This window comes from Janthinobacterium sp. GW823-FHT03B06, assembly GCF_058796955.1.
Genome location: NZ_JBXAJE010000002.1, coordinates 491,915 through 549,585 on the forward strand (window position 1 = coordinate 491,915; position 57,671 = coordinate 549,585).

The following is a 57,671-nucleotide window of genomic DNA, read 5'->3' on the forward strand; positions in this document are numbered from 1 at the left end:
GACTGTCCGGAGAAGCGGTGTGCATCGTCATCGTGCTCGACGCCTGCAGCGACCAGTCGCAACGCATCGTGCTGACGCACGCCATGCAGACGGACCTGCGCTGGCGCCTCGACTGTATCGCCGTCAATGTGCGTAACGTGGGCAGCGCGCGCGCCGCAGGCGCGCAGGAGCTGCTGCAACGCGGTGCCCGCTGGCTGGCCTTCACGGATGCGGATACGCGCGTCTCGCCATCGTGGCTGAGTACACAGCTGGGCCTGAATGCCGATGCCGTCTGCGGCACGGTGGCCGTGGACGACTGGTCGCCGCACGGCGACAACGCCGGGGCGCTGCTTGCCCACTTCAGCCGCACCTATACCGATGCCGACGGCCACCGCCACATCCATGGCGCCAACTTCGGCGTGTGCGCCAGCGCCTACCTGCGCGCCGGCGGCTTCGCGCCACTGGCTTGCAGCGAAGACGTGGCCATGGTGGCCGCGCTGCAAGCGTGCGGCGCGCACATCGCCTGGAGCGCCGCGCCGCGCGTCACCACCAGCGCCCGCCGCCATGCCAGGGCACGGGGCGGCTTTGGCGATACCTTGCAGCAGGTGGTGGCGGAGATGGAAGCGTCACCACACCTGACGCTGACTTAGAACCTGTCCCAGCGGATGCATACATCCCCTGGGACAGGCTCTTAGCGCATCGCCTCCAGCAAGCCCGGCGCAAACTCCGCGCCATACTTGACCTGCGCGGTGGATGCCTTCAGGGTGGCGCCGATCGGCTCGGCGCGGCCCGCCAGGCATTGCCCCAGGAAGTTTTCCGTCACGGCATTGAAGGCGATGTTGTTGACGGGCCGGGCAAAGCCATGGCCCTCATCGGGGAACAGCACATAGGTGACGGGAATATTCTTCGCCGCCATGGCCGCCACGATCTGGTCCGATTCAGCCACGTTGACTCTCGGGTCGTTCGCTCCCTGGCCGATCAGCAGCGGGCGCTGGATGTTCTGCGCAAAGTTCAGCGGCGAGCGTTCCTTGAGCAGCGCCTTGCCCTCTTCCGTGGTCGGGTCGCCCATGCGTTTGTAGAACTGCTGCTTGCCCGCTTCCCAGTACGGCGGGATGGTTTGCAGCAAGGTAAACAGGTTCGACGGGCCGACGATGTCGACGCCGCAGGCAAACGTCGTCGGCGTGAACGCCATGCCGGCCAGGGTGGCGTAGCCGCCGTAGGAGCCGCCCATGATGGCGACCTTGTCGGCGCTCGTCACGCCGCTTTTCACCGCCCATTGCACCGCGTCGAGCAAATCGTCATGCATCTTGCGGCCCCACTGCAGGTCGCCGGCCGAGATGAATTGCTTGCCGAAGCCCGTCGACCCGCGGAAGTTCACCGACAGCACGGCATAGCCGCGGTTGGCCAGCCACTGATGGTAACCGTTATAGCCATAGGTGTCGCGCGCCCACGGGCCGCCGTGCACCAGCAGCACCATCGGCACCGCCTGCATGGCCTTGCCGCCGGCGCCCGCCTTCGACGCCTGCGGCAGGGTCAGGTAAGACACGAGGTTCAGGCCGTCGCGCGCCTTGATTTGCTGCGGATACATGGGCACCAGCGGCGCGCCTTCCAGTTCCGGACGCGTCACGTACAGCCGCGTGAGCTTTTTGGTCTTGCGCTCGTATAGCCAGCTCGATGGGGGCGCCGTGACGGCATCGACATTCACCAGCCATTTATCGTCGGCATCCGTGCGCGAGGTCACCGTGAACTGGCCCTGGGTATTTTTCTTCAGGAAGTCCAGGTCGGCTTTCAGGTCGTCCGCCAACGGCAGATATTCCTGCTGCAGATAATTGACCGTATAGGCCTGCACCCGGCCCGTGCGCGTGTCGTACAGCGCATCGGCGATGTCGGCGCGCGGGTCTTGCGCCATGACCGTGGTCTTGCCGCTGGCCACGTCCTGCGCCAGCAGCGCCGAGGTATTGCGGCCGCGCGAATCGGTCCAGTACAAGGTCTTGCCGTCGACCGTAAACGCCAGCGGCGCCGTCGTCTGCGAGTCTTCCAGGCCCACTTCGGTCAGCGGCGTGCTCTCGACCTTGCCGTCCGTCAGGCGAAAATACTGCATGCCGCCATCGGCGCGCGCCTTGCTGGCGATACGCAGATTGAGCAATTCATCGGCCAGGTAGCCGCCATAGCCATCGTTCTGCTGCACCAGGGTCAGCTTGCCGCTGGCCAGGTCCAGGCTGTACACGTCGTGCCAGCGCGCATCGCGGTTATTGATGCCGACGAGAATCCGGTCCTTGACCTTGCTGCTGATCTGGACGATGCGCACGCGCGTCTTCTCGAACGGCGTGTAATTGACCTGCTTGCCGGTCGCCACGTTCACGCCGTACAGCAGGAAATTCTCGTCGCCGCCCTTGTCCTGGATGAACAGCAGGGTTGTCGAATCGGGCGACCAGAAGCTGCCGCGGATGGGACGCACCTTTTCTTCCGTCAGCGGCCGCGCCTGCGCCAGGTCGCCGGCCGGCGCCACCCACACATTGAGCACGCCATCGCGCGGCGCGATCCACGACAGCCAACGTCCATCGGGGCTGAGCTTGCCGCCGGACTTGCTGGGATTGCCGAACAGCTTGGTGCGCTCGATCAGCGGCGTTTCCTTGACAGGGGCTTGGGCATGCGCCGGCAGGGCGCTGGCGAACAACAGGGCAGGCAGGACATAGCGAATCATGGACACCTCATGGTTGTGGGATGAAGGAAAACATAATAATGGTGCATGTGCCAGCAAATCATAGGTCAAAGCCGTGCTGCCAGGTTGATGACAGCGACAGGGAACGAAAATCGGGGCACAGGATGGTGGAAAGGAGGGATGAACTGCATAGCAGATGATGCATGCCCGCATGGCGACGGCGGACCGAAAAGAAATAGGCCAATCCGGTGGCGCAATCGGTGCGGATCTACAACCAGGAACGACCGCATACGGCCCTGAAGTGCAAAACGCCCGATACAGGGCATCGGGCGTTTCGAGTAATAAATACTGTCAATCTATTTTAGGACTGGACATTTTCATCATACCAAACATACCGAAGTGACGATTAATGGGAAAATTTTCGGCTGACGTAAGCCCAATATGGAAAATTCGGATGTGGCTTGCGTTCAACCGTGCAGCACCGGGGCAGCGGTCGCACCGTGCTGCGGCAGCTCCACGCGAACTCTTAAAGCAATAACGAGAGCGGCGAACAGCATCACAACGCCAGCAATCATGAAAACGCCTGTCACGCCACCAAAGCCGAACATAATGCCACCCAATGCAGCGCCGGCAGCTATTGACGATTGCACCGCAGCGACGACCATGCCGCCTGCTGTCTCCGCTTGATCCGGGACAGCACGGGCTACCCAGTTGGACCAGGCGACAGGTACGCCGCCGAACGCCAGGCCCCACAGAGCGACCAAAAACATCAGGCCTGTTCCTTGGACTGGCAGCAGGATCATGCCGAATGCCGCCAAGCCCACCAGTGCAGGCATGAGCACTAAAGTGGCACGCAGGCTACGCTCCATTAGCCAGCCGGCCAGCAGCGTGCCAACGAAGTTGGCGACACCAAAACCCAGGAGCATCAGAGACAAACCATTTACATCTATATGGACAACGCTTTCAAGAGCGGGGCGAATATAGGTGAACAATGCATATTGCCCGGTATGGGCCAGTACGCAGCCCAACATCCCGATCCCAATCCCCGGGCGACGGAGCAATCGCAGCACCGATGTGGTACGCGTCATCGTGCGCGGCGCCATACGGGGCAGCGTGAACAATTGAAACAAAAGTGTCAGCCCTCCGACAGCCGCGGCTGCTATAAATGCACTGCGCCAGCCATATATCCCCCCTAAGTAACTGCCCAGCGGTACGGAAACGACCGTCCCGACGGCGATGCCACTGAATATGATGGATAGCGCTCGCGGCACCAGCATTGCCGGCACCAGTCGCATGGCCACGGCTGCCGCCATGCTCCAGAAGCCTCCTAACGCGACGCCCAGAAGAATGCGCATCACCAATAATACTGTCAAGCTTGAGGACAACGCCACCAGCAAGTTGGAGGCGATCATCAGCACCGTGAAAGCCAACAAGACGACACGCCGGTCAAAATTACGCGTTAGAACTGGCACCGACAGCCCGGCGAACATGGCCACTACGGCCGTCACCGTCACTGCCTGACCAGCTAGTGCCTCCGATACGCCAAGATCGAAGGCCATCGGGGTCAGTAGACTGGCCGGCAGGTACTCCGCCGTCAGTAAACCGAAAACCCCCATGGCCAGGGAAAACACTGCCATCCATGCCGCTCTCGCTGGCTCTAGAACAGACACATCGTTCGCGTTGGGCGTTTGCTCGGTAGCAAAAACATCGTTGTTCATCTCTAAAATCCCTAAAACAATCGGAGTCGAAAGTCTAGAGGTAAAATGCAGGATGATCTATGATGGCAAGTCCGGATGTTTTGATCGAAACACCTAAAATGAGCAAGCAAAATCAAATTTTTCCATTATCTAATCTCGTCAATGAACTATTGACAGGCATGCGCCTGCGTGGAGTCCAGTACCGGCGTATTCAGACCGGTCCAGCTTTCGGCATAGGCTTTGAAGACAAGCCAGGCCACGCCTACTTCCACTTCCTCGCTGTTGGCACTGCCTTCCTGTGTACCGATGATGGTGAGTTGCATAAGCTGTCCGCCGGTAGCGCGGTGTTCATGCCTCACGGCAGGAGACATCAGCTTCTATCGGATGCGGGTATTGCATTTCAGGACATCGAAAAGTTCGATGTCGCGCCCCTGGGTGAATCCGTTAGCGGAGTAGACACATGTCCCAGTACGCACCCCGTGCCCAGTGCCGTTATTTTTTACGGCTGCATGGAATTCGATCTCGGCGGGATGCAAGGGATCGGCAAGCTGATGCCAATTGTCATGGTGGCTGACACGCAAGCGCAAGGCTATCCCGGGTTGCTGCCTGTTCTTGATTCAATGAAGCGTGAAATCTGTGCCGGCCGTATTGGCTTTGCAGGCATTCTGGCTCGCCTGGCGGAGGTCGCGGCAGCAATGATCGTGCGCGGCTGGATTGAATGCGGTTGTGAAAACGCTTCCGGTCTCCTCGCCGCCTTGCGTGATCCGCGCCTTGCTCGCGCCATATTGGCGCTGCACCGCCAGCCTGGTCGTGAATGGACAGTTGCGCAGTTGGCTGCGGAGTGCCATATCTCCCGCTCTGTTTTCGCCCAACGCTTTGAAACCACCATCGGAGTGCCGCCCTTGCGCTATGCCACGGAATTGAGAATGCGCCTTGCCAGACAATTGCTCACCCACGAAAGAATATCCATCGACGTCGTCGCCCGACGCCTTGGCTATACATCGCAAGCCGCGTTCAGTCGTGCTTTTAAGCGCGTCATCGGCACGCCGCCGGGTGCCTGTCGGCAAATGCTTTGAGGAGAATAGCGGAGGGAAGCGCTGATCAATCCATTTTTCAGCGACATAACCGCACGGTGCGTTACGACTGGTTGGCCCATTATTTGTTTGAAACGCTCGAGGATATCGAGGATTTGGCAACCCGCTGGCTGTGGACTGGCAATCACGACCGGCCGAACACGGCACTTGGCGCCATCACGCCAAAACAGAAGCTTGCCATGGCGGCTCAAGCTCTACTTTTAACGCGCTCTAAGAGGGATTGCCATCCATGCCTGCGAAGGGAAATGGCCGAATAGACGGCACACCTCTTCGGGAATGAGGTCGTCGCCAAATAATCGTAGCGACGCTTCACATCTGTTGATGAAGCCCATCTGTCTCCCTGTTCACGACTGACCGCTTGTGGCCGGAGGCTGCTTAAAAGGCATCACCTAAGCATAGCGGACGCGCAGCGTCTCACTTTACAAGCGCTCGTCGTTAGAACCATGGATCGAAGTACTCGGGAGCAGAAGCCTTGCCTCCCTCATTGGCGCACCAAACCGTAACACGGCGCCTGACGTTGACAGCACCAACACCAAGCCGCCCTTGATTGTTATTTGATCAAATGGATTGGATTGATCCGAAACAAACGTCCAAACAGGTTCATGATTTTGCAGCGATTCAAAAACGACTACGCCGATCGAGCCGTGTTCCGCAGCCTCTCCGCACTTAACCATGTACCGTCCACCATACAACTCTTCTTGCGCCAGAATCGCGACATTGAGCCAACCGCCAAGTTCCCGTTTTTCACGTACCCTGGCCATTCTGGTTGCGTGCACGTCGTAGAGATCACCATTGCTGCACAGAAGGCCATTGCAGCTTCGCACCTCCTGGTTCTTCCACTTTGTTGCCATCACTGTCATTGATTCCATACTTAGAAATGGACGACTGCATGCCCTGAATTAAACAAGCTCTATTCTATCGGGCGGCTGCTCTTGCAGTCGTTAGCGTCGCTGAAAGTAGCCCGGGGAAATTCGACGCAGAATCGACTTGCGTTCAGAATCGTTGAAGACGATTGTGTTCTTGCCCGTAAAGGCAGGCAAGCAGCAGCGCATGCCTGTTCAACGTCCGCTCCCGGCCCAACAGCAGCTTTCCAATATCTTTTTCTGCGCACTTAATCAATGCCCATTTCATCCAGCCAAGATTCAAGTCCGAGCTCTTTTGCGGTTTGGATAAGGCATTTCTTTTCCTCGACGGAAGTTTTTTTCAACTCCGCTGAAATCTCTTCGAGTACCGCGACATCGTCGTCCAAGGCGTCGCCGGCTCGACTATTTATATATTGTGTGGCGAAAATTATGGCGCGTGCAAGTGTTTTGATATGACTCTCCGTGAATCGAAAAATATGCTCATCGGCGTCCGTCTTTGGCCGCTAGCGGCCCATGAGCATAACGACTTAGCAAGCGAGAAAGGTCACGTATTGTCACGTCAACGCGAATGACTGTTCCTGGCCGATGTCAGCCCTACGGCGTACGGCAACTGTCGCCCCAGAGCAGAGGCAGAGCGCCACATGTTTAATCGTGCAAAACAATCTGAACTTCGATGCTTCGCGTTGTCGCAAGCGCGCGGAGAAAGGTGCGGAGCATTCGAATCTCATCGCCAATCGCGCCGCTAGCACTTGGCAGGCCACAGACTAACACCCGCGCAGGTAATGCACACTCGCTGGCATTACAGAGCATATCTCGAAGAAAGACCCAAGTTATTTCCGTATCGATTGGCACGCCAAAAGCGACCGCAACGGATTGACGAACGAACAAAGCATTCTTGGCGTAGGTAAGATCTATCGTTACTTGCTTGCTGCACATATCTGTCGAGTCAATCATGGCCTGGCGCAGCTCTAACGCAGCGTCCGCTTCTGTAAACGGAAAAACCCAGCACCGATATTATACAAACGTATAATAAACAGTACTGGGTTTCTATACAGCTTGCGCTGTAACTCCTTGAATCTAATGGTCGGGGCGAGAAGATTCGAACTTCCGACCCCATGCACCCCATATACTTATATGTTGATTTCAACACACTTCAGCCGGTTTCAAATATGAAAAATACACCTTAAAAATCAATATGTTACGAATTAGTTTGTTTCAACAGACTTCAAGATATATCATAAGAGCCTAAGGATATGTAGGGGTAAATATAGGGGTAAATTTTGACTACCCCTACCCCGATGCAAAGCAATGGCAAAACTCACCCATAAAGCACTTGAAGCAATTCGTTCCGAACAGACCGGAACCGTCGTTCGCGAGGAAGGTAACCTGTTCGGTCGGGTGCGTACAAAGGGGGAGAATAACGTAGTGATATCGTTTTACTATCGCTTCCGTCTGCAAAACAAGCTTAAGGATTTTTCTTGCGGCACCTGGCCGACAGACAGTTTAAGCACGATCAGAAGCAACCGCGACGTGGCCCGAGCGCAAGTAGCCAATGGAATCGATCCGGGGATGGAGAAGAAAGTGGCTCGACATGCACGGCAAGAGGTAATTGCCGAAAAAATAGCATTGATTGAGCTACAGCGGACCGAGAACCTAACTTTGAAAAATTTGTTCGACTCATGGCTCGCCGACGGTGTGCGTCGGAAAGATGGCAACGCAATGATAAAGCGAATGTTTGAGGCAGACGTGCTGCCTGCCATTGGTAGCATTGAGCTCAAGAAGCTGACCGAGCACCACCTACGCACGGTGCTACGCAATATGGTTGACCGCGGTGTGAACCGGTCGGCCGTCATGATGCGCAACAACCTTACACAAATGTTCGCCTGGGGCCGCAAGCGACAGCCGTGGCGCAAACTCATGGTGGACGGTGACCCGATGGAATTAATTGAAATCGAGAAGATCGTGGCGTCGGACTACAACATGGATAACGCCCGTAGTCGAATCCTAACACTGGAAGAGATTCGAGAACTTCACCGGACACTGTACAGACTGCAGTCTGAGTATGAGAAAGCGCCGAACAAGCGCATCGTGCCACAACCGCTCGAACTGACCACGCAGCGCGCAATCTGGATTATGCTTTCGACCATGTGCCGTGTGGGCGAGATGTCGAAAGCTCGCTGGGAGAATATTGACTTCAATGCGGCAATCTGGCTTATCCCTAAGAAAGATGTCAAAGACAACGTGGCCGACCTGACAGTACATATGTCAGATTTCACGCTAAGACAATTCCGCCAATTACACCAAGTTACAGGCAACACCGCTTTCTGCTTCCCCAGTCGCAACGGTGACACACACATCGACCTTCGAGCGATCAGCAAGCAGGTTGGCGACCGCCAATCTCAGTTCAAAAAAGGTAGGGATGGTGGCCCAGCCAAGCCTCTGGCGAATCGGCGCACTGATAATACGCTCGTTCTTGCCGGAGGTGCAAATGGTGCTTGGACACCGCACGACCTGCGCCGCACTGGTGCCACCATGATGCAGGGGTTGGGCATACCACTAGACATCATCGACCGTTGCCAAAACCACGTGCTGGAAGGGAGCAAGGTACGAAGACACTACCTACACCACGACTATGCAAAAGAGAAGCACGCGGCCTGGGCAGGACTTGGAGATCAATTAGACGCAACGTTAGGCTCGACAGTGAGCAGTGCGGGCGAGGCTTAGAGCCCCTAACAAACCTCTCGGTATACCGCCAACAGATGAGTGAACAAGCGAACAAAAGAATGGCTTGGTGAAATTCTGCCGGTTGTTCGTGACGGATACACAATATACGAAAGCGTTGAAGCCAACCAGCGATGCGCCCAAAACCCAACGCCAAAATGGACAGTCCCTCTTCAAAGCGTATAGATACCTATTCACCAGCGCCGACAGCTACGGCGAGCACGCCGCCGCGGTCTACTCGTTGATCGGGCCGCCAAGCTCAATAACGTCGTCCCCGGAGCCTGGCTACGCCATGTGGTTAGCTGGGGCAATAACATCCTACTCCGGACCGACACCGCGGAGATTCCAGCAACCTGAAACGTGCCGCGTCTCAGCGATGTGATGCCACCATCCAGCATATGTCGCCGAGCAGACGTTTACCTTTCACGTAGAGATGCATTGGGGTGCTTGAGCGAAAGGAAGGAGCCGCTTTATGCTCAAAAAATCAGGCCTTGATCCGTTTCTGTTTTGTAGCTATTGCTGCTGGCCATTCCCCATGCGCGCGCAACAATCTTGCCGTCGCAAAGCCGTCTATGAATACAAAGCGACAAGGTGCAACGAATGCGCGTGAAAGCGCATAGGCCTCGGCTTGCTTACGAACCGCCGCGCCGATGAAGTGGCAGTGTTGAACAACGTACACTTGCGCTGGAATGTTGAAGAGCCGATATAGCTGGTCGCCGTTTTTCCCCAAATCTGTCGGCCGCATTGAGTGAAAGCATGCAGGGCCCTTGAGTAGAAATGCACCTGTTTGCCGTTGCCCCTCGATCGAAAGATTAGCGGAAAGAACGTCGCATTCCTCTCCGCCCCAGTCCTTAGGCACGTCGTGCTCCCCAAGAAGCCGACAAATCAACTCCTTGACCTTACGTTCGGGTACCTGACGCATTCGCTCAAACTCTGCCTTTGACGGCGTCCACTCTGAGTCAATACCTTTGAACTGAGCTATCTGTTCCGGCCTAATCTCTAATGATTGAAGAAAGGGAAGTGGGAGCCTGCGGACGTCGTCGACCAAGTCCCCAATAATATAGGGTACGGCCCGAATCGACTCTGGCTCGACTTCTGTTACGTACCCATATATAAAGATGTTGCCCACGGAGCCGGAAAGCCGCGTACTAGCTGTATCGTTGAGTAATCCGTTCTTTGAAAATTCAACGACCAATTTTTGGCCGGCAAGCGGTGGATCAAGCTTTTCAGTAAGTGAGCGCTGCGGGGACTTATTGGCATATGCGAATCCTTTACCATATGCATGCCCTTCGTAGATAAACTGCACCCCAGCTTTTATTTTTCCATCAAATGCAAGTTGTGTAAGCGTCTGAATCCGCCCAATTCGGATAGTATCGATCACGTGCGCGCCAACTAAATTGGAGAGAATTCCCGAAGACATTGCAACATCTCGCCCCTGTAATGCCGCAAGTAGATGTGCAGGCAGTCGTTCAACATCCAACATGCCAAGAACTCTATCGCGACTTAAATAATAAGCAGTTAATCGGGGCTGCGCGCACTCTCCAAAAGACTGATCATCATCTTGAGAGTGTAGTGGAAGGTAGTCATCTTCGTTGGGCTCGAACGTAGGCACGAATTCTGTGGTTTTCATAAATCAGTGGCTTAAAGATTGCGCTCTCGATAAGTTAATATATGCACATCGACACGAAGCTCTGGCGCCGGAATACTGTGCCGCTATTTTGATCACTTCAGGATAACATCACAACAACCAGGTATTGTTAAAAAATATGTCCCCTGTTAAGCACAATGGCTTGCCTGAGTTTGAGGTATTGCGATTTTTCCTAGTAAATTACGTCTTCGAATCAACAACCAGACAGAACCAACCGATGTAAGATGAATGCGCTCTGGCCAAGTAACCCAGTGTGAAGTATGCAAGTAGACGGAGATGATCTGAACCAGAATACTGTTGGATGCTAATAAGGAAATCGAGGAAATAAGATGACGTTTGATGAAGTTTTCCGCCAACTGCATACAGCGCAGCAGCCTGTTGCCACTGTAGTGGCGCTTAAGGCAACACTATCATCTAAGTCCGCGGTTGATAAACAAGCTGCAGTCGACGCTTTGAAGGCCGCCATTTTACGCAACCGAACCGGCCGTGCTCTCACGGCCTCTAGAACATTACTAGTATTGCTGGGTCCCGAGAAGGCCCTAGCATGCTTGAAGCGCGAGCGCATATTGCGCGCCTCCACTTTTGACTTCGATTCGCGCGCCATAGGGAGCGTTGTTGCCGATTGGATTAAGAACGCTACTGCGTATGGCATAGACGCGGCTGGTGTCATCTACTTGATGTCGATGGCCGCACTGTACACACTTGCACCATCGCTGCGCACGCTGTTCCACAAACTTGTGGTGCGACTGGAAGCTGGTGGCGAGCTTATGATTAATAATTTGTTGGCCGAGGTCGACGCCGCAATTTGTTTTCCGGATCGGGTCACGCTTGGCGAAAAAGGCGCCCCAGATGTCACCCATGAGGAACTCGCTGAGGCATTTTCATACCTATTGGGCGTGTTTCATCTCCGCAAGCTAGGCGGCATGCATGTGCTGGGCTTAACATCCCCAAATGCTGGGTACAACATGAGCTTTCGGGAGCTACTGGATGACTCCCTCAAAATCTGTCGTTATAGAGAAGTGGAGGTGGAACTCGCAGGGCTCCCGTACTATGCTGAATGCGTTGGTAACCAGGTTTATGTGAAATCTATCGATCCCACCCTGGAGCACTCGGTCAGAATTGGGTACGTCCAAAAAGAGATGCGACAGCACGTAGATCGCCATCGCCTGGAGCGCGCGCGGGCTGAGAACAAGATCATGTCGATGTCGACATTCGCGGACCGGTACTTTGCGACGTACGGAAATCAGGTAGTGCAGCTACAGCAGTTTCCAATACCTAGATTTAGGTTGGAGCTGCCGATGTCGCCCAAATTAGCGCAGTTATTTAGCGACGGCAAATACTTTCTGGAAGACTTGTCGATGTTCGAGTCCCTTGGATGGGAGGAATATATCGAACCGATAGAGGTTCCCGATGCCATTGTTGATGGCAGCATTACGGTACATGACCTGATTAAGGTTCAGCGCCTATTCAAATTTATGCATCAGGGCTTGCTTCATGCAGTTGAGCGCCATGTTCCCTACAATGAGCAGGCGGGCCTTTATATGAAGTCTTGTCTGCCCACGTTCTCGCACGACAAGCTGATCAGCATACTGGCCTTTGCGGTTGGCGATGCCAAAGCAAGTGCGATACTCCCGCTGTTGACCGCCGATCTGGCTGCATCTGATCTCGACATTTATTACACGCCCCTTATCCAAGCACGCGGCTGGTACATGCTTCCAATGGCGATCATTTCGAACGTCAATCTTACACGTAATTTGCTTTGTAAGTTGCGTAACCGCATGGTGCCAGTGGGGCCGAATAGAATTGATCGTATGCAGTCAGAGCTTGCCCTAGCACTTCGGAAAGCAGGATTCCGGGTGGCTGAGGAGATCAATTTGACTGTCGGCAAGAACAAGCTGGAGGTCGATCTGTTGGCTTGGAAGGATGAGCATGTGTTCATTTTCGAGTGCAAAAACACTTATCATCCTTGCAATATCTACGAACTGCGCAACACATATGACGCGATGGCCGGGGCTTCGGCCCAACTGACATTGCGCCAAAATTGGCTGGAGGACGCTGTCAACCGGCGAGGCCTGTTTGGTCGGATCGGATGGAACACGCCTGATTCAATGACGGTGTACACCTGTATTGCACTGGGTAATCGCGTGTTTAATGGTTACAAATTCGATGAACGACATCCGGTCAGACAAGTGCACGAATTGTGTGGCCTGCTAAACTTCGGCTATGTGGAAATGCAAGATGGGCTGCGGCTCCGATTATGGGAGTATGAAGTGTTTACCGTTGGTGATCTCATTGCCCATCTTAAGGGAAGTACCATGCTCGCCGAAATGCATAATGCGCTACAAACGTTAAAGTTGGTGACACCAATCGGTGACATGCGCTTGATCCGATCTACCTGTGGACTCAACCTCAACGAACTCAAGGTTGCAATATTGGGGCGCTTTCCCGCAATGCCTGCTGTTTAAAGGTGACGAACGTGTTTTCCTTGGCTACACGGTGTCGGAATTACGCTCACTGCGTTCGCGTTTGAATAGCTTCGAAGCATAGCGTGGGCTAATACCAGCCATGTGTGCCAACCCATGGATTGTCCGGTTTGCCAATTTCTCCTGCAATTTCCGTAGTACTGCTGCGAGTAGCGATGCGTCTGCAGCACGCACTTAGCACAAAGGAAAAATCCCGATGAAACTATTTATCCGTACGCTTAGTGTGATCATGGCGGCACCTCTTCTCACGTACGCCGCCGACCTGGCAAGTGCACCGCATCTATGCGTGATCGCCCCTACTGAAGACTTTACCAAGGCAACAATATCTCAGCTGACTGGAAAACTCTGCGGCTCTCTGCTAATGGCGAAAATAGCAAGTGAAGAAGCTACCTTGATTGACAAACGGCTTAGTTCGAGAAAATGGGACGCAACAAACAAAAAAGAGTGGGCCGACATTATGGCAAGAGGTATATTTGTCCTTGCTGAGCGTGATCTGTGCATTAACACAGCAGTTAAGGTGAGAGATGTGTTTCTACGCCGGTTTGAACATGAGCCGCAATGCAGTGCGGTGAATAAGAAGTGATCGATAGTAGCCCCAAAGTACACAAACCATCATCTGGGCGGCATCCAAGACAAGGAATAATCTATGTCTGAGCAATTTAAATTTAGCGTGGTCAGCTACAAAGCCGTTCGCAGCCGGGAGATCGGGAGTAGTGCTCCACCACAACGACTCGGATTGAGCAGCGCTCTTGTCGATTGTCCCTGCGACCATTCCTGGATCGCAATGCCAAACGTGGTCTCGACGGCGTTTTGGGAGACATTCTGGTTACTTGCCCTACCTGCCATCTATCCGAAAGCTTACCTGAAGGCTTCCAGGCGGACTGGTAAGGATTCATGAGATGGCTGCGACACGACAGTCGCGGACGCTGAGGGTTGCCATCTTGGCGTCAGCGCCTTGCGAGGCGTTTGCAAGAGGAGGAGGAGCCAACGTGAGCGAATTAAAGCTCATCGCGGGCGTGGGCGTGATCGTCTTTATGTTTTGGCTATTCTCTCAAGTGAAAGTAGATACACGAGCCATGCTCGGTGGCATGCTGCTACTCATAGCTTTATACTCGGTGGCCCAGTTGATCCAATGGCTGTTTCACCTGTGACGAGGCTGACATTGGCAACGTGGCTAAGCGACTGTAGTGCGCCATCAAGGAACTTGAACAGCATCTTGGCGTGCAATTTGCTAAAGGACACCGGCAGTGTCTAATCGTGGCGCGCCATCTTACTGACAACGCTACGCGATCAGGGGCCTGCAACTGCGGGCCACAGCGTCGCTTTCTGTACACCGATTGGCTTTGCTTTCAGACTCTCACCAACCTCCAGAGGCCCAATGCAGTACATCAGATCAATGCCGTCTTCGACTAGATTTGGTCAATCCTGCCAACAAGCGAGCACATAAAGTAATTTATTACCTTAAACGCGACTTTTTAGGCAATAGTTCCGGCTTGGAATTACTACTCCGGCGTTGTATACCATCCGATGGCAAGGATACTTTCGCAGACTCGAATAGCTCAGAGCGCGTGATATCTAATGCGCAACATAAATTTGCAAGCGTCAATACTAAAGAATTAGCTACGCCGCGCTCAATCTGCGAAATGTAGCTTCTGTCCACTTCAGCATCAAATCCAAGTATTTCCTGCGATTTATCAGCTGTAATCCTCTTCGCCTTCACGCTCTTCCCTATCGCCGTGCAAATTGGATTACGTTTATCCAAGGGCTTCGATGCATTCTGAGCAGTCATAGATTAACGCTCAAATCGCCGTAGCGCCTTTTGTAGCTTCCAGTAAAACCAACATCTAGCAATGTGAAAGGTTTGCCACGGCCGCAATATCAATCGCTGACCAAAGCTGAAAAAGACATTTGCAAGAGGTGGATCAAACAATACTCGTTTCGCTAGACCGAGCTCTAACAAAGTACGCCCCCTCGGCATTGGGTCCTCTGGAATTAGAGAAATGTCACGCATCCAAAGGTCCAGCACGCCTTTTATCGGAATCTGAAAGGAGATGTCGGTCCCTTCGTAACTACTACAGTTGACCCCGCATATACGTCCCTTGCCATCGAAGACAGGGCCTCCGCTATTAGCGCCATATATGGGCATGTCTGACTGGAAGCATGGAAATGGCAACATGCTCGTATCCCGAGCCTTCTCGAAAATCGTTCCCACATGTCCGAACTCTTGACGTGTCATGAAGCAGATGTCAAATTCAATTCCATAATCTGGAATTCCAATGGTTGCATTGAACTTCGACGTGGTCTTGCCCTCGTAGGTTCCATCAAAAAAAACCTGTTCTTGCGAAACGAAGGCATGCGTGGACACGGCATCACCAATCCGACGCTCATCTAAAGTCATTTGCAACGGCCATGTCAACCTGCCTTCTGCGTCGTCGGAACCTTCAGTTTCACAGAGCGCAAGGTCAAAGGTCTTATCCTTATAGCTCTTTCGGAGGACTCTCGGGGTATGTGTGCGGTCCGGTGACATGCACATGGCATAAATGGGACCAGTGTCAACACCATCTATCCCTATGTTGTCATTGATTACATGCCATGCTGTGATTAGATGCCCTCGTTCAGTCACCCAAAAACCAGTACCGATTAGCGTAGCTTCACCCGTCAGGCTGACTTTGTAAATAGGCGCGATCCCTATCAATTCATCCCCAGAATGTGGGTTTGGGCGGAGCTTATTCAGTATCATACGCCTGCGTTGCTATGTCCTTGCGACGTACGCCTGACTTCCCGCCATTCACAGAACCAATGAGGTAATTCAACCCTGGTGTTGGATGCCAGATAAGGCTTCCGATTCCACGGAAATTTGCAATTTCCAGTTTTCTTATTTTCGCCACTGATCTTCCCATTAGTTGGTCATGACATGGAGGTTAAAGCAGTCAAAGACTGCCTCTATACACATGATCGATGCGCCCGCACATTTTTCTAGTGCCTAAGCATCTGGCCAGTTTTCCGGTACCAAAGCGGGCGGCTTAGTCCACGGCTGCTCAACCAAAGAATTTTGAAACCACTGATCTCGAAGATTGGCATGTTCGGTCACGATGAGTTGGAAACCTGGGACATCCTTCTTCGTGAACTTTAACAACAATTCGAACAATCGACGGACTGCCGCCAAGTCGGCGTCCGCCTCCGTTTTCTGGACAGTTCCATCCGCTTCTTGGTAAACCTTCTCCGAAGGAAAATAGACTTGGGTAGGCTGGTCAATAAGTAAAAACTGAGGAATTGGGCAGCTATTCTGTGAGGCAAAGAGATGCAATGCCAACAACGCCGAGAGATGGTAGGCCAGATGGTTTTCTCCACCACCAGTTCGGCTCATGGGAACCGGACGATCCGGGCGATCAAAAACAATCGTGAGATGGTTTAGATCAAGCCGTGCTGGGAATGCGCTGAACTCTGCCTCGAAGGTCTGGATATACCGTGACACCTGCGCAGAGATGTTGTTCAGAATCGAAGTTAATCGTTCGTGGCTGTCGTCCGTACCAACTTTCTTTTCTAGTTCCTCGACCTTGAACTTCAGGCGCCGATACTCTACTTCACGCGAAACCAACTCCGCATTGGGAACAAGATTCTCCAAGAACAAGCTGATGCGGCCAACAACCCGTGCCGCCGCATTATTGCGAGTCCCCATTTGCGCAATAACTTCGTTCGCGGCGATCGCTGCAGACAGCTCCGCCTCCTTGCTCTTTATCGCGTCCACGACCTCGCGCACCTTGTTATCCTGCTCGGCAAGATATGCCTCTAATTTGGGGCGTTGCCCCGCGACAATGCTCATTTCCTCGTCAAGTGTTGCCAGTTCTTTGAGGAGCACTTTTGCGACAGGAGACTCCAAAGCCAAATTCGCTTCGCAGAATGGCCATTGCCATTCACCCGTCTCTGGATTCTTGGGAAAGGCCTTAATGGAAGCGAGTCGATCTTTTTGCTCCAGCGCCTCACTTTCAAAACCACCTGCCTGCTTAGAGAACTGGCGGGCGGCATCGACTCTGGATTGGGTCTCTCGCCGATCCTTGCGGAGTTGGCTGATCTCTTCTTCAATCCGAGATATTCTGTGCCCATCATCCCCTGGGATAGAGGTTGGCTTCCATCGCAGCGCAGTACGCAAGGCATCGATCACGCCATCTGGCCCAGCCTGTTGGTTCTCCGGCACAATGATGCCAACCGTCTTGGCCTCCGAGAAAAGGCCGATTCCCTTCTGCAGGGACGTATCAATGGCCTCACGAGCCTGTTCTAGGAGCTTTGCGTTTAGCTTCAACTCTCGCTGTGCAGCGCGCAGCCTGGCTTCTAGTTCATACCTGTCGTTGGAAGAAATTCCAAGAAGAATCGGCAACGTATCGCGGATCGCTTGTGGCTGAAACGCTTCATTCTGGCGATAGAAAAGTTGATCTTTGTTGGCGACAATTCCCTGCTTCTGGAATAAGTAGTAGTACGTGTGCTTAACGTTCGCGTCATAGCTTTTCCGGCTGTGTTCTATTGCGACATCAGTACGGTTCTCCGGGATGCCCAAAAGCCGCGACAGCAGTGCAACCACCGCATCGTCATCAGTGTTTACCGCCAACTCCTTAAAGTCAGGCACTGTCAGTTGATTCCCCCTTCGCAGCATGGCGGTACTGCAGCTTGTACCACCGGCGGTTGGTGTGGGTTTTGCAATTAGGACCTGTTCCTGGGGAAACTGATAGATCACAGCGAACCATGCAACCTTATCGCGAATGATGCCTTCCGGGACATTGAAGGTTGAGCGCCCCATACAGTATTCGATGATCTCTGATAGCGCTGATTTTCCGGTGGAGGAACGACCAGTAATGACGTTCAGGCCATCCACCTTGAAATGAAGATCGCGGCGCTGCCCGTCGTGACTGTAGATATGAATCGAATTGATCTTCATGGACGTATTCCAAAGGTTGTGTACACCGTAACGCGGTCTGCGATGCGGGCGAATTCTTTTCCAACGATGCGCGCGACGCGCTGGCAGGAAATGGATTCATCGGTCCCTGTCACGGATTTGCGAACACGGTTCGGCACGGTCTTCAACCGGCCCTCTTGCGAGACGACAAAACATCCTCGGTCCATCAGCATGCCGAAAGCTTCGAGCGCAAATGGCAACAGGTCACTGGTGCGGTCAGCGAAGCCGACCAGCAACTGCGGATTCTTTTCTACGGTTTTCAGAAGATAGCTGCGAGAACTGCCCGCGATCACTTCACGAGAGTCTTTCTGCAAACACAGTGGCAACACTAGTAACGAAAGAGAGAACGGCATGCCATCCGGATTCTCCTCCTCATAGCCTTGCAATGCCCTAAATAGCACCAAGCCGCAGAACGCGGGATTAAAAAGATTCTTGACTTCGAATGGTCGTTGATCCCATCTTTTCATTCCGCCCCCTTCAACAATTGGCCGACACGACTAATGAAGCGAGGGTGCCAATAAATCCTTGGAAGCGGTCGGTTGTTCGCAAGAATATGAAATCCGCCACGCACAACGTAGGGTTCGCTCACACGCTCCCGAATGCGAAGCGTGCTGCTGTTGCCACTCTCCAAGTCAGCCCATCGATACAGCGCCTTGCCCGCTTCCAAAAGAACCGAATCGGCACTGTCCTCATCAAGCGCCTCGAAGACCACATCCCGGTATCGGCTCCACTCATCAACAAGGCGATCTTCATAGTCCTCCATTTCTCCCGAAACCAAAAGATTTTGGCGAGCCCAGGAGGACCTTTGTTCGAACGCTCGATAGTAATCCAGGATAGCATTGCGAATGCGGTTCGAGGCAATGCCAATTTCTCGCAGTTGTACAACGAAAAGACGCGGATCGTTGTCCGCGTCGATTTCTCCAGCGGGCACCTTTCCTCTGAATGTTATCGGGAGGTTATCTGATTTATATTCTTCGGAAAATGCGAAAAGCTTGTCCGAGATTTCGTAACCAAAGATGGCGTCCGTACGCTTGCCGACCAACAGGTTAACGATGGTATCATTCCACCAACCTTCGAGGCGCTCGAAGATGGCGTCCCGATTGTCACGCCGGATGCTGCGCATGTGCTGATCTTTGATGATTGAAGGCACATCCTCGATGCGGGGTCCGCCATCAAATATAACGATGCGCGAAAGGAAATCATTCTTTTCGTCATCGCTGAGTTTATGAAACTCGGCGGCGATATCACCGATAAGTTTCGCTTCTGACTTGGCAAGAGCATCAGAAGCAATCTGTGACAACGACACAACATCTTCATCTTCAGTCGGAGGTTCAGGCAGGAAGCGCCGCAAGAATGAGGCATTTGAAACAGTTCCCGTCGAAAACAAGAAGAAGCGGAGACTTGCCTCGCTGCGCCCATCACGATTATAGCGAGCGAGCCAGATTCGGACCGATTTCCAGAAGTCCGTCGACAGGTCAGTCAGACGATCACCGACGCCCTTGTGCTTGAGCGAGGCAAGTGTCTTGACGCCATCCTTGTCAATGAAATCAAGATCATCGTCTTTTTCAATTAAAACCGACGTACTCTCCGGCAACTGCAAGAGCCGAAGCAGTGCGAAGCGAGGCTGATAGATGTATCCTAGCCCCTGCTCTCCGGCGGAATACCGATCTGTGGAAGCCTCTCCCATGCTCTAATCCCTGTATCCATTGTTTTTTGATTAAGCAATCAAGCGTTAAATAAAAAAATCAAGCATGTGCCAACTTTCATTGGCCTGCGCCGATTGCATTCCCTTGATGCCGAAGTCATTTTTGATCACTATTTATTAATAGTAACAAAACGATTCCTTTAGTGGGGGACTAGTCGGTAGTTGAGGGAGTTGGGAGGGGATTTTTGAGAAATTTCTATGCGAATAACAACAGCCTAGGCATCAATCCCCCCTGACCTATTCATATTCTTACTCAAATTGAATCAGGGGACCGAATTACTGCACGAAATTTGGATTGGCATCCTGGGCCATTTAATGCTGGGCCGCCCGTCGTGCGCCAACATTAAATGGCTACTGGCGGACTCAAAAAGTATGTTCGCCTGCTGGGAAACTACCATCCTTCACTGCCTCGACATATTGGGAAAAGGTGGCACCGATACTGCCCGCACCTTCCATGAAATTACGTACAAAGCGCGCCTTGTGACCGGGAAACGTAACCGGGAAACGTACCCAGCATGTCATGCATCACCAACACTTGGCCGGAACAATCTAAGTCCGCGCCGATGCCAATGGTCGGAATACCTAACGCGTCCGTCACCGCCTTACCGAGCGATGCAGGAATTGCTTCCAGTACCACCATGCATGCGCCAGCCTGCTCGAAGGCCAACGCGTCTACCATTAGCGTTTCTGCGGCCTCTGTCGTCTTACCCTGAACTTTATACCCACCCATCAAATGGACTGATTGTGGTGTCAAACCCAAATGGCCACATACAGGAATCGCGCGCTCACGGAGATAGCGAACAGTTTCCCCTATGCATTGAAACTTCAACTACGCCGTACCGATCCCAATCCCGACCTGCTTCGGCTACTCGGCCCGGAAGAAACAGCCAGACTGCATCACAAGCTTTTCAGGCCTGTCGCCATTCTCAACGACATTCGCGGCAGCCTGGTGCCGGCTTCAGAAACCACGCGCTGGATGCTCGATACGCAAATCAATGAACTGGAAAAATGTGTGGGCGGCTGCGAGCGGCTAGCATCGACACCCATTCCATTTGCCTATAGCGTGCAATTGCATCGCACCGTTTATGCCTACTGCGTATTGCTGCCATTCGGCCTGGTTGATTCGGCGGAGTTCTTCACACCCCTGCTCTGCATTTTCATTTCCTATACGCTCATTGCGCTGGAAGCGATCGCCAATGAAGTGGCCGAGCCATTCAGCATGGCACCAAACGCGCTCGCACTTGATGCCATCGCACGCACGATAGAACGCTCGGTTCTAGAGCTGTGCACCCGTCCAGTCCCAGACGAGATAGCACCAGTGCGTCCCTACCAACTCACCTAGCCTCGCAAAGCATTGAAGAACTGCGTAACGGTCCATGGTCAGATTCCCTCATAAACCAACGATTTCTTCGTCAATCTGCTCGATACAGGTACAGTGTGGATAGCGACATAGGACGCGAAGAACGTGTTTGACGGACGTGATAGCACGACCGAAAAAGTCAAGTGGAGTGGAACGCGTGCCAATCTCGTGTTCGGTTCAGATGCGCAACTGCGGGCAATATCCGAGGGATATGGAAGCGCGGATGCTCGGAAAAAGTTCGTCCGAGATTTCATCGATGCATGGAACAAGGTCATGAATCTTGACCATTTCGACCTTGGATGATCTCGACAGATCGATCTGAAAAGGCCCCTACCCAATCTCCAGGGATGACTGGAGTAGAAGTCTAGCAATGCAATCTCTCGCATCCAGCGCCAGCCGGATGCGAGAGGTTTGGAACCGCCTAGTACAGATAAATGCATGTGCCCCGAGCCCAAAGGAGAGAAAGTTGAGTATCCGTTTCACGTTGCCAAAACCTGTTTCGTCATATTAAAAACTGCTTTCGTTGCCTGCCCAAGAAACGTTGCACAGCTCTTACCTATTCATCTTCACCAATCTGATGTTGGCTAGCCGGCGTTTTTCTGCTACACGAGCAGGCAGCCCGCGGCGATCACCGAAAGGAAAGAAACATCGTGTCAAATCGATCTAAAACACGCTCGGTCAGCGCACCGCTCGTCCAATTAACATATGAACTTTGCTAAGGATGCGAATTGGTCGGCACTTCCCTAGCGTGAGGCTTCCTCTTTTGTTTTGTTATCGCCCCTTTTTTCTATCCTATAGCTTGCTATTGTTATGGATGTTTTTATCTGGCATGATCCTATACTTTTTGTACTGAGAGAATGATATGATCTTGCCGATGCTCAAGAATGTGGCCGTCGCTGCAATGAATTTTATTTCACTACACATCCCAATCCATGCCTTTACCACCTTAATCATTGGCCTATTACTTTTCTTTTTCCGCCGCTTTATTTTTTCTTGCCTGATCAGATCCAAAAATCATTTTTCATGTTTTCCGCGATTTTATGCAGTTGCCACCCCACTCTTAATTATTCTGAGTATATTTGGAGGATTTTATAAATTTGGGGCAGGTGATGAAAAAGGGCAATTTGGCGACTCATTCGGAATAATTAATTCTTTATTTACTGGATTGGGCTTTGCCGGATTAATTGTCACATTAATAATTCAGCAATGGCAGATTAGTAGTCAGAAGCAGGATTCGGAAAGTGCGAAGAATGAAGCAAGTGCTGCCCGTTACGATTCAACGCTGCATCAGTTACTTGAATTATATAAGAAAAGTGTCGAATCTGTAGTTATTAAGATTGATGGAGAAAAATTTGAAGGATTGGATGGCATCAGCCATGCGCATTCTAGAATGATTAACGCCATTCGAAAAAAGAAATCAGTGATGCTACCACGCGATGTTGCAAGGCGTCACGGAAAAGGTGTTGCAACCGAGAAAGACTGGCTCCTTCTTCATAATCTTTTCGAACGTCACAGAGATATTATTCAATCCACTTTCAATCGCCAGGCAAGGCTCATAAATTCCTTTACACTATTAATGCATCATCTTGAAGAAAGAGTACCGCCTAATTTTAGGGAAATTAGATATGCTAGGATGCTTGTCCAGTCTCAGCTTACGACTTTAGAAATGTCATATTTCTTTTATCTTGCTCTTGCTTCTAAAAGCGAGGAAAATCTACCTAAACTACTAAGGTCGAGTGAGATGCTTGTAGGCTTCCCTAGCGCTTGCCGACTGGAAGTGCATCGCATGATGTATATGTATATGTGGAACTACGACCCGAAGACCGGGATTACGCCGGCCAAGTCTGCGACAAGAACTCCGTCCACTGAATGGGAGATCATGGACGAGTACATTGATGATGACCTCGTCAAGCCTTAAATTTGCTTAGGATATTTCAAGAGTCGTCCAGATGCGAATCGCCCTGCGATGGTACATCGGTTTTTTGAGGCGGTTAAGTTGCCTTGTTGATCCGAAGATGAAACTTCAGGAGGGGAACGGGGATGCCTCAAATGGGGCGAACCTGTCCTGCCAACGCATAAAATGCGTCAAGGCAGATGGTGCTTGCGACCGTGCTTGCCGCGGTTGGTGGGATTGGGGCCAGTATGCTGTCCAGAGAAGGGGGGACAGCATACTGACCAAGTCGACACTGGCGCGTTCTACTGAATCTGGTCGGATTCCCGCGAGTGATGCAGCATGGATGCGTTGCCAACACACTAGCCTGTTGTCATGCATGTAGGCGCCACCAGCAACTCATGGCGCTGCCACAGCCAAGTTCACGGGAAAGATACTCCCACACGAGCGTCATGCCGTTAAGGCGTGCTTTCCCTTTCCATTTCAGCGACCTAGCGACCTCCTATCGAAAAACCGGCTCTCTCTTTTGCAGGAACGCGTCCATGCCCTCCTGGAATTCCGGTAGGTTCAGCAATTCCTTCTGCCTGCCGCGCTCATACTCGAGCTGTTGCGCCAAATCGTTGGCCGATGCCGATGCCAAGGCATGCCTTGCTTCCCGGGCCGCATGGGCAGGTGCCTTCGCCAGTTGCCCGGCAATGAGTCGGGCCTGGTCCAGTAAGGCATCATCATCAACGCATGACCAGATCAGACCCCATTGTTCCGCCTTTTCCGCAGACAAGCGTTCACCGAGCAGCATTAGCCCCATTGCACGGGCGTGGCCGATGGAATGGTTCAGGAACCAGCTAGCCCCCATGTCAGGCACAATACCCAGCCGCGGCAAGAAGGTCAGTACGAAGAATGCACTACGCACAGCGATCGTGACGTCTGCCGCCAGCGCCAGCCCAACGCCGGCACCCGCGGCCGGACCGTTGACCGCAGCAATCACCGGAAACGGGGCATTCCGGATCGCCAAGACCAGCGGGTTGGTAAAGCGCTCCATTATATGTGCAACTGACTCGCCGATCGTCTGGCCTACGGGTTCCAGCTTACCAAGGTCGGCGCCGGCGCAGAAGCCCTTCCCCGCGCCCGTGATGATCAAGGCATGAACGTCGCGTTGCTCATGCAAGTGCAGGATTGCATCCAGCATTTCCTTTTGCATGGCATCGGTAAGGCCGTTTCGGCTCTGGGGTTGGTTCAGTGTCAGGATCGCGATGTTTTCTGCGACTTCCAGCTTGATGTACTCGAATTTCATGACTGGCTTCTCTTTTTCAGGCATTTCACAGGGCGCGGAAAATAATTTCCTTCATCACTTCATTTACACCGCCATAGATGCGTTGCACGCGGGCGTCCACATACATGCGGGCAATCATGTATTCCTCCATATAACCGGCTCAAGAAGCTCATCGCCGAGCTTAGTTTCGACAAAGCGATTTTGCAGAACATCGCCCCACTTTTTTGTGACGATGTCCTGCAACGTAAAGTGGCGCAATGCATCATTGGCCACTATGACCTCAATCTGCGACGGGCCTATGCGCTGGTGAAGCAACCACGCAGCATCCGCCACTACCGAAGCATCAAAGACCCCAAACAGGCCTTGAGCCGCCGCATGCACGAACTGACCAACATGCGCTTGCGCTACGGCTCCGCTGACCGACAATGACTATACTGAAACGTTCAATGGATCGTTTGGCGATGAATGTTTGAACGTACATTGGCTCGATATCCTGGTCGAGGCCAAGGAGCCTATCGAGGCATGGACAACTGACTACAATGAGAATCGGCCTCATACGTCCCTGAATGACATTTATGCCGGTAACTTGTCGAGCGACAAGTTACCGATCAACGGAACAAATTAAGCAGCAAGAATGCCGGAGACCAACTCTTCCAGCTATCCGACGAACCAATATGGTTCACTCCTCCTCTAGTCCTCAACCGCAATTTGGATACATTTCCACATCCATCGATCAAGTTAAAGACCTAATCTCAAGATAAAAATCGAGGTGACTGAACTACTAAAGTGGTGAGCTCGTAATGCATTTTAGGTAGCAAAAAAAGGGGGGCCAATATCTGGCAACCTGAATAGCCACGAAATTGCCAAACACCATTGAATTGCTCATGGATGATCATTCACCCGTTATTCCGTCGACTTAAAAATGACCACTTTAGGATGCAGATGCAATCCGTGAGCGTAATACCCTGCGGTCAAGACTGAGGTTCCGAGGTTCGAGGTTCGAGGTTCGAGGTTCGAGGTTCGAGGTTCGAGGTTCGAGGTGCCGAGGTGCCGAGGTGCCGAGGTGCCGAGGTGCCGAGGTGCCGAGGTGCCGAGGTGCCGAGGTGCCGAGGTTCCGAGGTTCCGAGGTTCCGAGGTTCCGAGGTTCCGAGGTTCCGAGGTTCCGAGGTTCCGAGGTGCCGAGGTTCCGAGGTTTTCCCACTACTGAGCGCGGTTTATATACCTTGCATCTTCAAGGCGCACCGCTAACATAAATTTAATGCTTCCGAATCTCACCGACACAGCAAGGACACTCGTACACTTTTGTGGGGCCTACCGTGACATAAACCAGCACGGGAAGGACAACAAACCAAAAGAGCCACATTGGATACCCATTAACTTGAAATACAACAGCAGCAACACTGGCAACAAGCAAAAGGACAACTAATCCTACAGTTAAGTTTTCAGCGGCTACGTATCCAATAAAGCCCGCAGGACCTATATAAGCACAGTGCGGGCACATCACTAATTCGTGATTTTGGTATTTAACAAGATTTGCCCGCACTTGCTCGTGGGGTGCGCAGTGCGTGCTTGGGTCCTCTTGATATCGCATTTTAAACCCCGAAAAAATTCATGCATAGACGCTATGGCATCTGCAGCCGTCCCAAAAAGTACAGGCTTAAAGGGTGCACAACAAGATTTTACAGTAACTACTTGGTTTTCATCAAGAACAATATTTCTACATAGTTACTCTACCAATAGGTAGCTTGCTGAGTCATGGAAACAAGCAACGAAGAAATCCGGCGCCAGTTCAGCGAACGCCTGCAGAAAGAGTTCATACGCGCAGGCCTAACTGTGAGTAGCCCGACGCAAATAGCCAAGGACTTCAACGAGCGCTACCCGTCGAGCAAGGTCGCCGCTCAAACAGTACGCAAGTGGTTATTGGCAGATGCAATACCAACGCAGGCGAAGCTGTTAGCACTTGCAGAATGGCTTAGCGTATCGCCCCAGTGGTTACGGTACGGGATAGGAAAACGCACCCTGCCAAATCCCGGAAAAGGACCTGATAAGGGGGAAGACACAGTAATAATCGTTGGTCAGCGCAAAGCCGAACTTGCCCCTATTGTTGAGCTACTAATGCAGCTTTCTTCCTCAAATGTCCGTTTAGTAGGAAACATTGCTCAATGCGTGCTAAGAAATCAGACGGAAAAGAAGTAACACCTACGAAAACATGAGGGCTGTAGGTATGCGAATACCTACAGCCGCCTTTAGGGCTCCTGCAGCGTTCTATGACGTTACTCTGGGAACCCAGTTGCATGAGCACAAAAGTGTGACGTACTCAACGCTGCGTGATCAAGAAGACTCATGGAACCAAGATAAACACAGATGGCCAATACGCACCTATTTAGCGTCCAAGACCAAGTAGGTAGGGATGTGCCTAGAGCTTGGGGTTCTATGGAACTTTCTTACCTTTTTTGGCAAGCCACGCGGGCACTTTAGCAACCTGCTTTTTGCTCAGTAAAATTGTGCGTAGCTTCCTGACCTTTCCGGACGTTGCAGGGGCATCAATGTCAATGCCAAGCGCTCGGAACGCCGCGCGGTATCCCTGTAGCGCTCGCTTTGAATAGACCGTTTCAAGGTCCCCTCCCAGTTTCGCAAGGGCCAAGACCGCGCGCAACCTAGGCTTCACTACATCTAGTCCTTGTTTCGTCACAACCGGGCTCAGTACATTCAAAAGCTTCAACCGCTTTGCGTACTTTTCAAACAGGGTCCGCGCGGTATCACTGTCCCATGAAGAAGCCTGGTCGAGACCAAGTTCTCTTAACAAGGAACCGCGGAACCGGATTTCAAGTCGAAGCATTCCCTTGCAGTCCGACACCAACTGGTCGTAGTGCTCATTGTCATCTGAATTATCTTTGTTTCTCTTTGCAAGCATTTGAGGGTGCTTCATGTACATGACGATCTGATACTTGGTTCCCAGTTGGGGGCTCCAATAAATGCTATTTCCAATCTTGTGCATGGAGCCTCGATGCCCCACAAGCTGATGAGCTACTTGCTTCAAAACACGTGATAACTGCTCGTCAGACTTAAACGCAAGATTCACCGCTATGTCTACGCGGTTTAAGGTAATCTCGCCAGCTAGCCAAGCTGCCGGCAGCGTCTCCTCGCCAGCATTTAGACCGATCTTTTTCTTCAGATCTCGCAAAACATTGAGACAACCATTCTTCAGGTTAGGCGACGTATACACGTTCTGCCCCGACTTATAGGCAAATATTGAGCCCTCCACAGACAGCTCTCGCGCCATCGATTCGTAACGTACGTGCACAGCATGACGATGCTGGTATCCAGCTATGCGCCTCCTATTGGTTTTACTGCTCTTCTTCTCACCGTCGCAATAGACTTCGCCACGCGTCTTCGCTTTTAAAAGCGTCATGTCGACATCGGCGTTTGCGACAGAGAATTCTACGGTGTCGATATTGAACAAGGTTTCTTCTGGAAAAATCATGATGGTCCTTTAATTGAAGGGTGGGAGCGTGTCAGCACAACATTGCTTGTGCTGACATCACGGCATATTTACTAGGGATGTTCAGAACGATTGGACGAGGAAAGCAGGTTCCTGATATTCCAGACGTCAGGCGGTTCCGATATATACGCGGAGGCGTGTACTAAAGTAGTGTCTGACACAACATTGCTCTCTACTGTTACGTATAGGTGTATCTACATCATGTATTACAGAGGATGACCTGATAGGTAGATCGATGACCTCACTACGGCGTTTCGTCATCATCATCACCACTTAAATCATCACACGAACGACGTGCTGCGCATGCGGCCTCTTACGTTGATGTCGTAGTTCGCGCCAGCAACCAGGCATCGATTTCTTCAAGATTCCATCCAATTGCTTGACTGGATAGCTTCAAATGTTTTGGGAAGCTCCCTGCCCTTTCAAGACGCCAAACGGTTGATCGAGACAATCCGATTTTTTCGAAAAGGGCTTTAGGACGGATAATTTTCATTGGTATCTCACACAGATAAGTTACGTTGCAGCCATAGCTGTTCTTGTGTATGAGGCTGTCCACATCACGGTGACCAGGTGCCTATACCAACTCTATTTACTTGGTCGCTATTTTGAGGTTCCATCTTTGTGAAAACATCAAAGACAGTTTTTCAGCATTCCAGGTCCCAAGTTCCAAGTTTCAACTAGCTTCGAGGTTCCAAGTAAGTTCAAGGCTCGAGGTATCAGGCAACCAGGTAGGTTCAAGGTTCCACGTAGTTCGAAGTTCCACGTAGTACTCAAGGTTCCACGTAAGTTCGAGGTTTCAGGTATCAGGTAACCAGGTAGGTTCAAGGTTCCAAGTAAGTTCGAAGTTCCACATAGTTCAAGGTTCCGGGTATCCCAACTCTCGTTACTTGACCTCTATCTGGGACTTACCTGTGAGACAACGCGATGGCGATGGCACGTGAAAAAGTACGTGGTTCCGGAAATTCGACGAAACCGTGCTATAGCGAAACACTGGCGGCATTCCCATTTTCGCTGCGAGGATCCCTTTACTGCTTCATTCCAGTTGATGCCGGAGTTCGTGCCGACAACCAAGCATCGATATCGTCAAGGTTCCATCCGATTGCCTTACTCGAAAGCTTCATGTGCTTCGGAAAACTTCCTGCTTTTTCCAAGCGCCAAACTGTAGACCTGGACAAGCCAATTTTCTTAAAAAGTTCTTTGGGTCGAATAATTTTCATTTGTACCTCACGCAGTTTTTTCAACGCAGCCGAGACTGCTCCTGTGTACAAAGTCGTTTGCGTGTAGCGCTCAAAGCCTTCATACAGGCAGTATTTACTGCAAGAGCTTTTCTCTCAAAAAACGCATAAATGTGCACTAATTCACTCTTTTAGGCTATTCGAATCATTGAAACTAGGTCGTCCCTTCACGTTGGCCCCTTGGTCCCAAGTTGATTTAATCAAAGTAACCCTGTTCCAACAAGGTTCCAGCGAGGTTCCCAATAAAGCCAAAACACTCGGCGACGCATCAACTTGGTCTCAGATAGGGCGCTGCTTATCTTGACCTGGGTATTATCGTGACCCTTCCTCATATTGTGGATGGAGGGATCAACGCCTGCAGCTTCCGCATGATCTGCCATGTGCGTCCAAAACCGGCGTGCAAGTGCCGCAACACCATCGTGGAGGCGCCGCACCAAGTCGGCCGATCAAGCGGGCCATTACCGGCTCTGGTTTGCTGACACACATTCTGGTGGCGAAGTTTGCCGATCTTCTGTCGTTTACCGCCGGTCCGTCAACTAAGCCCGCGAAGGCGTCAAGCTGGATCGTGCGCTGTTGGCGAGTTGGGTCAGCGCGGCCAGAGCATTGCTGCGCCATTGGTCGAAGCGATTCGACGGCGTCTGCTGGCGGCATCGAAGCTACGTGCCGACAATACGCCAATCCCGGTGCTTGCACCCGGCAACGGCAAGACCAAAACCGCACGCCTGTGGACCTATGTACGCGGTGATCGACCAGCCGGAGATACCGCGCCGCGCCAGCCGCATGGTTTGCTCACACGCGACCGCAAGGGCATCTGCCCGCAGACCCAACTGACCAAGTTCATAGGCCTGCTGCAAAAGCAGATGCTTACGCCAACTTCAATGCCTCCTTCGACGGCACGGTCCGCGAAGCTGGCGCCCGTGACGAGCGCGATAGGGTCTTGAATTTTGATGGTGGTGATTTTTCTGAAAAGGGGTTTAGGTACGCGATGCCAAATGCAACATCACGTAGTGTTCATAGTGACCCACACTGCCCGGCGTGACCGGTACCTACAGCGCCTCCAAATCAGCCGCCTGGGCCTTGAGCAATGCGATGCGGTCGGAATTAACGGCGCAGGGGGACGGAGGTGCTGTCACTTCACGTCGTTTTCATGGACACCGATATGGCACGCGGTATGCCGGGAGCCAAAGCGTCCCCTGATGAGATTGCGCAGATGACATTCACAGCCTGGAGGGCAGACAAACCGAGGTCTCGGCTGATGACGTAACCCGCAACGTACGTGCCGGCCTAACAGCGGTGCAGCCGCTGTATGTAGACACGCTGAACAAGCATGGCTCGGCCAGCAGTGCCGCCTGAGGCGTGTTTTCCTGCAGATTGACACGAACATCATCATCAGCGTTTTTCTTAACAGTCATACCTCATGGCGGCCACTCGCGGCCAGCCTGCGCCAAAATTCGATTTTGAATGACTCTGCTCAGGCAGGGCACACGGTTATCCGTTCCTCGCATCGGCTTGATTAATGCGATAAATCCCTAATCGGCTCCGTTCGCTTTCGCCTCATGGCAGAAACCTGCTGAGAAAATGGACTACCGCTCAAGCGCGCGGCGAAGTCGGAAAGGCGTCAATAGGTTGAACTTTTTCAAACAGGCGATGGAAATATGCTTGGTAAGTGCAAAAGACTGAAAGCAGGAGACCCGCCCCAGCCTCTGGGACGGTTGACAAGAACGGGCGAATCAGATCCATCGAATGCCTTGGTCCAGACAAAAATCCTTCGTCGATTAGTAGATTAGATTGAAGCAAAAATTGATCGTGAAGCTTAATGATTAGTGGTAGCACGGATGCTGAATTAAAATCTGAACGGACCTCATGCGCAAATTTATTGCGAATGTTCTTAATGATCCTCAGTGTCGTGGCATCGCACTCACTAATTACGGAAGTAAGGAGTGCAAGTTGAATCCGTGCGCCAAAAGAGCCGGATGGCGCACGGCCGTCGCCATTTATACCGAGAAATCCATGGATTTCAGACTCGGGCCCAGCCAGCCGTTTTGATAGAAGTTCAGCCAGCGCTGAATCAAGAACAGCAGCGGCAACAACAGCAAGCTCTCGCCTTGGAAGACTGCGATACTCGGTATAGATTTTATCCTTACCAGGAAATACTTCCTGCATCCATTGTTCTACTTTCCAAACCATCTAGTCTTCCCCATTTTGTGCGGCCGCCATTGACGGGAGACGGAAACCGTTAACTTACTTGGCCAACTGCCAGTGACGAATCGCCGCAGGCCCCAACGTTCCTAACGGACGCTGAACGTTTCCAGAGAAAATCCGTCGCATGACTCAGTTTTAGGGTCATAGCTGAAGCTGGCTTGGTAATAGCAACGAAGCAATAAATGAACTGCTACAGTTCCGTCGTCCAATGAAGTGGTCTCCCAGACGTGCGAAGCGGCCTCGATCTCAGGCCGATGTGCTTCGTACTGGATCAGAGGAATAATCAAGGTCACGTTGACGCTACGAAGGTCATAACCGCAACTGATATAAATTTCTTGGCCTACCTCCTCCGCGACATAAATATCAAAGTCCTCCACCCCCTCGTACGTCTCTGCCTCGGAGCGCAGGATTGTAAGGGAGGTTGCTGTAGGCACAGCAAAAATCCACTCCAGAACAACCGAACCGTTCTCTCTCTCTAGCCGCTTCAATACATCCAATCCGCATTCCTCGATGAACGCCTCAAACAACTGCCATTTCTTCTCATAGTTGATAACGTGCTCACGCTTGTCAATTGTTGAATCCACAAACGTCGCTACGGAGTCGAACGGGAGGACTCGTTGTTTCAATTTTTCTAGGTCAGGCATCAAGTCCAAATGAAAATCAACGGCTGCTTTGCTTGCAGATGCCGCTAGGCCATTACCCGAAACAGCGCTGATAGTTCCGGACCGGCTGAGTTGCCCGCCAAGCTTCGTCTTCCCCTCGTCAGTGATCTTGCTCTGTTTACCAGTTCCCGTCCTATAAAAGTCACGCCAATTGTTGCTTATAAAGATCACTTCTTCACTATCGCTGCTGGATCTCGAAGCCAAATACTGAACAAGAGATAACCAGAGGAGACAGTCTCGGTAGCCCACATCTCCCTCAGCATCAAAGGGTTTCTTGCGACTTAGCGCGCGTTGTACAACTTCTGCGTGCGGTACTCCCGCATACTCGACAATTTCCACAGATTCTAGGTGGTTACGTATACGATTCTCCAGATCAAAACTCGCTGAAAAAAAAGGGCCTTCAGGTCCCGCCCCCGACTCCAAGCCGAGCTGACTTAGTCGCTGACGAATCTTCGCAAAGTCACCCTGCGCTCGTAGCGCTTCAGTCGCAAATTTATTCTCCACTTCTTCGATGACGAGTCTAGACAAGAGCAATGTGTGACCGGAGTTGCTTAGGAAGTGCAAGAGGTAGCGAAACGGTGCTCCCTTTAACAGGTAATCGGCGATGAACTGATTAGAATCGATGAATACGTACATTAAGAAAACTTTCAAGTTTGAACTGGCAAGCAATTCATCTGCATTTCCCATGTGACTAGGTATCTGCTTTGATGGAATTTCATTTTCAAATCACCGATGACTGCTTTTGGCCGGCTCCCGTCGTTGCCAGGTTCCGCTTGACTGACTTTCGAAGACCTCGTCACAAGAGTATCTTGCTTCCAGCGAAGCATGCCCGAAATTTGCATACCCCACTCCAATAAATGTCGTTCATCAAGTTGCGAGGCGAAGGTGATAGCTGCAGTGAACATTGTTGGTCGTCGTAGTCGGCGCCCCCTCCAGATATCCGCCATCGCCGCAGCCTGTTTCTCTACACGGGCTTTGTCGACATGCTGTCTCAGGTCTCATTGACAAACGCGCTACCGCCACAGCTAAACACGATCATTCAAGAAACAAGCGCTCATTCGTTGATGCGGACTTCTATCAAATCACGCGCCACGCATACCCCGTCCTTGACAACGTATGCCTCTACAAAATGGTCACCGTGAAAATTAGTGCTCTCGTATTTCTGCATTTTTCCACCATCAGGCACGATTTGCCCACGAATCATTTTGCGGCGCTCTGCCTCGGCCCCGACGTTGCGAACTTTCCACATTACGTCGTATGGCGAAGGGACGTTGCAATGCTCCACGTAAAAGCGAAGCGACCTTGCCTTGGGAAGCCAAATGAATGCTTCGGCCATCCGACGCAGTTTTCTCGCTGCTGTGCCATCCCCTGTAACCTCGCTGTCGATCTCCAAATCATATCGGATGTCGACTGGATAATCATCTTCGATGTATTGCTCGGTCGTGTAGCGCGAAAAGTCCTGCGCCATAGCCTCAGTTTTAATAACGGTCGGTACCTCGGCAGGGAAATTGCGGCCAAAGACTTCTCGATAGAGTTTGATAGCTTTTTTATCGGTGTCGGCGTCCAGCGCCTCCTGGCATTTAGCGGCAGCCTTCTTAGCCTTCTTCTGGAATTTCCCGCTACTGTGAACCCGCTGTCCGCTGCCCGGCGCTGCCCAGTATTCTTGGTGGGCCAAGCCGCCCAAATAGGTGAACAAGGAAACAAAAAGTTTTCCATACGACTTGTAGGTAACGGTGTCATAGTCGTCGGTCTGGCTGAAGAAGTTGTATACAAGGGTATCGACCAACAGGCCCCCCATGTTGACGCCGTGCTGATTCTTCCAAGCGCGGATCATCTTGCACGCATGCTTTAAGTTGCGATTGGTCTCGTCATTCCGCTTGCTGACGGCCGCGATCTCCTTGATCGGCTTGCAGACCTTCCAGGTTCCCCCTTCGTGCGTATCGCCGAACCGGTATCCATCGCATTTCTCGTCCCATAATGCGGGTAGTACCTCGACGACGAACTTTTTGAATTCGACCACCACGACTTGGCCGTCTCCCTTAATATCGGTGTTGGGGTATAGCATCAATAACGACTTGCGGACTGCCTGCAACAGTTGGGAAGGTCCGTTGCCTTGATAGCCGCGATACTTCTCATACGTCGACCAAGGGAGCTCGAAAACCATGTCCAAGTCGCTGATTCCATGGATCGCCGTCCCTCTTCCGTAGGAACCGACTTGGCGCCGGTGGGAGACGTTCGATTCGAGGCCCCAGAAGTCCTTGTTTAACCTGGTCGTGATACTCGAGTAGGCAGTCGATATATCGTCAGCGTTCCGGACCACCAAGTTGGAGCGAAATTGTTCAAATAAGGGAGCACTCATTTATTTCCAGCAGATAGTGAATGGGGCATGCGATGCCAGAAAGGTAACGATGGATACAATAACCCAGGCGCCGACTACGGCTAAGCATACGATGAGCCCAAGGGGCATTTTGTCGCGCCAAAATTTGAAATGCAATTGCTCGTCCATCCAACCTGTCTGAGCTTGCCAATAAAATTTGTAGTGCGCATACCAATCGCTCAGGAATATCTGCTTGGGGATTCCGAACGAAAGCGCCTCTACTTGGATTCGATCATGTGTGGCGGCGAAGGCTGACATATCTGCCGTGTCGGGTTCAGCCTTGACATGCTGGTACAGCGCGCGCAGTTCGTGGAACTTGCCCGTCAAATTGTCGCCAGCCTTCGCATATTTGTCTTTGTCCTGCATGTAAAAATTGATGAACAGTGACGCCACGCCCAAGATCAGAAAGGTGGCCGAGACGAACTTCTGCTCCAATTCTGGGATGAACAGCGCTCCGATGCCTGCGGTAATCGACAGCAACGCTAGCCAGCCAGGTACTTTCTCGACGATATCGAAGGTCGCCAGATGCTTCTTCGCTGCGTAGCCCACGTTATAGCCGCTCTCAGCGATCATTTTCAACAGCCCATCTTTTGTCATTTTATCTTTCGTGGCGAGAGTTCAGCCGCTGGCGAATCAACGGTTACCGCGACTCTGGGCCCAAAAGCAAAGGTCCTGGAGCATGGCATATTCGAAATGGTGATGGATATCATCTTTACAAGAGGCAATTGGCGTATTTCAAAAATAGTTTTTTGTATTTTTGAGCATGCTCTTGGTTTCGAGGATCCTATCATCGAAATTGCTCCATGCTTCTGCGGTTAGAAGGGACAACTACGCAGCATCGGACCACTATAAGTCGGCTGGTCTATCCAACGTTGCATATCGTCAAAGTTAAGCTCACAGATCATCAAAGTTACAGCTTAACTTTGACGATTTCGGAGTCAAAATGAGGGGTGAAATGGTGCCTTTTCATATGGGAGTAACAGCAAAAGAGAGTTGATGAGGGTACTTGACACCGACAGCGGACGTTGTATGTTGAATGCCCATTTATTCAAGCATTGGCGTTCGTTCGTCAGCCCCAGGCTTAACATCGGTCGGCGTAGGTTAATTCAACCTGCAGCCGCTTTCGTTCAGGTTTTGCCGTGGCAGAGCTTAAACTTCTTGCCGCTACCGCAGGGGCACCGATCGTTGGGCCGCGCTTTAGCTGGTTTCTGGGTAGTTTGCACCTTCTTGGCACCCGCAAGCTGACTGTCCCCACTGCGCATGTTGCCTGTAAGTCCCGAGAGCTCGATGAATCGATTCAACTTTACTCTGTCGAATGTCACATCCGACTCGAACCTATCCAGCATCGACGGCTCTGGCAGGATACTCTCGGATCGCGGCAGCCCGCGCTCGTCGAAAAGTTGCGCAACCCAGCGGACCCTGCGTTTGGTATATTCATCGACGCTAGGGTTAAACTCAATTTTCAAAATCGACAATTCAAGTTTTTCGTTAATGCGGGGGGCAATTTCAACGCACATGTGCGCAACGGCCTCGCTGCCTTCCTCGACAGCCGTCTGGTAGCACTGTTGTAACAGTGAGGCAGCGTTGACTACATCGCTGGCGCTACCGCGCTCTAGCAGTAGCTCCACCATCTCCAGCTTCACTTCATTCAGGTCAGGCATAGCTCGACGGATCAATTCATCGATCTCTTCAAAGCTGCCTGCGTCAGGCGACCCGGCGCGTCGAAGCATCCGAAGTATGCGCGCGAGGGTAATCAAAGCCTTAAGATGACCTTGATCCGCTGCCAAACGAAGCCATTTCAGCGACCCATTTTCGTCGACCAAGCAACCTTGGCCGCTGGCAATCATTTTAAACGCCGCGAACTGCCCATCAGCGAAGCCTGCATCGGCCGACTGCAATGTGAGTTCGAGTGCTTTCCCTTCGTCGCGATCAACGCCAAGGCCCTCAAGATAGAGGCGGCCAAGCTCGGCCAGCGCGATTGGATGACTGCCTACAGCCTCGAAAAGGGCCCGTGCTTTACCGTAATTCAACTCCAAACCCATTTGCCCCCGCGCATGCCAACAGCCGACTAAGGCCATAGAATCTGGCTCGCCTAGATCCGCGGCCGCACGCACTATCACGACGCCTTTAGCCGAAACGTCTTTGTCGTCATTCCTAGCAAGCTCTATTCCGCGCTGATACATTGCCGGCGGATACCGGGATTCCGCCGCCTGTTTACTCCAAAAGGAGGAATGCTCGACGGCCTTAGCAAATTCTGGTCCGCCTATCATGCCACCATTGTTTGCGATCGCCTCATTCCTAGTCCTCGAGTATATTGCCGCAGCTTTGCTGTTCATGATTTTCCACAGCATGTGCTGCGCTTCGGCGTCGCCATCGAGCGCTGCACGCTGGCACATTTGCTGGCGCAGGCCGGGATCGTCGTCGGATACCTCGACGTGGGGTATTTCCTCGCTAGGCCGCGCAATCCGCCAGAGCCACTTAAAGAGGTTACGGCAGTTCTCCAGCGCCACTAGGGCCATTTCCGGCAAGCGTTCTGTGGCTACTTTGGAGTCTTCGGGATGTGCGCCCTGGTTGCCAGCGACGCGAATTGAGTGGAGCAGGTGCTTCGCCGTTCCGTCAATCAGTCCCAAATAACTCAGCTCAGTGATGCGCGAGTCGATGGTTTCGCGGTGCTTCAAGACACAGGAGTTGAGCTCCGCGATGAGATCACAGCACTCTGCCCCGACAGAGCGAGTAAAAACCAGCGAGCCGCCCGGCACGAGCGTGCGATAGGCTTTTGCTTGGGCGTAGAAGTCGCCGATCTGGGGCGAAATGGCGGTGGCGAATTGCAGGTCGTTCACGAGAGGCCGTATAGTGGAGGTGGTCCATTATAGTTTCGTCTAGGGAAATCCAAAATAGAAAAGCGACCGTGCTGCCGACTGGCTGGCCCACCACCTGTTTATCCAGAATTCTGCAGCCCGCTGGCTGTGGGCATACAATCATGCACCACCCAATATTGCATTTGGCGCCCCCCAAAAAAACAGATGCTCGCCCGGGCCGCTTACTCGAGCGCGCTCTAAAAATAGGAGATTACCACGCCACCCGGGGAAGGAATCGTCAGCAGGGATAACCGGTTTCAACCGATGCCAAATGATTGCAAACAAGCCCATGTTTTCGTAGGGGTAATTGTAGGGGTAAAAACTCACCCCCAAGAAAAAGGCCACTCCGAAGAGTGGCCTAAGTCTTTGAATCTAATGGTCGGGGCGAGAAGATTCGAACTTCCGACCCCATGCACCCCATGCATGTACGCTACCAGGCTGCGCTACGCCCCGACGAGGTGGGAATTATAGCAGACGCTTTTAGGTTTTTGCCATGCTTTTGCGCGCGATTCATGTCGATCTGCGCAAACTTTTTTGCATGTCCCGCTCAAGCGCGCTATTCGCTCAGCAGCAGCGCCGTCAGGACGATGCGAAAGCCCGCGATCAGCGGTTCGACCTTCACGTCCGGATGGTGAATGAAGCGCACGGGCAAGCCCTGATACAGCGCCACCAGGGCATCGAGGCGCCCCTGCAACATTTCCTCGTCGGCCGGCAAGCCGCGCTTGATGCGCGCATCCCGGATGATGGAGAGAAATAACTGGCGCGAACGCCGGTCCGAGCATTGCAGCATTTCCGCGATCGCCGGATTGCGCGACGCTTCGGCAAAGATTTCCAGCGGCATCATCCACGTGGTCGGGTCCAGCGCTTCGAGCACATGCTCGCCCGCATTGTCGATCACGGCCTGCAGCGGGTCTTCGCGCTGCGCCAGGTCCTGCATCAAATTGGAGACGCGCTCCGTATTCTGCATGACGAAGGCGGCGATGATCGCATCCTTGCTGTCAAAATAATTATAGATGTGGCCCGCGCTCATGCCGGCCGCCTTCGATATCTCGGCCATGCTGGCGCCGTGGAAACCGCGGCGGCTGAAGCAGCTTTCGGCCGCGTCGAGCACCTGCTTGCGCCGCGTGTTGGCGCGCTCGGGATCCGGATGCTTCTTTTCAACTTGGTTCATGACTTTTCCAGTAGCGCGCCGGCCCTGCCCTTGCGGGCAAGGCCGGCGTCGGCGTCCCCGTGATTATTGGGCGCCGCCAGCCGCCGCGACGGCTGTCTGCTCAGGCTGCCAACCGCCGCCCAGCACCTTGTACAAGGTGACCAGGTTGGTCGATTTTGCCAGGCGCGCCGTGATCAGGCTTTGCTGCGCCGTGTACAGCGCGCGCTGGGCCACCAGGGCGTTCAGGTAGGACTCGACGCCCTGCTTGTAGCGCGCATCGTGGATGGTGTAGCTCTTCGTCGACGCCTCGACCAGCGAGACCTGCGACTGCAGGCGCTCGTCGATGGTGCCGCGCTGGGCCAGCGCATCGGACACTTCGCGGAAGGCGACCTGGATCGCCTTTTCGTATTGCGCCACGGAGATTTCACGCTGTACCTTGGCGATATCGAGGTTGGCGCGGTTCACGCCGCCATCGAAGATCGGCAAGCTGATCTGCGGCAAGAAACTCCACGTGCCGCTGCCCGCCTTGAACAGGCCCGACAGGTTGTCGCTGACCGAACCGGCCGTGGCCGTCAGCGAAATGCGCGGGAAGAAAGCCGCGCGCGCCGCGCCGATGTTGGCGTTGGCGGCGCGCAAGGTGCGCTCCGCCGCCAGCACGTCGGGACGGCGTTGCAGCACGTCCGACGGCACGCCGGACGGAATGTCCGTCAGCGCCGTCACGGTGCCGAACTCGGCTGGTGGCAGCAAGTCGGCCGGCACGGGGCCGCCCACCAGCAAGACCAGCGCGTTCTGGTCCAGCGCCACCTGGCTCGTGTAGACAGCCACGTCGGAACGGGCCGACTCGACGCTGGTCTGGGCATCGTACTTGTCCAGGCCCGAGGTGGCGCCCGCGCTGAAGCGGCGCACGGCCAGGTCATACGACGACTGCTGGCTCTTCAAGGTGTCCTGCGCCACGCGCAGGCGCTGCTGGTCGGCCACCAGGTTCAGATAGGTGCTGGCCACTTCGGCCACCAGGCTGATCTGCTGTGCACGGCGTGCTTCTTCCGTGCCCAGGTATTGTTCCAGCGCGCTGTCGGACAGGCTGCGCACGCGGCCGAAGAAGTCCAGCTCGTAGGCCGATACGCCCAGGTTCGCCGTGTACTGGCGGTTGATGGACGCTTCGCCCGTCGGGCTGGCGTTTTTCGAAATGCGCGTGGCCGACTGGCCGCCCGAGGCCGACAGGGTCGGGATCAGGGCGGCGCGTTCGATGCCGTACGTGGCGCGCGCCTTCTCGATGTTCAGGATCGAGACGCGCAGGTCGCGGTTGTTGGCCAGGGCCAGTTCCAGTACCTGGCGCAGGCGCGCATCGGCAAAGAACTCGCGCCAGGCGACGTCCGCCACCGGCTTGGCGTCGGCGGCGGCCGTGTCGGCCTTGTAGGAAGGGCCCGTCGGCCACGCCGTCGGCGCCGGCGCTGCCGGACGCTCGTACGTGGGAGCCAGGCTGCAACCGGCCAGCAAGGCCAGTGCCGCCATGGAGAGTAGTGATTTTTTCATATTAATGTGCATCCTTGGAAAGCGTGACGGCTGGCGAACCAGGCGTCGCCGGCGTGGCGGGCGCGTCCGGCTTCGAGAAGAAGCCGCGCACCAGCACGAAGAACACCGGCACGAAGAAGATACCGAGGAACGTGGCCGTCAACATACCGCCCAGCACGCCGATACCGATGGCGTTCTGGCTGCCGGAACCGGCGCCGCTGGAAATGGCCAGCGGCAACACGCCCAGGCCGAAGGCAATCGAGGTCATCAGAATCGGACGCAGACGCAGACGCACCGCGTGCAAGGTCGCGTCCAGCAGCGACATGCCCGATTCCTGCATTTCCTTGGCAAATTCCACGATCAGAATGGCGTTCTTCGCCGACAGACCCACCACCGTGAGCAAGCCCACCTGGAAGTACACGTCGTTCGACAGGCCGAACAGCCACGTGCCGAGCACGGCGCCGATCACGCCCAGCGGCACGACCAGCAGCACCGAGAATGGAATCGACCAGCTTTCATACAGCGCAGCCAGACACAGGAAGACGATCAGCAGCGACAGCGCGTACAGCTGCGGCGTCTGCGAACCGGATTCGCGCTCTTCCAGCGACACGCCGGTCCAGCTGAAGCCGATGCCAGGCGGCAGCTTCGCCACCATCTCTTCCATCGCGTTCATGGCGGCGCCCGTGCTCTGGCCCGGTGCCGGCGTACCGAGGATCTCTACCGACGGCAAGCCGTTGTAGCGTTCCAGGCGTGGCGACGCGTAAATCCACTTGCCGGTGGCAAAGGCGGAGAACGGCACCATCTGGCCAGCCGTGTTGCGCACGAACCACTTGTTCAAGTCTTCCGGCAGCATGCGCGATTCGGCATTGCCTTGCATGAACACTTTCTTCACGCGGCCACGGTCGAGGAAGTCGTTCACATACGAGCTACCCCAGCCCACGCTCAGCACGCGGTTGATTTCCGATATCTGCAAGCCCAGCGCGGTGGCTTTCTGCTGGTCGATGTCGATCTTGTATTGCGGCGTATCTTCCTGGCCGTTCGGGCGCACGCCCACCATGGCCGGGTTTTGCGACGCCATGCCCAGCAACTGGTTACGCGCCGCCATCAGGGCGTCATGGCCGACACCGCCGATATCCTGCAGCTGCATGTCGAAACCGGTGGCGTTACCCAGTTCCAGCACGGCAGGCGGGGCGAACGTAAACACCATCGCATCCTTGATCTGCAACAACTTGCCCATGGCGCGGCCGGCCACGGCTGGCGCTTTTTGCGCCACGTCCTTGCGCAGCGACCAGTCTTTCAGGCGCACGAAAGCGATACCCGTATTCTGGCCGTTACCGCCGAAGCTGAAACCGGCGACGGCAAACACGGAAGCGACGTTGTCTTTCTCGCTGTTCATGAAGTGGTCTTCGACCTGTTCGATCACCTTCAGGGTGCGCTCTTGCGTGGCGCCCGTCGGCAATTGAATCTGCGTAAACAGGATGCCCTGGTCTTCTTCCGGCAGGAAGGAGGTCGGCAGGCGCATGAAGATGAACACCAGGCCAGCCAGCAGCAGCACGTACAGCAGCATCGAGCGGAAACGGTGCGTGATCATGGCGCCGACCCAGCCCTGGTACTTGTTGCTGCTGCGGTCGAAGCTGCGGTTGAACCAGCCGAAGAAACCCTTGTTCGTCGCGTGATGGCCCTTCTCGACCGGTTTCAACAGGGTGGCGCACAAGGCTGGCGTAAACACCAGCGCGACGACGACGGACAGCACCATCGACGACACGATCGTGATCGAGAACTGGCGGTAAATCACGCCCGTGGAACCGCCGAAGAAAGCCATCGGCACGAACACGGCGGACAGCACCATGGCGATACCGACCAGCGCGCCCGTGATCTGCGTCATGGACTTGCGCGTCGCTTCCAGCGGCGACAAGCCCTCTTCGCTCATCACGCGCTCGACGTTTTCCACCACCACGATCGCATCGTCGACCAGCAGGCCGATGGCCAGCACCATGGCGAACATGGTGAGCGTATTGATCGAATAGCCGAAAGCATTCAGGATGCCGAAGGTACCGAGCAGCACGACCGGCACGGCCATGGTCGGGATCAGGGTGGCGCGGAAGTTTTGCAGGAACAGATACATCACCAGGAATACCAGGATGACGGCTTCGACCAGGGTTTTCACCACTTCTTCGATGGACAGTTTCACGAACGGAGTGGTGTCGAACGCCACCTGGTAGCTCATGCCTTCAGGGAATTGCTTGCTCAGGTTGCCCAGCATGGCTTTCGCCGCATTGGCCGTATCGAGCGCGTTGGCGCCCGTCGCCAGCTTGATCGCCACGCCGGTGGCCGCATGGCCATTGTAGCGGGCCACGGTGTTGTAGTTCTCGCGGCCCAGTTCCATGCTGGCCACATCCTTCAGGTACACCATGGCACCGTTGGTCGTGGTTTTCAGCAAGATGGCGCCGAACTGCTCCACCGTTTGCAAACGGCTTTGCGCCGACACGGTCGCGTTCAGCTGCTGGCCCTTGACGGACGGAGTGCCGCCCAGTTCACCGGCCGACACTTCCGCATTCTGCGCCTGCACGGCCGTGATCACGTCCGCCGGGGTCAGGTTAAAACTTTGCAGCTTGGCCGGGTCGAGCCAGATACGCATGGCGTACTGCGAACCGAACAGGGTTACATCGCCCACGCCGGCAACACGGCTCAGCGGATCGACGACGTTGGCGGCCACATAGTCGCTCAAGTCGGTCTGGTCCATCTTGCCGTTTTCGGAAATGAAGCCGAACACCATCAGGAAGTTCTTCGTGGCTTTCGACACGACAAGACCCTGTTGCGTGACAGCCGTCGGCAGCAGCGGCGTGGCCAGCTGCAGCTTGTTCTGTACCTGCACCTGGGCGATGTCGGGATTGGTGCCGCTGGTAAACGTCAAGGTGATGCTGATGCCGCCAGTCGCATCGCTCGACGAGGACATGTAGCGCAAGCCGTCGATACCCTTCATCTTTTGTTCGATGACCTGGGTGACCGCATCTTCCACGGTCTTGGCGGAGGCGCCAGGGTAGGAGCCGCTGATCGAAATCGACGGCGGAGCGATGCTCGGGTACTGCGCGATCGGCAGGCTGAGGATCGAAATCACGCCGGCAAGCATGATGACGATCGCGACCACCCAGGCAAAAATCGGGCGGTCAATGAAAAAACGGGCCATTAATATTCTCCTGAATTAGTGGGCGCTGGCAGCCGATGCGGCGGCAGAAGCGGCAGCGGCGGGCGCGGGCGCAGGAGCAGCTTCGGCCTTGGCCGGCACGGCAACGGCTGGCGCGCCTGGCTTGACTTTTTGCAAGCCTTCCACGATCACGCGGTCGCCTGCGGCCAGGCCGGACGTCACCAGCCAGTTGGTGCCGATGGTGCCGCTGGTGGTCAGCACGCGCTGCTCGACCTTGTTTTCCTTGTTCAGGATCAGGGCCGTGGCCTGGCCCTTCTGGTTGCGCGTCACGCCCACTTGCGGCACGGTAATGGCTTTCTCATCGACGCCCGTTTCCAGCTGCGCACGCACGTACATACCTGGCAGCAATTCGCCTTTCGGGTTCGGGAACAGCGCGCGCAAGATCACGTTGCCGGTGGTCGGATCGACCGTCACGCCGGCAAACTGCAGCTTGCCCGATGCGCCGTACTTGCTGCCGTCCGGCAGGATCAGGTCGACCTTGGCCTGGCCTTCGCCCACTTTCTTCAGTGAGCCGTCGGCCATCTGGCGTTTCAGGCGCAGCAGGTCGGTGCTCGACTGGGTCACGTCGACATAGATCGGATCGAGTTGCTGCACGGTGGTCAGCGCTTCGGCCTGGCCTGCCGTCACCAGCGCGCCGGCCGTCACGGTCGAGCGGCTGGTGCGGCCGCTGATCGGCGCCGTCACGGTGCTGTAGCGCAGGTTGATGTTCGCCGATTCCAGCGCCGCAGTGGCGGACTCGACGTCTGCCTTCGCTTGCTCGAACGCGGCGACGGCATCATCATACTCTTGACGGCTGACGCCTTCGATGGTCACCAGCTCCTTGTAGCGCGACGCTTTCGGACCGGCCGTCAGCAGGTTGGCCTTGGCTTTCGACAGGGCAGCCTTGGCCGAATTGGCGGCGGCTTGGTAAGTAGCGGAATCGATCTGATACAGGGCCGTGCCCGCTTTCACATCGCTACCCTCGACGAACAGGCGCTTCTGGATCAAGCCGCCCACTTGCGGGCGCACATCGGCGACCTGATAGGCATTCGTGCGGCCGGGCAATTCGGCGCTCATCGGCAACGCGGCCGGATTAACAGTAAACACGACCACCTGCGGCGCTTGCTGCGCGTGAGGTGCTTCCTGTTTTTTACTGCAGCCGGCCATGATTACAGTGGCGCACAGAACGGCAATAGCGCCGCTCGTACGCGGCGACGTCAGGGAAAAGGTTGGTTGCATCTTGGACTTTCTGAAAAAGAAGCTGGCTAGTGTCGTTAGAAATGACTAAATTTATTAACGCAGATCAAAGAATGAACGATCATTCTAAAATCGTCAAGCAGCGTTACAATTGAAACAAAGTAACCTTTAAGCGTTTTTTGTTGCTAATGATGCAATTAAATGGCGACAACAACAGCAGGTGCGCACCAGCAGGATCCATCGGAAATTCAGGCCGGCGGCGGCAAAACGGCAAAGCGGGAGAGTTGGATTGAATCAATACTTTAGCAGGGTCAAGATTTCTTTGCTGAGCCTGACGACAAGTGTGCAACACTGCCGGCCCCGGCTTGCATGGCGCCCGTGATTATTTACCAATGGTATCGAAAAGACATGCCGCAGCGGACGCGCTAATATATTGACCACAGCGTGGCGAAGCGAGGACGCGATGACGACAGCACAGGCGCAAGGAACGGCGCAAGACGATGGCGCGGGCGGCCTGGACGCGCCGCCACTGCTGTCGACGGGCATCCCCGGTCTCGACACCATACTGACGGGCGGCCTGCTGCCCGAGCGCCTGTACCTGCTCGAAGGCGTGCCAGGCACAGGCAAGACCACGCTGGCGCTGCAGTTTCTGGCCGAAGGGGCGCGCAAGGGCACGCCCGTGCTGTATATCGCCCTGGCCGAATCGGAAATCGAGCTGCGCGCCGCGGCCCTGTCGCACGGCTGGGACCTGGCCGGCATCGCCATCGAAGAAGTGGCGCCCAGCGACGACATACTCGATCCCGAGCGCCAGTACACGATCTTCCACCCGTCGGAAATCGAACTGGCCTCGACCAACCAGCGTATCCTGGCCGCCATCGAAAAGCACCGTCCGGCCCGCCTCGTGCTCGATTCGCTGTCCGAACTGCAGCTGCTGGCGGAAAACCCCTTGCGCTACCGGCGCCAGGTCGTGGCGTTGAAACAATACCTGGCCAGCCGGCACTGCACCACCGTGCTGATCGACGACCGCTCCGCGCTGGACGACGGCTTGCAAGTGCGTAGCGTGGCCCATTGCGTGATCTCGCTGGAGCTGCAAAACCAGGACTATGGCAATGACCGGCGCCGCGTGCGGGTGGTGAAATACCGGGGCGTGGCGTTTCGCAGCGGCACGCACGACTACAAGATCGCCCGTGACGGCCTGGTCGTCTATCCCCGTCTGGTGGCGGCCGACACACGCCGCGATGGCGGCCATCGGCGCCTGTCGAGCGGCGTGCCTGAACTCGACGCCATGATAGGCGGCGGCCTGGAAGAAGGCATGAGCACGCTCCTTTCCGGCCCCGCCGGCAGCGGCAAGTCCACCCTGGCGGCGCAATTCGTACACGCGGCAACAACGCGCGGCGAACCGTGCGCCATGTTCCTGTTCGAGGAAGCGCGCAGCAAGCTCCTGAACCGGGCCGACAGCGTGGGCATGCGCCTGCAGGAGGCGCTCGACACGGGTTTGCTGAGCGCACAGCAGATCGATCCGGCCGAGATGACACCGGGCGAATTCGCCCAGGCCGTGGTCGACGCGGCGCAGCGGGGCGCCAGGGTGATCGTCATCGATAGCCTGAATGGCTACATGCATGCGGTGCCCGATGAACGCTTCCAGAGCACCTACCTGCATGAACTGCTCAATTACCTGAGCCAGCACGGCGTGGCCACCCTGCTCGTCGGCGTGCAGCAAAACATGCTGGGCACCTCGATGACGACGGCGGCCGACGCCAGCTACCTGGCCGACAGCGTCATCATGCTGCGCTACTACGAAACGGAAGGCGAGGTGCGGCAAGCCATTTCCGTCTTCAAGAAACGCGACAGCGCGCACGAGCGCACCATCCGCCGTTTCGAGATCAGCCCGCAGGGCATCCGCATCGGCCCGGCCCTGGCCGGCTTTCATGGCATCCTGTCGGGCTTGCCCACCATCGGCGGCACGCCTTTCCCTTAGGACTACCATGGAGCTGCGCATCCTGATCTACGCGCCTGCCGGCCAGGATGCCGCCCTGGCCGGCACGGTATTGGCGGGCAGCGCCATCGCCAGCCACGCCTGCCGCTCGCCAGGCGAACTGGCCGAGCAGCTGGCGCTGGGCGCCGGCGGCGTGCTGACGGTGGAAGAGGCGCTGCATGCTGGCGTGTACACCGTGCTCGACGCCTATGCCCGGCAGCAGCCGGACTGGTCCGACTTGCCCATCATCCTGCTGACGCACGCGGGACTCGATTCCCTGCCCGTGCGGCAAGCTATTTCCACCCTGGGCAACCTGACCCTGCTGGAACGCCCCGTGCACATCCTGACCCTGATCACCTCGGCGCACGCCATGCTGCGCGCGCGCCAGCGCCAGTACCAGTTGCGCGAGACGCAGCGGCGCAAGGACGAATTCATTGCCAGCCTCGGCCATGAACTGCGCAATCCGCTGGCGCCCATCAAGTCGTCGGTGACCCTGCTCAAGCACCTGTTTCCGGCATCGGCGCAGGTCGGCAAGGTGAGCGCCGTGATCGAGCGCCAGGTGACGCACCTGACACGGCTGGTGGACGACTTGCTCGACGTGGCGCGCATCAGCAGCGGCAAGGTCCTGCTGCAGCGCAAGGAGTTTGAGTTACAGCAAGTGCTCGAGCATGTCATCGAACTATGCCTGCCTGCGGCCAGCAGCCGGCACATCCGCATCACCGTCGATCTACCGCCGCATGCCGTGACATTGCACGCCGACTATGCCCGGGTGGTGCAGGTCTTTGCCAATATCGTCTCGAATGCCGTGAAATTCACGCCGGACGGCGGGCTCATCCACATTACGGCACGCCTGGCGCAGGGCCAGTTGCAGGTGATGATCGAAGACAATGGCATCGGCATCGACCCGGACGCCATCGCGCGCATCTTTTCCATGTTTGAACAGGGACGCACGGTGGCGGGCCAGATGACCAGCGGCCTGGGCATCGGCCTGAGCCTGGCGCGCCAATTTGCCGAAATGCATGGCGGCAGCATCGAGGCCTACAGCGACGGCCCCGGACGTGGCAGCCGCTTCATCGTCACCCTGCCGGCCAGCGCCGGCGGTCCCGCACCCGCCACGCCGTCCGCCGCCAGAAGCGGCACGCCCGCCGGCGCGGGCCAGCCCGTGCCAGTGCTGGTGGTGGACGACAACCGCGACGCGGCCGATTCCCTGCAAAGCCTGTTCCAGCTCGAGGGCTATGCGGCCCAGGTCGCGTATGGCGGCGCGCAGGCGCTGGCAGCCGTGGAGATGGCGTGGCCGCAACTGGTGGTGATGGATCTGGGCATGCCGGACATGGATGGCTACGAGGCGGCGCGCCAGATCCGCCAGCGCGCGCACGGGCGCGACGTGCTGATGATCGCCTTGACTGGCTGGGGCCAGGGCGAGGCGCGCGCGCGCACCGAGCAAGCCGGTTTCGACCATCACCTGACGAAACCCGTGGATTTCGACGCCATCACCGCCCTGCTGCGCGCGCACCTGGCGCGGCAGGAAGGGACGGCTACGCAAACGCCATAGCGCTTACTTCCACTTGCCGCGCAATTCCTGCACCTTTTGCTGCAGCAGTTCCGGCGTGGCGGCCTCGGGCGCCACGGGCATGCCCACGGCCAGCGACAGACGCGAGCGCAAGCCCGCCTTGAAGGCGCGCTCGAACAAATGGCCGTTGCGATGGCTCAACAGATGACCCCACAAGCCGCGCAGCGCCAGCGGAATCACGGGCACCTTGCTGCGCTCGACGATCTTGGCGATGCCGCCCTTGAATTCGCTGATCTGGCCCGTGCGGGTCAACTTGCCTTCGGGGAAAATGCAGACGAGTTCGCCTTGATGCAGCGCTTGCGCGATATCGATGAAGGCTTTTTCCATCAGGAAAGGATCTTCCTTGGCCGGCGCGATGGGAATCGCCTTGGCCGTGCGGAAAATCCAGCCCATCAGCGGCATCTTGAAGATGCGGTGGTCCATGACGAAGCGGATCGGACGGGGGCTGGCCGCCATGATGACGATGGCGTCCACATAGCTGACGTGGTTGCAAACCAGCACGGCCGCGCCTTCCGCGGGGATGCGCTCGCCATCGACGACTTTGACCCGGTGCACGGTCTGGATGAGTATCCACGCCAGGAAGCGCATGAGGAATTCCGGCACCAGCGAGAAGATGTAGGCGGCCACCAGCGCATTCAGAATCGCCGTGACGAGGAACAGCTGGGGTATGGTGAAGCCTCGTCCCAGCAGCACGATGGCCACGCCGGCGGCCGCCACCATGAACAGGGCGTTCAGGATATTCATGCCGGCGATCGTGCGCGAAATGTGTTTCGGGTCGCAGCGGGTCTGGATCAGCGCGAACAGGGGCACGATGAAAAAGCCGCCGAACACGCCGATCATGACGATGTCGATCAGGATGCGCGGCACGCCCGCCTGGCCCACAAACGCCAGCGCGTCGACCACCTGCGTGTTGACATACGCATTGCTGGCGAAATACAGGTCGATGCCGAACAGCGACAGGCCGATGGAGCCGAACGGCACCAGGCCGATCTCGATCTTGTGGCCCGACAGCCGCTCGCACAACAGGGAGCCCGTGCCGATACCGACGGAAAACACGGTCAGCAGCAGCACGAACACGCTGTGGTCGCCATGCAGGAAATCCTTCGAATACACGGGGAACTGGGCCAGGATCAGGGCGCCGTAAAACCAGAACCAGGAGTTGCCCAGCATGGCCAGGAAGACGGGACGGTTCTTGCGCGAAAAATTTAGGTTGCGCAACGATTCGGCGACAAAATTCAGACTCACCTTCAAGTCCGGCTCGGGCGCGGGCGTGCGCGGCACGCGGTAGCTGGCGATCAGGCCGAACACGGCCACGGCGATCGTCGCGCCGGCCACCAGTTCCACACCCAGCGGCTTGTGCACGATCAGCACGGCGCCGAGGATTTCACCCAACAAGATGCCGACAAAGGTGCCCATCTCGATCAGGCCATTGCCACCGACCAATTCCTCGGGTTTGAGCTGCTGCGGCAGATACGCATACTTGACGGGACCGAACAGGGTCGAATGCACGCCCATGCCCACGACGGCCGCCACCAGCAACCACAGCGTGTGCGTCATCCAGCCGGCGGCGGCCACGGCCATGATGGCCAGTTCCATCCATTTCACGAAACGGGCCAGGCCCGCCTTTTCAAACTTGTCGGCCAGCTGGCCGGCCGTGGCCGAAAACACGACGTAGGGCAGGATGAACAGGCCGGGAATCAGATTCGTGATGGTGGACGGGTCGAGCGTGGTCCAGCTCAGCGCATCGTAGGCGAGGATCACCATCAGGGCCGTCTTGAACAGATTGTCGTTGAAGGCGCCAAAGAACTGGGTCCAGAAGAAGGGCCCGAAACGGCGCTGCGACAATAAGGAAAACTGGCTGCTTTGACTCATGGCATGGGGAACCGGCAATTAAGGAATTGCTAAAATACAGCACTATCTTGCGCGCGACAATCTGAATGTCGTCATATTGCTTGGCGTCAATACGGGAAACAGCCTGCCACGCCATGCTGGCCATGTCTTCCTGATGCCGCCCCTGGCACTTTCCCTGACGCAACAGAAATCGCCAGTCTCTTGATAATAAGGTAATGTGCGCATACTTCGGGCGCCTTCGCCCTGCCCTTCCAGGAAAGCTACTCCATGTTTGGATTGATCACGCTGTTCATCCTAGGCTTGCTGATTACCGTCTTCGTGCTGGCATTGCAATACCGCAGAAAGGTGGCCGATCTGGAGCTGCTGACGGCGCGCCTGCGCAAGGAAGTCAGCGGCATCCAGCAGCGCCTGCAAGCGCTGGAAGGCCAGGCCGACGCGCCAGTTGCCCCGCCCGCCGTAGAGAGTGTTGTGCCGGTGCCGGTGCCTGTTTCCGCGCCGACGCCGGTGCCGCAAGCGGCCATGACCGAGCCGGTCGAACTGGCAAAGGCCGCGCCGGCAGTGCCGGCGGCAGCCCCGCCCAAACCTGCGCCGCCGGCGCCGCCGGCTCCCGCCAAACCCGTCCCCGCCGCTCCCAATACCCCGTCCTGGATCGCGCGCCCGGATGGCCTGTTTGCCAAGGCGAAGAACTGGCTGTTTACCGGCAATCTGGTCGCCAAGCTGGGTTTGCTGATCCTCTTCCTCGGCGTCAGCTTCCTGCTCAAATACGTGTCGGCGCAGGTCACGCTGCCCATCGAACTGCGCCTGGCCGGCATCGCGCTGGCCGACATCGCCCTGCTGGCCTGGGCCTGGCGCATCCGCGTCAAGCGTCCCGGCATCAGCCTGCCGCTGCAGGGCACAGCGCTGGCGATATTGATGCTGGTGACGTTTGGCGCCTTCCGCCTGTATGAACTGATCCCGGCCGGCCTGGCGTTTGCCGTGCTGTTCGTGCTGACGGCGTTCACGTGTTTGCTGGCCGTGCTGCAAAACGCCGTCTGGCTGGCCGTCTTCGGCATCGTCGGCGGCTTTGCCGTGCCCTTGCTCGTGTCGACGGGCAGCGGCAACCATATCGGCCTGTTCAGCTATTACGCGCTGCTCAATGCGGGCGTCTTCGCCATCGCCCTGAAACGCGCCTGGCGCGTCCTGAATGTGCTGAGCTTTGGCTTCACCTTCGTCGTCGCCACCACCTGGGGCCTGCTGCGCTACACCTCGGACGACTACCTGTCGACGCAACTGTTTTTGATCCTGTTCGTGCTGTTCTATATCGGCATCGCGATCGCCTACTGCGCACGCCAGGCGCCGCGCCTCAAGCACTACGTGGATGGCACGCTCGTGTTCGGCACGCCGCTGGCCGCCATGGGCCTGCAATACAGCCTGGTCTGGAATTTTAAATTTGGCCTGGCGTTTTCCGCCCTGGTCGCCGGTTTGACGTACACGGGGCTGGCCGTGGCCCTGTGGCGCAGGAACGGCTTCAAACTGCTGGCCGAAGCCTTCCTCGCGCTGGGCATCGTCTTCGGCACGCTGGCCATCCCGTTCGCCCTCGATGGCCGCTGGACGTCGGCCGCCTGGGCGCTGGAAGGCGCGGGCATCGTCTGGGTCGGCTTGCGCCAGCGCCAGACCCTGGCTTGGGCCTTCGGCCTGCTGGTGCAGGGGGCCGCGTGGCTTGCCTTCCTCATCGCCATGCAGCAACTCAATACGGCATTGGCCCTGCAGGCCAACATCTGGCTCGGCTGCGCGCTGCTGGCCGCCGCCGCGCTGGTGATGGCCTACAATTTCCGCCGCCATGGCAGCCCCTTGCATCCGGAGTTCATGAGCAGCATGTCCGTGCTGTTCCTGACGGCCGCCACGGCCTGGCTGCTGGGCGGTATCTGGAGCGAAATCCTGCTGCGCACGGACGCCGCCACGCAACTGAACCTGCTGACGATCAGCGCGCTGGCAGTGGCGGCCCTGCTGGCGGCGCTGGCGCGGCGCGAGCAATGGCATGCGCCGCGCGCGCTGCTGCTGGCCGTGCAGGTACTGGCCGGCATGGTCATGCTCAGCCACGCCAGCTGGGCCTGGGACCAGCATCCGGCCAGCCTGTTCGGCGGTTCCTTCCTCAGCGCCCTGCTGCTGGGCGCCGGCGCCTTTGCCAGCGCCCGTTTCCTTGCGCTGCGCGCGCGCGGTGGCGACGAACTGCTGGCGCTAGTGGCGCGCCCCCTGCTGGTCTGGAGCGGCTTGCTGTGGTTTGCCGCCATCCTCGTGCCGCTCGTCAGCTGGCTGCTGCGCCTGATCGACGGCGACCTGACCATGCAGCCGCACGCGGGCGAGCACTGGCTGGCGCTGTACCTGATTGCCGTATCCGTCACGACGCCCGTGTTAGCCATCCTGGCCCGGCGCCTGGACTGGCCGCAACTGCGCTGGTTGACCGTGGCCGCCTGGCTCGGCCTGGGCCTGTGGAGCGCCAACCTGCTGCTGGCGCTGTACCTGCGCGACTATCTGCCGACGGGCTTGAGCTGGCTGGCGCTGGCCTGCGCGCTGGCGGCCGGCGAATACCTGCTGCGGGCCTGGCTGCAAGCGGGCTGGCCACTCGACGTGCGGGCGCTGCGCCTGCTGCACACGCTGCGCACGGCCGCGCCATGGCTGATGCTGTGGCCCGTGGGCGCCATGCACGTCGGCGCCTGGCTGGCACAGCATGAAGACAGCGTCAGCCCTGCCTGGGCCCGCTACTTGCCGGCCTGGGCCATGATGCTGGTACTGGCCTGGCTGATCCGCCGCTGCCGAGCAAACGCCTGGCCGGTGGCGCCGATTGCCACGTGGTACCAGCGCACCCTGATACCGCTGGGCGCGCTGTGGTCGCTGCTGCTGATCGCCGCATGGAACGTCTTTGACGACGGCGCCATGGCACCGCTTCCCTACTTGCCGCTGCTCAATCCGCTGGACCTGAGCACGGGCTTTGCCGTGCTGCTGGCCATTGCCAGCTACCGTTTATTCCCGGCCGGACAGATCCCGCTGCCGCCCCTGTGGCAGGCGCGCTTGCCCGTCGTGGCCGCGTGCTTGCTGTATGGCTGGTTCAACCTGATGCTGCTGCGCACGGTCTCGCACTACCTCGGCGTGCCGTACACCTTTGACGCCATGCTGGCCTCGCAGTTCGTGCAAGCGATGCTGTCGCTCGTGTGGAGTGTCACGGCCCTGCTGCTGATGCGCCATGCGGCCCGCCAGCAGCGGCGCCAGCAATGGAGCATGGGCGCCGTGCTGCTGGGATTGGTTGTCTTGAAACTGTTCCTGATCGACCTGTCGAACGTGGGCGGCATCGAACGCATCATCTCTTTCGTGGGTGTCGGCTTGCTGATGGTCTTGATCGGCTACCTGGCACCTTTTCCCAAGGCTGCCGCGACAGCGCCGGCCGAACCGCATCCGGGAGCCGCATGAAACCCATATTGATCTGTTGCAGCCTGCTGCTGGCGGGCGCCGCGCTGGCCGCGCCTGGCCAGGACCGGCCGCAGGACTATCGCTGGAGCATGCCCATTCAGTCGCCTGCCGGCGCGGGCATCGTGCAGCTATCGTTGCCCAGGGAAGTCTACCTGCACGCCAGCTCGGCCAGCCTGGCCGACCTGCGCCTGTTCGACGCCGACGGCAAGCGCCTGGCCTATGCCATCGGCGCGCCGCCCGCGCAATCGGCCACGCAGCGCACGAACATTCCAGCCCGTATCTTCCCCGTGACGGGCACGCCGGCAACTGGCGATGGCTTGCAAGGCATCGATATCCGCACGGCCGACGATGGCCGGCTGCTGTCGGTCAGCACGCGCGCCGGCACGGCAGCGGCGACGACGGCGCTGCAGGCGCTGATCCTCGACCTGGGCAAGCAAGGGCAAAACAAGCGCATCTCCGCCCTGCGCTTCACGCCGCCGGCCCGCACGGACAATTACAGTGCACAAGTGCTGCTGGAAGTAAGCGACGACCTGAAGCAATGGGACGCCATCGGTACCACCACCCTGAATTGGCTCAGCAACAGCGACACGCAAACCCTGGCCAACGACAGCATCGCCTTTGCGCCGCGCGCGTTTCGCTATGCACGCCTGAGCTGGCAAGCGGGCGAACCGCTGGCCTTTGCCGCGATCACGGCGCAAGCCGTCAGCGAAACGGACATCGCCGCGCCGCGCGCCAGCGTCGTGCTGCAAGGCTTGCCTGGCAAGCAGGCGAATGAATGGCGCTACGCCACGCCCCTCGCCATTCCCGCCGACAGCATCGCCCTGCAATTGACGCAGACCAATACGGTGCTGCCCGTGACCCTGGGCGTGTATCGCCAGAACAGCTATGTTCCCCGGCACCGGCTGCACCTGCGCCAGCAGGCGCGTCCCGCGCAAGGCGCGTATTTCGATCCCCTGCTGAGCACGACGTTTTACCGCATCGGCCTCGATGGCAAGGAACGGATTTCGGGCGACTTGGCCATGCCCGTGACGCAGACCAGCGAATGGGTGCTGCAGACATCCACGGAACACCCGCTCGCCACCGGCAATGCGCCCGCCTTGCGCCTGGGCTGGACACCAGCCACTGTCGTCTTCCTGGCCAGCGGCAAGCCGCCCTACCAGCTGGCATTCGGCAACAGCAACGCCGCCGCCGTCGCGCAGCCGCTGTCGCAGGTGGCGCCCGGCTTCAAGGCAGACGAATTGCTGGCGCTCAAGACGGCCAGCGCCGGCCCGCTCCAGACCAATGCCGGCGCTGAAGCCCCTCCACGCGTCATCAAGGACGGGGCGCCGTGGCGCTTGGCCGCACTATGGGCTGCGCTTCTGCTGGGCGTGGCCGTACTGGGCTTTTTTGCGTGGCGCCTGCTGACGCAAATGAAAGAGGAGCAAGGCAGTACGGACAAGCAGGAACATTAGCCGCTTGGCCGCGACATTGCTGCCTCACTGCCGCAGCAGCGCCTTGAACGTCTGCGGCATCCAGGGACGTGCCGCCAGCATGAAGCTGATGGCCAGGCGCTCGTCACCAGGCAGACGCGCGTCTTCCTGGTGCTGCTGCGAAAATTCCACCGCCACTTGCTTCAAGCGCTCCAGCAAGGCTGCCGTGGATTTCTTCGACAGCATCACGTTCACCAGGCGCAGCAATTCCGTTTCGCCATCGAATTGCGAATTCAGATAGTCGCCATAGGCTTCCTTTTTGAAATAGGTGTGGATGGGACCGTTCGGTATCCACGCAAACGTGCGCGCCACCAGCAGTTTGACCCGGTTATTCGGCAGCAGTTCCAGAAAACCGATCTTGTCGAGACGCAGCAGGTATTTCACGGCTTGCGCTTCGCTGATGTCGTAGATGGCGACGATCTGCTCCAGCGGCAGCAGGTTCAGGGCGGAGACGGCCACCACGAACAGCCGGGTGTCTTCGATGATTTCCTTTTCCTGCGCATACGTCAGGCCCGTGATCAGGGTGGGCGCGGCCTGGGCTGACTGCACGGCCAGCGCCAGCTGCTGGAAATCGCTGCCGATGGCCACCAGGATCTGGTCCAGCCGCTGCAGGGTAAATTGCTTCTGCGAAAACATCCGCTTGACGCTGGCTTCGGACACGCCGATGCGCTGGGCCAGCTCGGCATACGTGACGGAACGCGCTTTCAACAAGCGTTTCAAGGCCTCGATCAGGGCGTGGGTTTGCGGCATGCACTTCCTTTATAAAAATAGCATCGGTTCCAGCAGCAAAAAAGTAGCGCAATACGCTACCTGCGGTATGCCTGCCCGCTACGAGTAGCGTTTTCATTGACCAATTGCCCACAGTCTACAATGATGGCGTTGCCACTTGGCACACTTGAAGGAGAAACACATGAAACGCCTGCTGCCCCTCTGCCTGTCCCTGTCGCTGTTGACGCTTTCCTTGGCCGCTCCCGGCCTGGTGCACGCCGCCGCCTCGGAGAACCTGTCGAAAGGCTCGCAAAACCTCAGCGACGGTTCCGCCATCGTCGTCGCCGGGTCCATGTCGATGCTGGTCGCCTCCGGCCAGGTCGTCGTTGCCAGCGTGGAAACAGTGGGCGAAGGCATCGTCATCGTGCTGAAAGGCGCTTCCGAAGCGGGCGGCGCATCCATCCAGATGAGCACGCAAGCGGCCAAGGGCCTGTCGCTGGCGGCCGGCACCGTGGTCAATGTGGTGGCGCTGTCCACCGGCCACATGCTGGTCCTGTCCGGCAAGGCCATCGCCTTCATCCCGAACGAATTGGGCAAGGCGCTGCTGCACCATTCCAAAGCGTAATACCGACAACAGGACCTCCATGAAACACATACTCGCCATGACCCTGCTGTGCGCCGCCACCATGGCGCCGCTGGCCCAAGCCAACTCCGACACCACCAACGCGTCCGACAACGCCAGCATGGCCTCGGCCATCGTGCTGGTCGGCTCCATGTCGGTGCTGGCCGCCGCCGGTGAAATCGTCATCGACAAGGTGGAAGACGTGGCCGACGGCAGCGTGCTCGTGCTCAAAAGCGCGGCCACGGGCGCATCGTCCGCCGCCACGGCTTCCGTCAAGCTGAGCCAGAAAGCCATGCAAGGCCTGTCGCTGTCAGCCGGCACGCCCGTCAAGGTAGTGGCCGTCTCGACGGGCCACATGCTGATGCTGTCGGGCAAGGCCATCGCCTATGTGCCGAACGCGGCCGGCAACGCCATCCTCCACCATTCGAAAGCGTGAACCCCATGAAACGCCTGACCGTCATTGTTCTCAGCCTGGCCCTGGCCGGCACCGCCCATGCGGGGCGCTCGTGCGAGGAAAAGCAAACGGATGCGACCACCCTCGTGAAATCGATGGACCTGGCGCAAAAGACCCTGCAGGCGCTCGACGCCTCGGGCGCGCAGGTGGCGCTGGTGGCGCGTGCCGGCCAGGACCTGTCGAAGTACCATTTGCGCTATTCGCACATGGCGCTGGCCTGGCGCGACCATCCGAAAGGGCGCTGGCTGGTGGTGCATGAACTCAATGAATGCGGCACGGCGCAGTCGTCGCTGTACAACGAAGGCTTGGGCAATTTCTTCATGGATGACGTGTTCATATACGAAACGCTGATCCTGATTCCCGGCCAGGATACGCAGCAGCAACTGGTGCGCCTGCTGACCAGCAACACGCCCAAGCGCCTGCATGAGCCGCACTACAATATGCTGGCCTACCCGTTTTCCACCAAGTACCAGAACTCGAACCAGTGGGTGCTGGAAACCCTGGCCGCCGCCAGCAACGAACCCGGCAAGATCGAAACGCGCGCCGAAGCGCAAGGCTGGCTGCGCAGCGCCAGCTACGCGCCGCAAACGCTGAGCATCCCCGCCGCCACGCGACTGGGCGCGCGCATGTTCCGCGCGAATATCGCCTTCGACGATCACCCGTTCGAGCGCCGCATGACGCGCCAGATCGACGTCGTCACCGTCGACTCCATCGTGCGCTTCATGCGCCAGCGCGAACCGCAGGTGCAGGAAATCGTCGTGCGGAACTAAGGGCGCCGCAGCAGGCGGAACAGCGGCCCCGTCAGCAATACCAGCACCACCATGCGCGCCACGTGGAACGCCGTGACGATGGGCACGCCCAACTGCAGGGCCTTGGCCGTCAGCGACATTTCCGCGATGCCGCCGGGCGAAGTGGCCAGGATGGCCGTGCCCGGATGGATGCCCAGCCAGTGCGCCAAGCCCAGTCCGAAAGCGGCCGCCAGCAGCATCAGGACACTGCACAGGGCAACGCCGGCCAGGTAGCGGGGAGCGGCATGCAGGAAGGCGGGACTCAAGCGCGTGCCCAGGGCGATGCCGATGAACAGCTGGCCCGCGCGTATCATCCATTCGGGCAGGCGCGACAGATGGATGCCGCACGCCGTCAGCAACAGCGCGGCCAGCAACGGGCCGATGACCCAGGCATTGGGCAACTGGCCCCGCTTGAAGACGAGGGCCGCCAGCACCGTGATGCCGACCAGCAGCGCCAGCCCGCCATAGTCGACCAGAGCGGCGCCCGGCACGAAGCTTTCATGCCCCGCGGCCAGGCCATGGCTGCCCCAGTAGCGCACGCCGAAGGGAATGGTCGCCACCACCAGCATCATGCGCAAACTGTGCGCGGC

The 57,671-nt window shown here is 56.4% G+C and carries 45 protein-coding genes, 1 tRNA gene and 5 pseudogenes (2 of these 51 running past the window's edge); 21 read left to right on the forward strand and 30 right to left on the reverse strand.

Features of this window, described 5'->3' with window-relative positions; genetic code table 11:
* On the forward strand, positions 1-629 hold the 3' portion of the coding sequence (locus AC1RBA_RS08190) for a glycosyltransferase family 2 protein (protein WP_409028136.1). The gene continues 88 nt to the left of window position 1, outside the view; 629 of the gene's 717 nt are visible here — the last part of the coding sequence; its start codon lies beyond the left edge, outside the window; it ends in the stop codon at positions 627-629.
* 41 nt (positions 630-670) lie between these two features.
* Here the strand turns inward: AC1RBA_RS08190 and AC1RBA_RS08195 are convergent, their stop codons facing one another.
* On the reverse strand, positions 671-2,683 hold the full coding sequence (locus AC1RBA_RS08195; RefSeq protein ID WP_492417568.1) for a S9 family peptidase: 2,013 nt from the start codon (positions 2,681-2,683) through the stop codon (positions 671-673).
* A 425-nt stretch (positions 2,684-3,108) separates the two neighbouring features.
* Positions 3,109-4,359 (reverse strand): MFS transporter, encoded by a 1,251-nt coding sequence (locus AC1RBA_RS08200; RefSeq protein WP_492417570.1) that lies wholly within the window; start codon positions 4,357-4,359, stop codon positions 3,109-3,111.
* 59 nt (positions 4,360-4,418) lie between these two features.
* On the opposite strand from AC1RBA_RS08200, the gene AC1RBA_RS08205 reads away from it, so the two are divergent.
* Positions 4,419-5,414 (forward strand): cupin domain-containing protein, encoded by a 996-nt coding sequence (locus tag AC1RBA_RS08205; protein WP_492417571.1) that lies wholly within the window; start codon positions 4,419-4,421, stop codon positions 5,412-5,414.
* A pseudogene (locus AC1RBA_RS08210) lies at positions 5,408-5,620 on the forward strand (integrase core domain-containing protein); the annotation flags it as partial. The gene AC1RBA_RS08205 and the pseudogene AC1RBA_RS08210, both read left to right, overlap by 7 nt.
* A 231-nt stretch (positions 5,621-5,851) precedes the next feature.
* On the opposite strand, the gene AC1RBA_RS08215 reads toward AC1RBA_RS08210, so the two are convergent.
* From AC1RBA_RS08215 to AC1RBA_RS08225, 3 genes are all read right to left on the reverse strand, one after another.
* Entirely contained in the window at positions 5,852-6,292 is a 441-nt protein-coding gene (locus tag AC1RBA_RS08215) for a hypothetical protein (RefSeq protein WP_492417573.1), read from the reverse strand.
* A 251-nt stretch (positions 6,293-6,543) separates the two neighbouring features.
* Entirely contained in the window at positions 6,544-6,681 is a 138-nt protein-coding gene (locus tag AC1RBA_RS08220; protein WP_162995750.1) for a hypothetical protein, read from the reverse strand.
* Positions 6,682-6,940: 259 nt separating this feature from the next.
* A complete protein-coding gene (locus tag AC1RBA_RS08225; protein WP_492417575.1) occupies positions 6,941-7,249 on the reverse strand; it encodes a hypothetical protein in 309 nt (102 codons plus the stop codon).
* Positions 7,250-7,603: 354 nt separating this feature from the next.
* On the opposite strand from AC1RBA_RS08225, the gene AC1RBA_RS08230 reads away from it, so the two are divergent.
* Positions 7,604-9,019, forward strand: a complete 1,416-nt coding sequence (locus AC1RBA_RS08230) for a tyrosine-type recombinase/integrase (protein ID WP_492417577.1) — start codon at positions 7,604-7,606, stop codon at positions 9,017-9,019.
* Positions 9,020-9,500: 481 nt separating this feature from the next.
* On the opposite strand, the gene AC1RBA_RS08235 is transcribed toward AC1RBA_RS08230, so the two are convergent.
* On the reverse strand, positions 9,501-10,646 hold the full coding sequence (locus AC1RBA_RS08235; protein ID WP_492417578.1) for an RNA methyltransferase: 1,146 nt from the start codon (positions 10,644-10,646) through the stop codon (positions 9,501-9,503).
* A gap of 347 nt (positions 10,647-10,993) precedes the next feature.
* Here AC1RBA_RS08235 and AC1RBA_RS08240 point away from each other — a divergent pair, with 347 nt between their 5' ends.
* The 3 genes from AC1RBA_RS08240 to AC1RBA_RS08250 all read left to right on the forward strand — a co-directional run bounded on the left by AC1RBA_RS08240 (position 10,994) and on the right by AC1RBA_RS08250 (position 14,298).
* The gene (locus AC1RBA_RS08240) at positions 10,994-13,129 is read left to right on the forward strand and encodes a hypothetical protein (RefSeq protein WP_492417579.1); all 2,136 of its coding nucleotides are present in this window, start codon (positions 10,994-10,996) and stop codon (positions 13,127-13,129) included.
* A 214-nt stretch (positions 13,130-13,343) separates the two neighbouring features.
* On the forward strand, positions 13,344-13,730 hold the full coding sequence (locus tag AC1RBA_RS08245; protein ID WP_492417581.1) for a hypothetical protein: 387 nt from the start codon (positions 13,344-13,346) through the stop codon (positions 13,728-13,730).
* 406 nt (positions 13,731-14,136) lie between these two features.
* Positions 14,137-14,298, forward strand: coding sequence for a hypothetical protein (locus tag AC1RBA_RS08250; RefSeq protein ID WP_492417583.1), 162 nt, complete (start codon positions 14,137-14,139; stop codon positions 14,296-14,298).
* Between the two features lie 305 nt (positions 14,299-14,603).
* Here AC1RBA_RS08250 and AC1RBA_RS08255 read toward each other — a convergent pair whose 3' ends face one another.
* The 6 genes and pseudogenes from AC1RBA_RS08255 to AC1RBA_RS08280 form a co-directional block, all read right to left on the reverse strand.
* The gene (locus tag AC1RBA_RS08255; RefSeq protein WP_492417584.1) at positions 14,604-14,936 is read right to left on the reverse strand and encodes a helix-turn-helix domain-containing protein; all 333 of its coding nucleotides are present in this window, start codon (positions 14,934-14,936) and stop codon (positions 14,604-14,606) included.
* Between the two features lie 3 nt (positions 14,937-14,939).
* Positions 14,940-15,887, reverse strand: a complete 948-nt coding sequence (locus AC1RBA_RS08260) for a S1 family peptidase (protein WP_492417585.1) — start codon at positions 15,885-15,887, stop codon at positions 14,940-14,942.
* Positions 15,888-16,130: 243 nt separating this feature from the next.
* Entirely contained in the window at positions 16,131-18,077 is a 1,947-nt protein-coding gene (locus AC1RBA_RS08265; protein ID WP_492417587.1) for a DUF3732 domain-containing protein, read from the reverse strand.
* Complete coding sequence (locus AC1RBA_RS08270) at positions 18,074-18,562, reverse strand: three component ABC system middle component (RefSeq protein ID WP_492417589.1); 489 nt, start codon at positions 18,560-18,562, stop codon at positions 18,074-18,076. Before AC1RBA_RS08270 ends, AC1RBA_RS08265 begins: the two co-directional genes overlap by 4 nt.
* Entirely contained in the window at positions 18,559-19,782 is a 1,224-nt protein-coding gene (locus AC1RBA_RS08275) for an ABC-three component system protein (protein WP_492417591.1), read from the reverse strand. Before AC1RBA_RS08275 ends, AC1RBA_RS08270 begins: the two co-directional genes overlap by 4 nt.
* Before the next feature lie 381 nt (positions 19,783-20,163).
* Positions 20,164-20,608 (reverse strand): annotated as a pseudogene (locus AC1RBA_RS08280) (3-methyl-2-oxobutanoate hydroxymethyltransferase); the annotation flags it as partial.
* Here AC1RBA_RS08280 and AC1RBA_RS08285 point away from each other — a divergent pair.
* From AC1RBA_RS08285 to AC1RBA_RS08295, 3 genes and pseudogenes are all read left to right on the forward strand, one after another.
* Positions 20,573-21,142 (forward strand): annotated as a pseudogene (locus AC1RBA_RS08285) (bestrophin family protein); the annotation flags it as partial. The pseudogenes AC1RBA_RS08280 and AC1RBA_RS08285 overlap by 36 nt on opposite strands.
* A gap of 54 nt (positions 21,143-21,196) precedes the next feature.
* A pseudogene (locus AC1RBA_RS08290) lies at positions 21,197-21,463 on the forward strand (catalase/peroxidase HPI); the annotation flags it as partial.
* Between the two features lie 559 nt (positions 21,464-22,022).
* Positions 22,023-23,078: a hypothetical protein gene (locus AC1RBA_RS08295; protein ID WP_492417593.1), complete on the forward strand. Its 1,056-nt coding sequence runs from the start codon at positions 22,023-22,025 to the stop codon at positions 23,076-23,078.
* Between the two features lie 475 nt (positions 23,079-23,553).
* Here AC1RBA_RS08295 and AC1RBA_RS08300 read toward each other — a convergent pair whose 3' ends face one another.
* Together AC1RBA_RS08300 and AC1RBA_RS08305 are read right to left on the reverse strand one after the other, a co-directional pair.
* On the reverse strand, positions 23,554-24,342 hold the full coding sequence (locus tag AC1RBA_RS08300) for an enoyl-CoA hydratase-related protein (RefSeq protein WP_492417595.1): 789 nt from the start codon (positions 24,340-24,342) through the stop codon (positions 23,554-23,556).
* A gap of 25 nt (positions 24,343-24,367) precedes the next feature.
* Positions 24,368-24,478 (reverse strand): annotated as a pseudogene (locus AC1RBA_RS08305) (acyl-CoA dehydrogenase family protein); the annotation flags it as partial.
* Positions 24,479-24,522: 44 nt separating this feature from the next.
* Here AC1RBA_RS08305 and AC1RBA_RS08310 point away from each other — a divergent pair.
* The 3 genes from AC1RBA_RS08310 (at position 24,523) to AC1RBA_RS08320 (ending at position 26,517) form a co-directional block, all read left to right on the forward strand.
* Positions 24,523-24,750: a hypothetical protein gene (locus AC1RBA_RS08310; protein ID WP_492417597.1), complete on the forward strand. Its 228-nt coding sequence runs from the start codon at positions 24,523-24,525 to the stop codon at positions 24,748-24,750.
* Positions 24,751-24,790: 40 nt separating this feature from the next.
* Positions 24,791-24,946 carry an integrase core domain-containing protein gene (locus tag AC1RBA_RS08315; RefSeq protein WP_492417599.1) on the forward strand — a complete coding sequence of 52 codons (156 nt, stop codon included), beginning with the start codon at positions 24,791-24,793 and terminating at the stop codon, positions 24,944-24,946.
* Between the two features lie 1,130 nt (positions 24,947-26,076).
* A complete protein-coding gene (locus AC1RBA_RS08320) occupies positions 26,077-26,517 on the forward strand; it encodes a hypothetical protein (protein ID WP_492417601.1) in 441 nt (146 codons plus the stop codon).
* A 235-nt stretch (positions 26,518-26,752) separates the two neighbouring features.
* Here AC1RBA_RS08320 and AC1RBA_RS08325 read toward each other — a convergent pair whose 3' ends face one another.
* The 3 genes from AC1RBA_RS08325 to AC1RBA_RS08335 all read right to left on the reverse strand — a co-directional run bounded on the left by AC1RBA_RS08325 (position 26,753) and on the right by AC1RBA_RS08335 (position 29,040).
* Positions 26,753-27,805 carry a phage/plasmid replication protein, II/X family gene (locus AC1RBA_RS08325; RefSeq protein WP_492417602.1) on the reverse strand — a complete coding sequence of 351 codons (1,053 nt, stop codon included), beginning with the start codon at positions 27,803-27,805 and terminating at the stop codon, positions 26,753-26,755.
* A gap of 331 nt (positions 27,806-28,136) precedes the next feature.
* Entirely contained in the window at positions 28,137-28,316 is a 180-nt protein-coding gene (locus tag AC1RBA_RS08330; RefSeq protein WP_492417604.1) for a helix-turn-helix transcriptional regulator, read from the reverse strand.
* Between the two features lie 532 nt (positions 28,317-28,848).
* Positions 28,849-29,040, reverse strand: coding sequence for a helix-turn-helix transcriptional regulator (locus AC1RBA_RS08335; RefSeq protein ID WP_492418133.1), 192 nt, complete (start codon positions 29,038-29,040; stop codon positions 28,849-28,851).
* Positions 29,041-29,672: 632 nt separating this feature from the next.
* Between AC1RBA_RS08335 and AC1RBA_RS08340 the strand changes: the two genes are divergently transcribed.
* Complete coding sequence (locus AC1RBA_RS08340) at positions 29,673-29,999, forward strand: IS66 family transposase (protein ID WP_492417606.1); 327 nt, start codon at positions 29,673-29,675, stop codon at positions 29,997-29,999.
* Between the two features lie 649 nt (positions 30,000-30,648).
* Here AC1RBA_RS08340 and AC1RBA_RS08345 read toward each other — a convergent pair.
* The 10 genes from AC1RBA_RS08345 to AC1RBA_RS08390 all read right to left on the reverse strand — a co-directional run bounded on the left by AC1RBA_RS08345 (position 30,649) and on the right by AC1RBA_RS08390 (position 44,242).
* Entirely contained in the window at positions 30,649-31,245 is a 597-nt protein-coding gene (locus tag AC1RBA_RS08345; RefSeq protein ID WP_492417607.1) for a hypothetical protein, read from the reverse strand.
* 101 nt (positions 31,246-31,346) lie between these two features.
* Positions 31,347-32,609, reverse strand: a complete 1,263-nt coding sequence (locus tag AC1RBA_RS08350) for a PIN domain-containing protein (protein WP_492417609.1) — start codon at positions 32,607-32,609, stop codon at positions 31,347-31,349.
* A gap of 367 nt (positions 32,610-32,976) precedes the next feature.
* Positions 32,977-34,281, reverse strand: coding sequence for a nucleotide-binding domain-containing protein (locus AC1RBA_RS08355; protein WP_492417611.1), 1,305 nt, complete (start codon positions 34,279-34,281; stop codon positions 32,977-32,979).
* Positions 34,282-34,896, reverse strand: coding sequence for an SLATT domain-containing protein (locus AC1RBA_RS08360; protein ID WP_492417613.1), 615 nt, complete (start codon positions 34,894-34,896; stop codon positions 34,282-34,284).
* Between the two features lie 530 nt (positions 34,897-35,426).
* Entirely contained in the window at positions 35,427-37,139 is a 1,713-nt protein-coding gene (locus AC1RBA_RS08365; RefSeq protein WP_492417615.1) for an SEC-C metal-binding domain-containing protein, read from the reverse strand.
* A gap of 394 nt (positions 37,140-37,533) precedes the next feature.
* Positions 37,534-37,610 (reverse strand) — tRNA-Pro (locus AC1RBA_RS08370).
* Positions 37,611-37,713: 103 nt separating this feature from the next.
* Positions 37,714-38,328: a TetR/AcrR family transcriptional regulator gene (locus tag AC1RBA_RS08375; RefSeq protein WP_070219162.1), complete on the reverse strand. Its 615-nt coding sequence runs from the start codon at positions 38,326-38,328 to the stop codon at positions 37,714-37,716.
* A 63-nt stretch (positions 38,329-38,391) separates the two neighbouring features.
* Positions 38,392-39,840 carry an AdeC/AdeK/OprM family multidrug efflux complex outer membrane factor gene (gene adeC, locus AC1RBA_RS08380; RefSeq protein ID WP_492417617.1) on the reverse strand — a complete coding sequence of 483 codons (1,449 nt, stop codon included), beginning with the start codon at positions 39,838-39,840 and terminating at the stop codon, positions 38,392-38,394.
* A gap of 1 nt (position 39,841) precedes the next feature.
* Positions 39,842-43,006: an efflux RND transporter permease subunit gene (locus AC1RBA_RS08385; protein WP_070219160.1), complete on the reverse strand. Its 3,165-nt coding sequence runs from the start codon at positions 43,004-43,006 to the stop codon at positions 39,842-39,844.
* Positions 43,007-43,021: 15 nt separating this feature from the next.
* A complete protein-coding gene (locus AC1RBA_RS08390) occupies positions 43,022-44,242 on the reverse strand; it encodes an efflux RND transporter periplasmic adaptor subunit (protein ID WP_492417619.1) in 1,221 nt (406 codons plus the stop codon).
* 421 nt (positions 44,243-44,663) lie between these two features.
* On the opposite strand from AC1RBA_RS08390, the gene AC1RBA_RS08395 reads away from it, so the two are divergent.
* A complete protein-coding gene (locus AC1RBA_RS08395) occupies positions 44,664-46,178 on the forward strand; it encodes an ATPase domain-containing protein (protein WP_083293422.1) in 1,515 nt (504 codons plus the stop codon).
* 7 nt (positions 46,179-46,185) lie between these two features.
* Positions 46,186-47,727 carry a hybrid sensor histidine kinase/response regulator gene (locus tag AC1RBA_RS08400; RefSeq protein WP_492417621.1) on the forward strand — a complete coding sequence of 514 codons (1,542 nt, stop codon included), beginning with the start codon at positions 46,186-46,188 and terminating at the stop codon, positions 47,725-47,727.
* Between the two features lie 3 nt (positions 47,728-47,730).
* Here AC1RBA_RS08400 and AC1RBA_RS08405 read toward each other — a convergent pair whose 3' ends face one another.
* Positions 47,731-49,617: an MFS transporter gene (locus tag AC1RBA_RS08405; RefSeq protein WP_492417623.1), complete on the reverse strand. Its 1,887-nt coding sequence runs from the start codon at positions 49,615-49,617 to the stop codon at positions 47,731-47,733.
* Positions 49,618-49,863: 246 nt separating this feature from the next.
* Here AC1RBA_RS08405 and AC1RBA_RS08410 point away from each other — a divergent pair, with 246 nt between their 5' ends.
* Positions 49,864-53,040, forward strand: coding sequence for a DUF2339 domain-containing protein (locus tag AC1RBA_RS08410; protein ID WP_492417625.1), 3,177 nt, complete (start codon positions 49,864-49,866; stop codon positions 53,038-53,040).
* A complete protein-coding gene (locus AC1RBA_RS08415) occupies positions 53,037-54,491 on the forward strand; it encodes a DUF3999 family protein (RefSeq protein ID WP_492417627.1) in 1,455 nt (484 codons plus the stop codon). The genes AC1RBA_RS08410 and AC1RBA_RS08415 overlap by 4 nt, the downstream gene beginning before the upstream one ends.
* Before the next feature lie 24 nt (positions 54,492-54,515).
* On the opposite strand, the gene AC1RBA_RS08420 is transcribed toward AC1RBA_RS08415, so the two are convergent.
* The gene (locus AC1RBA_RS08420) at positions 54,516-55,259 is read right to left on the reverse strand and encodes a helix-turn-helix domain-containing protein (protein ID WP_070219154.1); all 744 of its coding nucleotides are present in this window, start codon (positions 55,257-55,259) and stop codon (positions 54,516-54,518) included.
* Positions 55,260-55,419: 160 nt separating this feature from the next.
* On the opposite strand from AC1RBA_RS08420, the gene AC1RBA_RS08425 reads away from it, so the two are divergent.
* The 3 genes from AC1RBA_RS08425 to AC1RBA_RS08435 are packed head-to-tail and all read left to right on the forward strand — an operon-like array spanning position 55,420 to position 57,063.
* Positions 55,420-55,842 (forward strand): hypothetical protein, encoded by a 423-nt coding sequence (locus AC1RBA_RS08425; RefSeq protein ID WP_492417629.1) that lies wholly within the window; start codon positions 55,420-55,422, stop codon positions 55,840-55,842.
* 19 nt (positions 55,843-55,861) lie between these two features.
* Positions 55,862-56,275 carry a hypothetical protein gene (locus AC1RBA_RS08430; protein WP_492417630.1) on the forward strand — a complete coding sequence of 138 codons (414 nt, stop codon included), beginning with the start codon at positions 55,862-55,864 and terminating at the stop codon, positions 56,273-56,275.
* 5 nt (positions 56,276-56,280) lie between these two features.
* Positions 56,281-57,063 (forward strand): DUF2145 domain-containing protein, encoded by a 783-nt coding sequence (locus tag AC1RBA_RS08435; protein ID WP_492417632.1) that lies wholly within the window; start codon positions 56,281-56,283, stop codon positions 57,061-57,063.
* Here the strand turns inward: AC1RBA_RS08435 and AC1RBA_RS08440 are convergent.
* Positions 57,060-57,671, reverse strand: partial view of an AbrB family transcriptional regulator gene (locus AC1RBA_RS08440; protein ID WP_492417633.1) — the 3' portion only. Its footprint extends 438 nt past the window's final position; the window shows 612 of its 1,050 coding nt (coding positions 439-1,050); its start codon lies beyond the right edge, outside the window; its stop codon occupies positions 57,060-57,062. The genes AC1RBA_RS08435 and AC1RBA_RS08440 overlap by 4 nt on opposite strands.

Coding starts and splice junctions, on each gene's coding strand:
- AC1RBA_RS08195 (WP_492417568.1), bottom strand. CDS start 2,683: ATGATTCGCTATGTCCTGCCTGCCCTGTTGTTCGCCAGCGCCCTGCCG.
- AC1RBA_RS08200 (WP_492417570.1), bottom strand. CDS start 4,359: ATGAACAACGATGTTTTTGCTACCGAGCAAACGCCCAACGCGAACGAT.
- AC1RBA_RS08205 (WP_492417571.1), top strand. CDS start 4,419: ATGATGGCAAGTCCGGATGTTTTGATCGAAACACCTAAAATGAGCAAG.
- AC1RBA_RS08215 (WP_492417573.1), bottom strand. CDS start 6,292: ATGACAGTGATGGCAACAAAGTGGAAGAACCAGGAGGTGCGAAGCTGC.
- AC1RBA_RS08225 (WP_492417575.1), bottom strand. CDS start 7,249: ATGATTGACTCGACAGATATGTGCAGCAAGCAAGTAACGATAGATCTT.
- AC1RBA_RS08230 (WP_492417577.1), top strand. CDS start 7,604: ATGGCAAAACTCACCCATAAAGCACTTGAAGCAATTCGTTCCGAACAG.
- AC1RBA_RS08235 (WP_492417578.1), bottom strand. CDS start 10,646: ATGAAAACCACAGAATTCGTGCCTACGTTCGAGCCCAACGAAGATGAC.
- AC1RBA_RS08240 (WP_492417579.1), top strand. CDS start 10,994: ATGACGTTTGATGAAGTTTTCCGCCAACTGCATACAGCGCAGCAGCCT.
- AC1RBA_RS08245 (WP_492417581.1), top strand. CDS start 13,344: ATGAAACTATTTATCCGTACGCTTAGTGTGATCATGGCGGCACCTCTT.
- AC1RBA_RS08255 (WP_492417584.1), bottom strand. CDS start 14,936: ATGACTGCTCAGAATGCATCGAAGCCCTTGGATAAACGTAATCCAATT.
- AC1RBA_RS08260 (WP_492417585.1), bottom strand. CDS start 15,887: ATGATACTGAATAAGCTCCGCCCAAACCCACATTCTGGGGATGAATTG.
- AC1RBA_RS08265 (WP_492417587.1), bottom strand. CDS start 18,077: ATGAAGATCAATTCGATTCATATCTACAGTCACGACGGGCAGCGCCGC.
- AC1RBA_RS08270 (WP_492417589.1), bottom strand. CDS start 18,562: ATGAAAAGATGGGATCAACGACCATTCGAAGTCAAGAATCTTTTTAAT.
- AC1RBA_RS08275 (WP_492417591.1), bottom strand. CDS start 19,782: ATGGGAGAGGCTTCCACAGATCGGTATTCCGCCGGAGAGCAGGGGCTA.
- AC1RBA_RS08295 (WP_492417593.1), top strand. CDS start 22,023: ATGATCTTGCCGATGCTCAAGAATGTGGCCGTCGCTGCAATGAATTTT.
- AC1RBA_RS08300 (WP_492417595.1), bottom strand. CDS start 24,342: ATGAAATTCGAGTACATCAAGCTGGAAGTCGCAGAAAACATCGCGATC.
- AC1RBA_RS08320 (WP_492417601.1), top strand. CDS start 26,077: ATGGAAACAAGCAACGAAGAAATCCGGCGCCAGTTCAGCGAACGCCTG.
- AC1RBA_RS08325 (WP_492417602.1), bottom strand. CDS start 27,805: ATGATTTTTCCAGAAGAAACCTTGTTCAATATCGACACCGTAGAATTC.
- AC1RBA_RS08330 (WP_492417604.1), bottom strand. CDS start 28,316: ATGAAAATTATCCGTCCTAAAGCCCTTTTCGAAAAAATCGGATTGTCT.
- AC1RBA_RS08335 (WP_492418133.1), bottom strand. CDS start 29,040: ATGAAAATTATTCGACCCAAAGAACTTTTTAAGAAAATTGGCTTGTCC.
- AC1RBA_RS08345 (WP_492417607.1), bottom strand. CDS start 31,245: ATGGTTTGGAAAGTAGAACAATGGATGCAGGAAGTATTTCCTGGTAAG.
- AC1RBA_RS08350 (WP_492417609.1), bottom strand. CDS start 32,609: ATGGGAAATGCAGATGAATTGCTTGCCAGTTCAAACTTGAAAGTTTTC.
- AC1RBA_RS08355 (WP_492417611.1), bottom strand. CDS start 34,281: ATGAGTGCTCCCTTATTTGAACAATTTCGCTCCAACTTGGTGGTCCGG.
- AC1RBA_RS08360 (WP_492417613.1), bottom strand. CDS start 34,896: ATGACAAAAGATGGGCTGTTGAAAATGATCGCTGAGAGCGGCTATAAC.
- AC1RBA_RS08375 (WP_070219162.1), bottom strand. CDS start 38,328: ATGAACCAAGTTGAAAAGAAGCATCCGGATCCCGAGCGCGCCAACACG.
- adeC (WP_492417617.1), bottom strand. CDS start 39,840: ATGAAAAAATCACTACTCTCCATGGCGGCACTGGCCTTGCTGGCCGGT.
- AC1RBA_RS08385 (WP_070219160.1), bottom strand. CDS start 43,006: ATGGCCCGTTTTTTCATTGACCGCCCGATTTTTGCCTGGGTGGTCGCG.
- AC1RBA_RS08390 (WP_492417619.1), bottom strand. CDS start 44,242: ATGCAACCAACCTTTTCCCTGACGTCGCCGCGTACGAGCGGCGCTATT.
- AC1RBA_RS08395 (WP_083293422.1), top strand. CDS start 44,664: ATGACGACAGCACAGGCGCAAGGAACGGCGCAAGACGATGGCGCGGGC.
- AC1RBA_RS08400 (WP_492417621.1), top strand. CDS start 46,186: ATGGAGCTGCGCATCCTGATCTACGCGCCTGCCGGCCAGGATGCCGCC.
- AC1RBA_RS08405 (WP_492417623.1), bottom strand. CDS start 49,617: ATGAGTCAAAGCAGCCAGTTTTCCTTATTGTCGCAGCGCCGTTTCGGG.
- AC1RBA_RS08410 (WP_492417625.1), top strand. CDS start 49,864: ATGTTTGGATTGATCACGCTGTTCATCCTAGGCTTGCTGATTACCGTC.
- AC1RBA_RS08415 (WP_492417627.1), top strand. CDS start 53,037: ATGAAACCCATATTGATCTGTTGCAGCCTGCTGCTGGCGGGCGCCGCG.
- AC1RBA_RS08420 (WP_070219154.1), bottom strand. CDS start 55,259: ATGCCGCAAACCCACGCCCTGATCGAGGCCTTGAAACGCTTGTTGAAA.
- AC1RBA_RS08425 (WP_492417629.1), top strand. CDS start 55,420: ATGAAACGCCTGCTGCCCCTCTGCCTGTCCCTGTCGCTGTTGACGCTT.
- AC1RBA_RS08430 (WP_492417630.1), top strand. CDS start 55,862: ATGAAACACATACTCGCCATGACCCTGCTGTGCGCCGCCACCATGGCG.
- AC1RBA_RS08435 (WP_492417632.1), top strand. CDS start 56,281: ATGAAACGCCTGACCGTCATTGTTCTCAGCCTGGCCCTGGCCGGCACC.